This window comes from Virgibacillus sp. M23 (assembly GCF_034190895.1).
GTDB lineage: Bacteria > Bacillota > Bacilli > Bacillales > Amphibacillaceae > Virgibacillus > Virgibacillus salarius.
Window position 1 is genome coordinate 57,672 of sequence record NZ_JAWDHA010000007.1, and the last position, 57,671, is coordinate 115,342.

The following is a 57,671-nucleotide window of genomic DNA, read 5'->3' on the forward strand; positions in this document are numbered from 1 at the left end:
TGAATGATGATGGAATCACATAAACCAGTTACATAATATATTTGTACCTTTCTTTTCAAAAGTACAATTTCACGAAACCCAAGATCAAACGATACACCGATACCAAGTCGTTTTTTTAAATAGTTTTCTGTATCCTTTATTTTTGGAGAGATTGGTATTTTCTTATCTTTATTATTCATCATGTATCGCCTCGATTCTTATTGTTTTACAAAATAAACCCATTGAAATATCGATCCAGCTATTTTACCAAACACAATTGCCATTAATAGCCACATTGTGTGCTTTTCAATACCTATTCGTTTATATAGTATGGGGAATACATTTAAAACCTCGGTTAATGCTGCAGCAAGCATTCCGTTAAATATTCCTTGTAATATACCCCAGATCATAATAAATACAAAGGAGTAATTCCAGGTAATATTAGTGAATGACAAAAACGTACCAAAAAGTGACCCAAGCAAAATACATGCCGCATAAATATTAAGAAATGGTTCTGTTTTACTCAGTTGAATAAGCCGAGGAACAATACCTAAGACAGTAATAAATGCTACATAACCACCCCCAACAGCAAGACCACCAGCAAAGCCAATAATTAATTCGATGAGGCTATTTAGGAGGGGGGGCATCGTTTAATTTATTCTCATAATGAATCACATAATTATCGAGATCCTGCTGATAGTTATAAATTTCTACTTCTAAGGGGCTGGGCTCTTCATTAAACCGTTTATTAAACCAATGGTTAAAGAACAATAACATGCCAATACCTAATCCAAACGAATAGGGAATTTGAAGCCATAATGGAAATTCTTTTTCTTGACCTGTTAGTAAGTAATGAATTTTTTGGTGAACTTCCTGCATACTCACATCATAATGGAAATTCATAATCGTCATCGCTGTCCCAACGAATAAAAGAATCCAAACACCAATTGCAATCATTACGGATGGTGACTTCTTTTTCTCTTGGATACGTATTATGGTTTGCGGTGGTCCGATTAGTTGGAATTCCAGGTTGGTGAAATCATGATTTAAATGCTCTATAATTAAAAAGCTGTCAAGGATTACAATGTTTTTATCTTTTTTTGTTATTCGATAAATAGGTAAATTTTCCAGCTTTTCTTTCTCTGACGCATTAGTCGAAAGATATGCAATATCTTTAAGCTTTAATTCTTGATAACCTATTATCTCCATATTTTTTTTCATTCGTAAATATACCTGTTCTGCCATAAAATCATCCCTTATTGCGTTAATCTATAGCTAGTATTTGTCATTATTGCAATAATTATCACGAAGAATTACTAATACAGGTTTGGACATCGCTAAATCGAATATATGTAAAAACGAATAATAATTCTAAGCTAATTATACTTACGGGAAAGGTTTCAGGAAGAACATAATCAGCTATGATTAACTGACCAATATACATTCCTCTTTTAATAAAATAAACGATAAAAACCGAACTAATATCCGGATATTAACTTCATATAATCGGATTATCGTTCGGTTTTTACAAATATTAATTTCTTTTGAACTTGTAGAGATAAACAGCATTATTTTTTCTGTATTTTCGTACTTACGAATGTTTTTCCATTTTATGAATCAATATTTACTTTCATCTCATGTAAAATCTTTTTCTCCAGCCTAGATACTTGAACTTGCGATATCCCAAGTCGATCTGCTACTTCTGATTGTGTCTGATCTTTATAATATCTCAAGTAAACAATTAATCTTTCTCTTTCACTCAACCCCCTAATAGCTTCTTGCAGGGTTAGTTTTTCGAACCATTTTGAATCCTGATCTGATATTTGATCTAGTAGAGTAATTGGATCTCCATCATTTTCAAATACTGTTTCATGAATAGACTGTGGTGATTTTCCAGCTTCTTGAGCGTGAACAACATCTTCAGAAGAAATTTCTAACGCATCTGCAATCTCGTTCACGGTTGGTGATCTGCCTAGTTGTTTTGTTAATTCATCTTTCTTTTTACGGATTCTATTACCTGTCTCTTTAAGAGAACGACTAACTTTGACAGTACCGTCATCTCGAATAAACCGTTGGATTTCACCGATTATCATTGGTACTGCATAAGTTGAAAAGCGTACATCATACGAAAGATCAAACTTATCTATTGATTTTATTAAACCAATACTTCCAATTTGAAATAAATCATCGGGGTCATATCCTCTATTTATAAATCGTTGTACAACGGACCATACGAGACGGATATTTTTTTCTACTAATATATCTCGTGCTGCTTTATCTCCCTTTTGACTTTTGTCGATTAGTCCTTTTACTTCTTCATCCGTCAAGGTCTCGTTTCTGTTATCACCTTTTACGTTAACATTCATAGGCAGAACCTTTCACTATGAACACACCGTTTTGCTTTTCGTAAGCTGCTTAGTCATGTGTACGGTTGTTCCTTTATCAGGTATGGATATGACCTCAACAGTATCCATAAAATTCTCAATAATCGTAAAGCCCATCCCCGATCTTTCTAATTCTGGCTTGGAAGTATAAAGCGGCTGGCGCGCCTCGTCCACATCGCTAATTCCAATTCCCTCGTCCTTTATCGTTAATTCCACTTCACCATCTATTAATGCACAGGTAATATATACTTGATGATGTGCTTCATTATTATAACCATGAATGATGCAGTTTGTGACAGCTTCAGAAACTACAGTTTTTATTTCTGTTAGCTCGTCCATCGTTGGGTCAACCTGACTGACAAAAGCAGCGACGGTAACTCTAGCAAATGATTCATTTTCGCTAATACTAGCAAATTGCACTGCCATTTCATTTTTCATGATGCCACCCCCAAAGTCTCTAATGCAAATGCTTCATTCTCCTCAAGACGAACAATTTTAAATAATCCTGACATTTCAAATAAACGTTTAACCGGCGGAGAAATAGAACATACGACCATTTCTCCACCAAGTTGTAATACTTCCTTATATCTGCCTAACACAACACCTAACCCTGAGCTATCCATAAAAGTCATTGCTTCAAGATTTAATAACACATGCTTTACATCATTTTTGTACATAATCTCTTTCCACTCATTTCGTAATAACTCTGCTTCATGATGATCTAATTCACCAGAGAGTCTGACGATCAAGACATCTTCTTTAATAGCAAATGTTGAACTAAGACCCATAGTCTTTCCTCCTTTTTATACAAAAACTGTATTTATTTCATTTCTTGATTTGATGGGTCGATTCCTGCTACATGACAAAAGAAGAACTTATTCGGTTAAAATAGTATGTTTTATTCATTTTTCGCCATTCTTTGCAAGGTTCTCTTTAACAAAGTAAAGTACGATGCTTCATCTATTGTTTCTTTGATCGTTAAATCTGTTCGAGAGATAATTTCATCTCCATTTTTAACTATTAACTCGCCTACTTTATCCCCTCTAAAAATCGGCAGAGATAATGCATGGTGAACGTTAACTTCGGTTGCTATATCGTCCATTGATTCACCTTTTTTATGAAGTGTACTAATAGATTCGGATGCCACAACATCTGTTATTGTTTTATCAGCCTTCAACAGCTTAAGATCGGTTATTTTATCGCCCTTCTCAAATAATTTATTGGTTTGATAATGATTAAATGCAAAATCCAACATTCCTGAAACAGCAGCGTTCCGTTCTTTTGTTGTTTTTGCCCCCATAACAACGGCAATGACTCGCATTTCCTCTTTTTCAGCTGTAGCCGTCAGACAATACTTCGCTTCATTTGTATAACCAGTTTTTAGGCCATCAACACCTGGATAGAATTTCACTAGTTTATTTGTATTAACAAGCCAAAATTCATTATCCTGCCCCTTACGTAAATAATCTTCATAAATGGATGTATAGTCTGTAATGGATTCATACTTTAATAATTCCTTTGCCATTATTGACATATCATAAGATGTACTATAATGATCCTCGGCAGGTAAACCAGTTGCATTTTGAAATTTCGTGTCCTTTAAATCTAATTCCTTGACCTTATCATTCATCTTTTTGACAAATGCTTTTTCGCTACCAGCAATTCTTTCAGCTAGTGCTACACTAGCATCATTTCCAGATGCTACAGCTACGCCCTTAAGTAAATCCTGCACACTCATTTCTTCTCCTGATTCTAAGAAAATTTGAGAACCTCCCATAGACGCAGCGCGATCACTAACGCGTACCGTTTCATCCAGTTTTAATTTTCCCTCATCCAGAGCCTCCATAATTAAAAGCAATGTCATTATTTTCGTCATACTTGCAGGTGGTAATTTCTCATGTGCATTTTTATCGAATAAAACCTCACCTGTGTCTCTCTCCATTAGAATTGCCGATTTAGTATTCTCTGCAAGCTTTTCCGTGTCAGAACCCGCTTCCTCTGCAAAAACAGGTGAGCTTAGATGAATTAACAACGTGATAACCATACTAACAACCAAAAGACCTCTTTTCATCCTTATACCCTCCAATAAAGTGAATCCTTTTTCAGAAGGAAGTTATCTTATTTTCACTTCTGAAATCATGCGAACAAAGGTAGCAAACGCTAAGTCTTGAACATGAAAAGATCGATGTTCAGAAACCTTTATGCCAAACGTCTATTTACAGATATTCTGTAAACAAACAATTCGTTTTTTACAGGCCGTCCTTTCTCGGTAAGTGTATTGTTAATTCGAGCGTTAGGATCCTGTCTACCTAAAATAAACTATATACATTCAGCATAACCAATTGCAGTTCCCAATATACGTTTATTCATGAGTAAAGATCGTTAAAAATGATCACTGTAACAAGAACAAAAGCGGAAGCGCCCGTCTAGAAGCGTAGCGACTGGAGCGAGTCAATGGAGATAAAAGAATAACGGTGTGCTTGCGAGCCGATGATGACTTAGATTAGGGCGATTCGTGAAGTCGCCTCGTTTCTGAAGGCTGGTGCTGAACGCAGCTCGTCCATATTGATCCACATGCGCTAATTTTATAATTTCCTATACTCAAATAAAATCTCTCTGTTCGTCACATTTACAAACAGAGAGATTACATGTTTAGATCTATTAATTTAGCGGCAAATTATTTTATTTAGTAACTGTGTCATATATTAACGTAGGTGCATCTATTATCTCTTCAGAAATGGTTATGCTTGCATATAGTTTTTCTTTCACTTCATCTACATTTTCAGAATTGGAATGAATGGTTAATAAAGACTCACCAGCTTCAACCTTGTCTCCAATTTTTTTATGCAATACTAGTCCAACAGCAAGGTCAATTTCTGATTCTTTTGTAGCTCTTCCAGCACCTAACATCATTGCTGCAGTACCAATATCATCAGCAATGATTTCGGCAACTGTTCCTCCCTTTTTGGCCGGCAGGTCTACTTTAAAGGAAGCTTGAGGCAGCAAATGTGGCTGATCTACAACTGTTGCATCTCCACCTTGTGAAGATAGAAATGTTTTGAATTGATTTAATGCCTTGCCATTATGCAGATTTTCTTGAAGTTTTGCTCTGGCTTCTTCTAGGGTTTCGGCTTTCTCAGCTAAAACAACCATTTGACTTCCTAATGTTAAACAAAGCTCCGTAAGATCTTTTGGCCCTTTGCCTTGTAATGTGTCAATAGCCTCATTAATTTCTAGTGCATTACCAATTGCATTTCCTAACGGCTGGCTCATGTCAGAAATTACTGCCATCGTATTTCTTCCAACTTTATTTCCAATGGTTACCATTGCTTTTGCTAATGCCTTGGCATCATTTAGTTCTTTCATAAAGGCACCTGCGCCAGTTTTTACATCTAGAACGATGGCATCAGCGCCTGAAGCAATTTTCTTACTCATGATGGAGCTAGCAATTAGTGGTATTGAATTGACTGTTGCAGTAACGTCTCTTAATCCATATAATTTTTTGTCAGCAGGAGTTAAGTTCCCAGATTGGCCCACTACAGCTACCTTGTTTTTATTGACAAGCTCAATAAATTCATCGTTAGTTATTTCTACATGAAATCCAGGAACGGCTTCTAGTTTATCAATTGTTCCACCAGTGTGACCTAAGCCCCTTCCACTCATTTTAGCAACTGGGACGCCTAAAGAGGCCACCAATGGTGCTAAAATTAATGTAGTCGTATCACCAACACCACCAGTTGAATGCTTATCTACTTTAATCCCATCAATTTCAGATAAATCGATTTGATCGCCAGATTCTACCATCGCTTTGGTAATTTGCGCACGTTCATCATCCGTCATATCTTGAAAATAAATAGCCATTAACAATGCACTAGCCTGATAATCTGGAATGTTACCATTGGTATAGCCATCTATAAAATAGTTAATTTCTTCTGTTGTTAAGGCTTGACCATTGCGTTTTTTCTCAATAATGTCATACATTCTCATTTTTTATCACCTTTTAATCATTTTGGGGTAATGTTTCTATTACTTTTTTCACAAATGTTAAGAAGGATTCTCTTACTTGCTCTGTTGTTTCTATTACTTCATGATGCGTTAAAGGCTGATCTAAGATTCCCGCAGCCATGTTAGAAATACAAGAGATTCCTAACACACGAATACCTGCATGTCCAGCTACAGTCACTTCAGGAACCGTAGACATACCGACTGCATCCCCACCTAACGTACGAAGCATACGTACTTCTGCTGGTGTTTCATAAGCTGGGCCAGTATTTCCTACATATACACCTTTTTGTACATGTAATTGAATGTCTTTTGCGCATGCCTCCGCGTGTGCAATTAGCGATTTATCATAGACATTGGACATATCTGGAAAACGGACTCCTAAATGTTCATCATTCTTACCAATGAGCGGACTATCTCCCATATTATTGATATGATCGGAAATTAACATCAAATCACCAGGCTTGAAATCTTCATTTATACCGCCAGCTGCGTTTGTAACAATAATAGATTCAATACCTAGTTCTTTCATTACCCGAACTGGAAAAGTTACTTGTTGCATTGTGTAACCCTCATAATAGTGAAAACGTCCTTGCATGGCAATAACTTGCTTTCCTTTTAATGTTCCCGCAACTAGCTGTCCCTTATGACCAGCAACAGTGGATTCTGGAAAATCAGGAATATCCTTATATGGAATAGTAATTGGGCTTTCTATTTCCTCTGCCAGTACTCCTAGTCCAGAGCCAAGAATCAAACCAATCTCTGGTTTCTTATCTAGCTTCTGCTGCAAAAATTCACTTGCTTCTCGAACTGCGCTATAATTCATTTTATAAATCCCCCTTAGGTTTAATATCCTTTAGAAAGCTTATTCCATACGTAGGCATGTTCACCTCAAAATTATCAGCAATTGTAGCTCCTATATCTGCAAATGTCTGACGTAATGGTAATTCTTTTCCTTCGACAATACCTTTATGATGTACCAACAAAGGAACAAATTCCCGAGTATGGTCCGTACCGTGATGTATAGGGTCATTTCCATGATCAGCTGTAATAATTAATAAATCATCATCCTTCATTTCTGCAAGAACTTCAGGCAGTCTAGCATCGTAGGCCTCCAACGCTTCTCCATAACCTTGAGGATCTCTACGATGACCATATTTTGCATCAAAGTCAACTAAATTTAAGAAGCTAATTCCAGTAAAATCCTTCTTCATTGATGCAACTAACTGTGTCATCCCATCATCGTTATCCTCCGTTCGAATCGCTTCAGTGACTCCCTCACCATCATAAATATCTGAAATCTTCCCTAGAGCAATAACATCATAATTATTTTCTTCTAATTCATTCATGACAGTTTTCCCAAAAGGTTTGAGTGCATAATCATGTCGATTAGAGGTCCTCTCAAACGCCCCTGGTTTCCCAATAAATGGGCGAGCAATCACCCGACCGACCATATACTTCTCATCTAACGTTAGTTCTCTCGCAATTTCGCATATACGATATTGCTCTTCAATGGGAATAACATCCTCATGGGCAGCTATTTGCAATACAGAGTCAGCAGAGGTATATACAATTAAGGAGCCTGTTTCCATATGCTCAGCGCCTAATTCTTTAATGATTTCTGTACCTGAAGCTGGTTTATTACCAATAACTTTCCGCCCAGCCTTTTCCTCTAGCTCTTCAATTAATTCTTCAGGGAATCCTTCAGGGAACGTTCTGAAAGGCTGTTCGATATGCAAGCCCATAATTTCCCAATGACCAGTCATCGTATCTTTTCCGTTGGAGGCTTCCTGCATCTTTGTATAATGTGCTTTCGGTGAATCCGCTTTATCAATTCCTGCAATTGGTCGAATATTGCTTAAACCCAACCTTCCCATATTTGGCATATGTAGACCTTTCATATGCGACGCAATATGGCCAAGTGTATCAGCGCCTTTATCATTAAATTTATCAGCATCAGATGCTTCTCCAATTCCCACTGAGTCCAATACAATTAAAAATACACGCTTGAAATTTTTCATGGTATATCCCTCCTAAATATTATATTCCCACGATAGCCATGAAGTATGTCTATAATTCGTTGTAGGATGTCAGACGACTTAAAAAAATAAAAAGCTATGCTCTTGGATGATAGTTCATATATATATCTTTTAATCTAGCTTTCGTAACATGTGTATAAATTTGGGTTGTAGATATATCAACATGTCCAAGCATTTCTTGAACTAAACGCAAATCTGCACCATTCTCAAGTAAATGAGTTGCAAATGAATGCCTTAATGTATGCGGTGTAATTTTCTTATGAATTCCTGCTTCAAGCGCTGCTTTTTTTAATATTTTCCAAAATCCTTGGCGTGTCAACGGTTTACCGTGCTGATTGACAAATAAAATATTACTATCTCCTTGGCGTTTAATTAACTTACCGCGGGCTTGCTGCAAATAGTTTTCCACTGCCTGGATAGCAACATTACCTAGAGGAACGATCCGTTCCTTCGCTCCTTTTCCAAAGCACTGTACAAACCCCATGGTTAAATGAAGATCAGATATTTTTAAATGGATCATTTCACTTACTCGAAGACCTGTAGCATATAGTAGTTCTAACATTGCTTTATTACGTATATGTAATGCAGTATCTGAAGGTAAACTTAATAATGCTTCTATTTCTTGGATCGATAATACATCTGGAAGCTTTCGTTCCTTCTTAGGTGTTTCAATATGTAAGCTAGCATCATGTGTTACGACTTGCTCCCGAATTAAAAATTGATGAAATGCACGAATAGATGAAATATGACGCGCAATTGTCGCAGAGGATTTCCCATCGTCTTTTAACACATAAAGAAAATTGGTAATATCATTTCTTGTAACTTGTTCCCAGTTAGCTTTGTTTACAGAGGTTTTAATAAAATCTATATATGCTGTTAAGTCACGTCGATAAGAAGTTAATGTATTATCTGATAATCCTCTTTCAATTAATAAATAGTGATAAAAATCCTCTGCAATATCTGAAATCATCTTTTACTCTCCTAGCCGGAAAAATAAGTTCAATCGATCAAAAAAAGTTGGTTCTTCATTAAATACTTTTACTGCTGGTCCCTCTGGTGGATCATATCGATGATATTGTTCATATTCTGCATGCATTATTCGTAAACCAAAATAAAATAAAAATGTACACGCAATAAAGATGACGAACACCTTTACCATATCCCACAGTATTCTTTTCATTTATTGTGCTCCTCTAATCATAATATATCCTATTAAAAGATATGCCAGAAAAGAAGAACAATATACATAATACTATCATTCAAATGGGAAAAAATCTGTAATTACAATGTACCGCTTTTAACTTGGTTTGTAAATTATTTTCTTTTAAATAAAAAAAGGCTGCTAGTAAGTATTGGAAACGCTAACTAGCAAAACTTGCATGGTAACTAGCTAACTAGAAGCGTTCATAGTAACAGCCTGACATTGTTTACAGATGCCATGAAAAGTTAAACGATGGTCTTTTACTTGAAATCCCCATTCATTTTGAACAATTTTCTCCACATCTTCGAGTAAATCATCTTCGATTTCTTCTACTGAACCACATTCCGTACATACCAAATGATGATGAAAATGTTTAGCTCCTTCTTTACGAAGATCATAGCGTGATACACCATCACCAAAATTTATTTTATCCACAATCTTTAGTTCTGATAATAATTCTAATGTACGATATACTGTAGCTAAACCAATTTCTGGAGCTTTTTCCTTAACAAGCAGGTATACATCTTCTGCACTTAAATGATCGTCTTCCCTTTCCAGCAAGACTCTAACAGTCGCTTCTCGTTGAGGAGTAAGCTTATAGCTTTGCGAATGCAGTTGTTTTTTTATCCGATCAATTCGATGTTCCATGACAGGTTCCCTCCCTCATATCCCACCTTTATTATATGCACCGATTAAAAGTGTGTCAAAATAAAATATTATTATTTTATATTTATAATAATTATAGTTTAAGTTTGATTATTAGTAAAATGATCGGATTAACATTTGCATTGCTTCATTGGAAACAAAAGATTCTAGTAAAGCAGCTATACAAGAGAAGGCGACTAGAAATGAAAATAATGTTACATATTTACCAAATGGCTGGAATACAGGTTGTGCCATTTTTCTTGTAAATAATTTACTCAATAAGGTCAATGAGAAAATCATGGATAAACTTCCGGCGGTAATATAAATAGGAATAATTAACATATTTTGTGGTGCAATCGACAGTGCCGCCAATAATAATCCATCAAAACCAAGCTGATTGACAATAAACCCTACAGAAAATCCCACTACAAGCCCTTTAATAAAAATTAACACCCAAACCAATGGCAAGCCAATTACTGAAAGTCCTAATATAAATAATAGTAGCAAATATTTAGTATGGTACAAGAAGCTACTTTTAAAAATATCCATGCGTTCCATTTCTTGATTATCAGCAATTTGTCCAAAAAATCGTTCTAAATAAAAGAATAGATCCTGTTTTTGAATAAAATTCATACTATTAACGAGGATAGCTCCAAATATAATCCCTGTTAGAAATAAAATAACCATAAAAAGATAAATCGTGGCATGTTCTTTTACATGAGTCGTTAGAAGTGTTTTATTTTTGTACATTGGAATCCTCCATTCAATATACTGCTATACTAAAAACTATGAAGAATTCCAATTAAAAATACCAAGTTTTCTATTATCCTACTAGATGAATTTAGGTTAATTTAATCGTACCGTATCTACCTCCACCGCCTTCGATAATCTTTAGCTTGCCTTGACGCATCTGAATAATTGCATGAGCTAAATCGCTTGGAATCACCGAGGTTAATTCCTCGAAAGTTGCGTGATGAATCACTTGCATTTCCGTATCAAACGCAGTTAACAGTTTTTCATACGTTCTCTTTCCCAATTTAGGAAGATACTCTAATGGAGCTTGGTACGTATATGGTGGCCTATCATTAGTAGGAGCACTTATGTCTTTTAATTCTAAGATTCTATCCGACACACCTTTAATAAGTTTGTTCGAAAAACAATGAGGACAGTTTTGAACATTTAACGAAACGACCGAAAAGCATTGATTACACACCGTTTTATGATATTTACCTAGTCGCGGATTCATACCGTAGTTATGGGCAATTTTTCTGTTCTGCTGTTGGTGCAGTGCCAAATACAATTCGTTAAATGAAGGCTCCATCATACATATTATTTGATATTCTCTTGCTATTTTTGCTAAGGAGTGTGCATCAGAGTTAGAAAGAAACGTATAATCATGTAGTTCTTGAATTTGATCTGCCATATGAGTATCCGAACTTAGACCTAATTCTATTCCATCAATCAAATCACGATCAAATACCTCTGATAATGTTTGCTCCACACCTTTCCCATACAAGCTTTTAAATGGCGTAAACACATGAGCTGGAATAAATATTCCTTTTAGCTGCTTTACTTTATATTGCAGCTCTTTTCCTGTACCGTAATACCTCTGAGAACTTAGACCAATGTTCTTCATTCGCTGACGTAGCCATGCAGAAAATTGTTGCATGTATTGCAAGGTTGGAAAATAACAAAGTACATGAATCGGGCCCTGACAAGCTTCATCATAGACTTCGATTTCTGAACCGAGAATTAAAGTAACTTTTTCAAACCGAATGCCTCCATCAACCAATTCATATGCTTTGCCTTCTTCAATTAATTCCATAATCTCCTGTTGTACAGCGGGCGCCTGACAATCTATAACACCTATTAAATCCATACCTTTATTACGACTGGATTCCTCTAACACACTCGTTAGCGTTAAATTTTTTGAAGCGGTAATTTTGACGGGATGATCGTACTTATCTCGGCCAATATGAATGTGTAAATCAGAAAAATACGGCTTAAGCAATTATTTCATCCCCAGTGCATGTAAATATAAGATTGCGTAATTTGTTTTGGCATCATGAATCTCTTCCTGTTCCACTAGTTGCTTTGCTTCTTCAAGTGTTAACTTTCTAATACTAATAAATTCATCTTCATCGCCCGCTATTGGTTGATCAACTAACTCTAACGTATCTGTGATATAAATATACATTCGTTCATTCGCAAACCCTGGCGAAGTATAAAAGGAAGTAACAAAAGAAAGATCTTTCGTTGTGTAGCCTGTCTCTTCTTCTAATTCCCTAATCGCTGTTTCTTCGGGATCTTCTCCAACTTCTAACTTTCCTGCTGGTATCTCAATTAACGATTTTTCTAGTGGCTTACGATATTGTTCAACAAATACAATTTTATTATCCTTCGTTATTGGTATTATTGCCACAGCACCAGGATGATCTATGATTTCACGTTTTGCCGTCTTACCGTCAGGCAATACAACATCATCCACTTTTAAATGTACAACTTTCCCATCATAAATAACTTCCGAACTAATTGTCTTTTCTTCAAATTTCTTCATTACTATCACCCTTCAACCAAATTTCTGTTTCTATTCTAGCATATTTATACTGCGGTCATTTCAATTAATTGTTTTACCAATTACTTCAATTTACAATAAACATATACCATAAACATTGGAATGGAGGCTAGCTAAAATGAAAAAAAATCAGATTGGAAGTTCAGACATATATATTTCTCAACTTACGCTGGGGTGTATGTCACTTGGAAAAGACACTGCTAAAGCAAAAAGCATGATTGATATGGCATTAGAGCATGGAATCAATCATTTAGATACAGCTGATTTATATGATTTTGGAGATAATGAAGAAATTGTTGGATCGGCTATTAAACACAGACGAGAAGATGTAGTGCTTACAACAAAAGTCGGAAATCATTTTAATAGAGAGACGAGAAAATGGTATTGGGACCCTTCGAAAGAACACATCCAACAAGGTGTTAAAGCCAGTCTAAAACGCTTGAATACGGACTATATCGATTTTTATATGCTACATGGTGGGACAATTGACGATCCAATTGATGAAACAATAGAAGCTTTTGAAATACTTAAAAAAGAAGGTTTAATCCGAGCATACGGTATATCTTCTATTCGCCCAAACGTTATTCGAGAATATGTAAAACGCTCTGCAATGGATGGTATAATGATGCAATACAATTTATTGGATCGCCGACCAGAAGAAGAAATACTTGACCTTTTAGATGAAAATAACATTAGCGTTCTAGCTCGTGGTCCATTAGCAAAAGGAATATTAAGTAATCAAGCAGCGAAGCAAATCGCCGCTAAAGGAGAAACAGGATATTTAGATTATTCCTATAAAGAATTACAATCTATAAATGACGAGCTAACCAAACTTAGCTCTAATAAAAATGAGCTATCTTTCCGCTATATACTAAAGCATCCGGCTGTTGCTAGTGTAGTTTTCGGAGCTAGCTCAATTGATCAATTAAAAGAAAATATCAACGGCGACTTTAACAAAGAATTACAGGATGATACGTATCATAACCTAAAAAAAATCACTAAACCAGTTACTTATCAAGCACATAGATAAGAGGTTTCCTTGGTTCGTGTTAGCAAATAGAGTTAAAAACACTCGTACTAGTTACGTAGACGTGTCCACCCACCTGTCATCTGTTAGGATTCATGGACCCATTGGATGTCTTCCTTTCGATAGGGAGCCTCACCATTTCAAATAAAGTGAAACTTCAATCTGTAGGGTCTTACTGCTTGTTGTATGTGGATCAATAGAAACAAAAGCGCAAGCACCTGAATAGAAACGTAGCGACTGGAGCGAGTCAACGGAGATAAAGGAATTCACGGTGTGCTGGCGAGCCGATGATGACTTAGATTAGGGCGGTCGCCTTCCTGGGCGCTGGAGCTGGAATCGGCTCAACACGCCCATAATTATCCGTATGGGCAAACTCTATAATTTCTTAGAGTATGATAAAAGAAGCTGAGACAAAAGAATGAAGAAATAATTGAAAACGAACGATAATTAGGTTTAACTTAATTATCGTTCGTTTATTGATCAGAACAATTCATTTAGCACCTGAAATAAGCGAGACTCTGGCGGGAACTGCACGAGTCTGAAGATTCACGTGGTAACGTGTTTTTCTTTACCAAGTTAGCTGAGGCCTTGCCCGCGGAAAACGATTATAGTTTCACGGTGCGGCGATGATAACATGATTATTCGTATTTTGAGTAAAGAAGTTGTGTTTTGTCCCAACCTCTTTCTTTATCTAAAATTCCTTTGTATCGACCTTTGAAAAGGTGAATAAAGCTTTCCTTTATTTAATAATGTCCTCTGGGGAAATAAACAGATTAAGAATTCCTTCAGGACTCGATAGACGAAACATTCCTTTGTTATAATCTAACCTCATCTTTTTCGCAAAAAATATGGCTTGTTGGTTTTCAACATATACCGTAAAATCTTTGTTTTTTATTTGTTGATAGTTGGTTTTCTGTTGATCTGTAAAGCGTAACGTCGGAATTCCGTTCACACCACAGCCACAGCCTTCTATATCATACCAAAATAACAAATAAGGATCGTGTTGCTTCTCTAACTCTGCTAATTTGTCTTTTGCTTTTTGCGATATATTAAGCTCAATTTCATTGTTCTTCATCTTTACGTCAACCCTCAATTATTTTTTGGCAAACTGCTTTTTTAATACTCGTTCCATAGGTCCAGGAAGCACCTGATATAATCTGCTTCCTGCATCCATCCACCATGGTAAATTGATTTCTCGTTTCTTTACAAACAAATAACGAATGATTTTTTGTGCCACCTGATCTGGATCAAGCATATATTTTTGAACGTTCTTTTGATAGGTTCCATCTGGATCTGCAGAAAGAAAAAAATTAGTTTGAACAGGTCCTAAATTTACGGCAGTTACTTCTATTTTACTATCCGTTAATTCTTGTCGAAGCCCATTAGTAAAACCCAATACTGCATGCTTGGTTGCACTATAGATCGCTGCCTTTGGCGTAGCAAGCTTTCCAGCTTGTGAAGCGATATTAATGATGTGTGCTTCTCCTTCAAGTGTAGCAAAATAAGGAAGTATCTGCTTCGTTATTTGGATTAGCGCATGAACATTTAATTGAAACATTCGCTCAATATCTTCTTCATTCATGTGCATGACATCTTCAAAAATTCCTATTCCCGCATTATTTATTAGACCTTGGATTTTTTGATGTTCAGTTAAGATATTGGCTATCACTTGTGTACGGTCTTTACGATGCCCTAAGTCCACCTTATAAACATAGCATTCTACAGAAAATTGTTTCTCTATCTGCTCCTTGATCTTTTCTAATTTATTTATAGAACGAGCCAATATAATTGGTATACCACCATTTTTCGCAATGTGCCATGTTAGCCTCTCTCCAATGCCACTTGAAGCTCCAGTAATGATAATCTTTTTACCTGATATCTTAGTTTGCATAATAAATAAGCTTTCCATCCTCCGTTTTTTTAGTAATACGTCCCTCGTTCTCTAAATAATCTAATTGGCCAATTGTTTCAGACATCGTGAGATCGATTTGATTTTTGAATTGCCTTGGAAATATTTGTGTGCATAATTGAAACGGTGTTTGCGGCTGAGTTATTAATAAATCAAAGACCTTATCTGCTCTTTCCTGCTGTTTTTTTAGTCTGTTTTCGATTAAGCTCTTAGGTTTTTGTACCACCTGACCATGTCCTGGTAACACACAGTCCACTCGCAAATCAATACATTTTTGTAAATTACGGCGATATTGAAGCATAGGCTTTGGTCTAAATTCGATCGACTCGCCCGGTGATGGTGGTTCCATAAGTGGATTAGAAGAAATATGCTCTAATATATGATCTCCCCCAACTAGTAGCCGATCGGTTTTACGTAAAAAAGAAAGATGACTTTGCGCATGACCTTTCGTATCAATCACTTGCCAACCTGGATGACCAGGAAGTTCATCTCCTTCATCTATAAAACGGGTTAGTTCACCTTTTCCTACATAATTTAATGGCGCACTCAATTTATTTAAATACGGAAGAAATGTTTCTGGTATGCCAGAAAGCGAAAAATACTTCTCAAAAAATTGCTTATAATGCTGAAGATATAATTCATCACGTTGGATCCATGGATCCACATTAGCATGTGCAATTATACGCTCTGCTCTGGGAAACTGATCAATTAATCCTATATGATCAGGATGATGGTGCGTTAAAATCACTTGTTCAATGTCTTTTGGAAAATAACCCATTCGCTTTAGTTGTTCTTTGAGTGTCTCCCAAGCTTCCTTTGTCTTTACACCTGCATCTATGATAGAAAGCAAATCGCCTTTTAACAGATAGATATGAACATCACCTACTGCAAAAGGGGTGGGTACCGTTATTTGACTAATCGTTTTATCCATTACTTTCATACTTACATTCCTCCAAAATGAATGATCATTCATTTTTAATCTATTTTACCTTGTCACACCCACATTGTCGATTAATTACTATCATTTTGGATAAACTCTTTCGGTACCTCGACGGATTGATCATACGCATCTCAATTTATTCAGTTACAAAACAAACGATGTATTGCTCTTTCTACTATTTTCGGCAAATACTCAAAACTATACGTGATCTCTAGTCGCTCTGTCCATTGATGAGGATCTTTTCCTAACGGACCTATATTTAAAACAGGCATCGTTAATTGTTCCATGACATCTTCCGGAATTTCAAAACCATTATTTTGTAATGGCATATTAGACGTATAGTTTTTTAAACTTCCTAGCGTTGAAGGAGGTCCAACGAAGCTTAAATCTGACAGACCAGTAAAAAACTCCGATACAGTTAAGTTAATTTGATATTTCTCTTTCGTATACGTCGTAATTTCCTTCATCACTTGCTGAATGTATGGATCTGTTCCTGAAGAAACTGCTGGGTAAAACGGTGGACAATAGAATAAAATGATCATTGGAGCTAAATCTTTACACATAGATGCTAAATCCTGGACAAGTAATGTAGAAAAATCCCTATCTCCCTCTGTGCGTTGACTAACCAATAAATTCTGCCTACGATTAATCTCTGCTTGTCCATAACGTTTGACAGCTTCCTGATATAATTCTTCATACATCATTACATTAACTTTAATTGGCGGCATGGTAAAATCGGTGGCAATTTCAGAGAAATGATCCGCTTTTTCCTGGATATAGTGCTCTATATTTTGGGCAGCGTCCATCGCACCTTGAAGCAATTTTAAATTTATATCATGTAAGGATTGTTTCATATATAAGACATTATACATGGCAATTGCTGATTGAGGGGTCTTTACGGAATAATTCTCTTTTAAATCTCGTTGCATCAGACTAACTGGTGGAGGCGTTACTTCATCACCAATTCTTTCTATAAAAGCTTCATCAAGCTCTAGCTGTTGTGACAAGAAACTAATCATTAAATTAGGATTAACGCCTGAAAAAGGTTCTCCCACATGCGACTCTTTACCGTAACAATAAAATCCTGGTAATATTTTTCCAATTGAACCAGTATATACATAATAAGCTTCATCGCCAGGATATTTGCTAAACATTGGCTCACCGTTTAAACATGCCAGATATGTTAGCTTCTGCTTTTCCTTCCATTCATGGAGTATAGGTAAAGCTGTTAACATTCCTTTTGAATTGACTTCTTCATCCGGAACAGTAAGTAATAGTATATTACCATCAAACTCACCGTCAATTGCTTTCTCGAGCATAGAAAGGTGTACTGTTAAACCTGCCTTCATATCCATTGTGCCTCTTCCAAACAACCAGTTTCCAGTCTCCATATCTTGCTGAACCGCTTTAGATAATCGTTCCTTTTGTTTATACAATTCTTTTGTCAATGCTTTTGGATGAAATGCAAGGTTTTGTAGTGATCCAAAATCTTCAACATCCACAACATCAAAGTGACTTAACAAGATTATCGTTTTGTCAGTTTCATTTTTACTCTTAACAAAGGCCGTCAGTAACCTTCTGCCATCATCCAAACCATGAAGCTTTAAATACGAAGGATTTGTTTGAAAATATTGGTTTTGTTCTAACAAATGATACATATACTCTGCTAAAGCAATCTCTGCTGAAGATCCAGTTACACTTTGATAATTGACGAGTGAGCATAACAGATTCGTAAGTTCTTCCTTTGTTTGCCATGTTTTCAAGCGTATCCCTCCAGTATTTAGTATAATTTACAAACTTTATAAGACATTGACTTTTACATGAAAATCAAACACAATGATTAAAAGTAAAGCACGATCGAATGAGAGCATTGCTCAACAGGACTTTGTGTGATGTCAAATGCAACTAAAGAGGTGGATAAGATTGAAAACCAACATATTTGCACATCGTGGTGCTAGCAAATATGCACCTGAGAATACAATGCCTGCTTTTCAGAAAGCGTATCATATGAATGCAGATGGGATTGAAACTGATGTACAGTTAACAAAAGATAATATCCCTGTACTTATACATGATGAAAATGTAAAACGTACAACCAATTCGGTAGGTCTTGTAAGTAAATTATCCTATCAAGAATTAAAAGAATTGGATGCAGGTAGCTGGTTTTCACCTGAATTTAAGGGAATTAAGATACCTACACTTGATGAGTTTCTCAATTGGATTAAAGATAAGCCTTTATATTTAAATATTGAACTAAAAAATAATAAAATAGATTATACAGATATAGAATCTATTGTTTATCAAGCAATCTCTAACTATCAGTTATTAAATCGTACCACAATTTCGACTTTTAATCCAAATAGCGTTAAGAGGTTGAAAGAATATTCTAATTCTCTTGAGGTCGCTTTTCTAACGTCCAAACGATATAAAAGTCCTATCCGTGTAGCTAAAGAGCTTGGAGCTAATGCACTCCATCTGAAATATCGACTCTTACACCGTGAATTAGTCGAAAATATTCATAAAGAAAATATGAAATTAAGAATCTATACCGTAAATAAACCAGTAAGAATTATGCGATCGTTCAACCATCAGGTTGATGGAATTTTCACAGATGTACCTGATCTGGCATTTCATTATCGAGAATCAGTAACCGATTAATTAATATAGGAGGCCAAAAATGAGCAAGTCATCACAATTATTTTCACCAATTGAACTAAAAGATGTATCATTAAAGAATCGAATTGTTATGTCTCCAATGTGTATGTATTCGTGTATACAGGAAGATGGAATGCTTACGTCATTTCATAAAACACATTATATTTCTCGTGCCGTTGGTCAAATTGGGTTAATTATGCTCGAAGCATCAGCAGTCCAAATGGAAGGTAGGATCTCCGCACAAGATTTAGGCATATGGAGTGATGACCATGTTTTAGGATTAAAACAACTGAATGAAGAACTACATAGTTACGGAGCTAAGACGGCTATACAGCTTGCCCATGCAGGAAGAAAAGCTGAACTATCTTCTGCTATTTATGCACCGTCTGCTATCGCATTTAATGATACTTTCCAAGAGCCGCTAGAAATGTCACAAAATGATATTGACGATACAATTAATGCATTCAAAGACGGTGCGAGACGTGCCGCTGAAGCTTCGTTCGATGTTATAGAAATACATGGAGCACATGGATATTTAATTAATCAATTTTTATCACCATTGACTAATCACCGTACGGATGCATATGGAGGAAGTAAAGAGAATCGATACCGCTTTTTAAAAGAGATTATTGCTTCGATCAAAACTGTTTGGAATGGGCCAATTTTTGTACGAATTTCCACAGATGAGTACGATAACAACGGAAATAGCCTAGAAGATATACTCTACTTTTGTTCTCAGTTAAAAGAGGACGGTGTCGACTTAATTGATTGCAGCTCTGGTGGAGTCGTCCCTGCAACGATCAATACTTACCCGGGTTACCAACTTAGACGCTGTGAAACAATTAAACAAGATGTCTCTATTGCTACTGGAGCAGTTGGTTTAATTACCTCAGGAAAACAAGCTGAAGAGATTATTCAAAACAAACGAGCAGACTTAGTCTTTATCGGTAGGTCATTACTGAAAAATCCTTATTGGGCTAAAGAAGCAGCTGCTGAATTAAACTATGACTTAAAGGCACCTAAGCAATATATCAGAGGCTGGAAATAATACTGGAGGTTATACGATGGAGTTGATTTTTCTTGGAACAGGAGCAGGTGTACCCTCCAAACAAAGAAACGTGTCATCCGTAGCACTTTCCATGCTACAAGAATTAAATAGTGTTTGGTTATTTGACTGTGGAGAAGCAACCCAACATCAAATTCTCCATACATCAATTAAGCCAAGAAAAATTAATAAAATTTTTATCACTCATTTGCATGGTGACCATATCTTTGGTCTACCTGGCTTCTTAAGTAGTCGATCTTTTCAAGGTGGTGAAGATCCGTTAACTATTTATGGTCCTAAGGGAATTCAGCAATTTGTTGAAACGAGTTTAGGTGTAAGTGATACTCATCTTAATTATTCATTATTGTTTGTGGAAATTGAGAATAATATGGTAGTGAAAGATAGTCACTTTTCAGTCCATATACAAGCGTTAGATCACGCAATTCCTAGTTTTGGATTTCGTATTATGGAGCAGGATAAACCTGGAGAATTACTAGTAAATAAATTAAAAGACATAGGGATTAAACCTGGACCTATTTACAAACAAATAAAAGAAAATGAAGTTGTGGTAACGGAAGCTGGTAGGAAAATTTATCGAAAAGATGTTATTGGACAGGATAAAAAAGGGAGAGTAGTAGCTATATTAGGTGATACAAGGTATTCAACAAATTACATATCTTTGGTTAAAGATGCTGACGTTCTAGTTCATGAAGCCACATTTAGCCATGATAAGTCTATTCTTGCTAAGCGATATTTCCACTCAACAACGACGCAAGCTGCAGAACTTGCCAAAAAAGGCAACTGCAAGCGCCTAATACTTACTCATATCTCATCAAGATACCAAAAGGAAGAAAATGAGCAACTTTTACAGGAGGCCCAAATGATCTTCCCACATACAGAAATTGCATATGACTTCTCTAGTTTTTTGATTAATTAAAGGAGGGCTTTCTATGTCACAAATTGAATCGATTATTGCTGACCAACGAGCATTTTTCTTAAATGGCAATACGATGAATTTTAATAGCCGCAAAGAACAACTTCAGAAACTTAAAAGTATGCTAAAGGAAAATGAACCTGCTATATATAAAGCATTAAAAACAGATCTAAATAAATCCAAACATGAAACACTAACAACTGAATTAGGATTTTTAATAACCGAATTAGATCATACACTGAAGCATTTAAGAGATTGGATGGAACCTATTAAGGTTTCTGCTCCAATCACCCATAAAGGAACAAAAAACTTTATTATGAAGGAGCCTTACGGAGTTTGTCTGATCATGGCACCTTGGAATTATCCTTTACAGTTAGCGCTCGCACCAGTAATTGGTGCACTAGCTGCAGGTAATTGTGCTGTAATTAAACCTTCTGAAGATGCACCAGCTACTTCAGCATTATTGCGTGAAATGATTAGGGAATACTTTGATCCATCTTATTTAACAGTCATTGAAGGCGCAAAAGAAATTGCTCAGGAGCTTTTACAACAGCGTTTTGATTATATCTTCTTTACTGGTAGTACCCAGACTGGGAAAATTATTATGAGAGAAGCAAGTAATCACTTAACTCCTGTAACACTTGAATTGGGAGGTAAAAGCCCCGTTATCGTTGATAAAGATGCTAATATTAATCTAGCAGCAAAGCGTATTGTCTGGGGTAAATTTACGAATGCTGGCCAAACTTGTGTTGCTCCAGATTACTTATATGTACACGAAAAGGTTAAATTTAAATTATTAAAAGCCATGAAGAAATATATGAAGAGCTTCTATGGTAAAAGCCCTTTATCAAATAAAGACTATATCCGAATCATCAACGAAAAGCATTTCGATCGGTTACATACTTATTTATCTACAGGAACTATTCTACATGGCGGTGAATCGAATCGAAACCTATTAAAAATTGAACCTACGATTCTTGACAAAATCACGTGGGACGATCCAATTATGCAGGAAGAAATATTTGGACCAATCCTTCCGGTACTTACGTTTAAGGATATAGAAGATGCAGTTGGAGTAGTTAAAATGCAAGAAAAACCTCTAGCTTTATATTACTTTGGAGAAAATGAAAATACGCAACAACAAATTATGCAGTACTTATCATTCGGTGGTGGTAGTATAAATGATACACTTTACCATCTAGCTAATCCACATCTTCCGTTTGGTGGTGTTGGTGCAAGTGGCATGGGAGCATATCATGGAAAATATAGCTTTAATACGTTTTCTCATAAGAAGAGCATCTTAAAACAAACAACAAAATTTGATATTCCATTCCGTTATCCCGGTGGAAAACTGTCACAAACAATTATAAATAAAATTATGAAATAATGACAATGTAAAAATCTCGAGTAATATACATTAAAGAAAAAGCCGAACTTAAATTCGAAACACACTGGTGCGGGCCCTGGTAGTTAGAGTAAAAATCTAACATCTAGGGATAATCACCACTGGAGAAATCGAATTAGTTCGGCTTTTAATTGGATCATCTTGTATATTATTCATTATTCAACTATACTATTTAAATCAGCAATCTGTGTAGAAATATTGAAATATAGCTGATTTCCACTACATTGTTAATTTCATCATTTCATATAAAATGGTGCTTTCTATAGCCTACTATCTTGTTAAGACAAGTATTTAGCTCAATATGTACCTGCCTCATTTTAACGCTTAAAATCATCCAAGAAATCTTTTTGAAAGCTCGTACTTGGACTTTGATTATCCGTATTGGTAGTATTCCATGAGATAAACGGATTTTTTCCGTATTTCTCAGATAGCTCATTAATCGTTTTATATAACTTTTCTTTTCCCGCCACTTTTTCATATGAAAATAGATCGAGTTGCTGTGCAATATTTTGCTTCTCTTCTACATCCTGTACAGTAATTCCCAATAGTCTAATTGGTTCTAGATTCCAATGCTTTTGCAATAATTCATTTGCGATTATTAAGATATCTTCTTTTGACTCAATATAGTTTCTTAATTTTTTGCTTCGTGTAATAGTCTTCCGATCATGATAGCGAATCATTACTTGTATGCTACGTCCAACTGCTTGTTTTCGCTTTAATCGACGTGCTACATTTTCGGCGAGGTAATGCATCAATGCTCTAATTTCTGTTTCATCTGTAGTATCCTGCGGTAGTGTTTTTGAGTTACCAATACTTTTAAATTCATAGACAGCATCAGGATCTACAGGACGTTGATCCACACCATTTGCTCGATTTTTTAGTCGTTCACCATTAATTCCAAGTATTTGTTTTAATTCGTAGACATTCCCACGCGCAAGATCACCTATTGTCTCTATCCCTATTCCTTTTAATTTAGTGGCTGTTTTCCCTCCTACTCCATACATTTCTTCAATTGGTAACGGCCACAGCATTGAGGGCATCTCACGCTTTCTTAATACTGTAATTCCCATTGGCTTCTTCATGTCGGATGCCATTTTTGCAAGAAATTTATTTGGTGCTATCCCAATACTGCATGGCAAATCGAGCTCTCTAGCTATTCTTTTCTGTAAATTGGCTGCTATATCTAAAGGTGTACCCATTCCTTTACTTTCCGTTACATCCATATAGCCTTCATCGATAGATACGGGTTGTACAAATGGAGTTATTTCTGAAAGCATTTTGAAAATCTCTCTAGAGGCTGTTCGATAGCGTTCAAAATTAGGGCGTAGGACAATTAATTCAGGACATAGTTTTTTAGCCTCCCATAGATTCATTGTCGTTTTTACCCCTTTAGCCCTTGCTTCATAACTGCTTGTTACAACAATTCCTCGTCTCTCTTCAGGATTACCAGCAATGGCTACAGGCCTGCCCTTAAGTTTCGGGTTATACGCCATCTCAACTGAAGCATAGAAGCAATTCATATCAATATGGAAGATAACTCTTCGCTTCGTAGCTTGATTCGTCATACATATACTGCTCCTTAATACGGACAATTTAATATCACTTTTAATCCATTATAACATACCAAAGAAAAAACCCTTTAAGCGTTGCACTTAAAGGGTTTACTTTGTTAATTTTTTGCTGCTTCCTGGATAATTGCTGTAACTAACTCTGTTACTTTAACCAAATCTTCTACTTTGATCCGTTCATTTGTTGTGTGGATTTCTTCATAACCAACAGCAAGATTGACAGTCGGGATTCCGTGACCTGCTATAACATTTGCATCACTACCCCCACCACTTTTTAGCAATTTACTTTCTCGACCAATGGCCTTGGCAGCATTACGTGCAACTTCAACTACTAAATCGCCTTCCTGTTGTTTATATCCAGGATACATGACCTTAACCGATACTTCAGCGGTACCACCAAATTCTTTAGCAGTATTTTCAAAAGCATCCTTCATTTTTTTAACTTGTACTTCCATTTTTTTCGGATCCAATGACCGGGCCTCAGCTAAGATCTCGACATGATCTACAACGATATTCGTTTGCTTACCGCCTTCAAATCGACCAATATTAGCTGTTGTTTCATCATCAATTCTTCCGAGTGGCATTTTAGCTATTGCCTTCGCAGCTAAGGTTATAGCTGACACTCCTTTTTCAGGAGCTACGCCAGCATGAGCTGTTTTTCCTTTAATTACGGCAAATACCTTTGCTTGGGTAGGTGCGGCTACAACGATATCACCTACATCTCCATTACTGTCTATTGCATAACCGTATTTTGCATGGAGCATGGATGGATCCAGTGCCTTCGCTCCTACTAAACCAGATTCTTCACCTACAGTTATTACAAATTGAACATCACCATGCTCTAAATTATTTTCATTAACTGTACGGATAGTCTCTAGAATTGCGGCCAAACCCGCTTTATCGTCCGCACCTAAAATGGTGGTTCCATCCGAAATAATGTAACCATCTTTAATACTAGGGTTAATGGCTTTACCAGGAACTACAGTATCCATATGTGAGGTAAAGTAGATTGGGTCTACACTATCTTTGGTGCCTTTCCAATTACAAATTAAGTTACCAGCACCATGCCCTGTTGTTGATTTACTGGCATCCTCTATAACCTCTAATCCTAAATTAGAGAACTTCTCCTTTAACACTTTTGCTATTTCTGTTTCTTGTCCTGTCTCAGAATCAATTTTAACTAGTTCAAAAAATTCTTCTAAAAGACGTTCTTCATTAATTAGCAAAACAAATCCTCCTATACATCAATTATAATGGGATATTACCGTGTTTCTTACTAGGACGATCCTCTGTTTTATTTTGGAGCATTTCCAAAGCTTCAATTAGCTTTAATCTGGTGTCACGAGGATCAATAATATCATCCACCATTCCTAAACTAGCAGCCTCATAAGGATTTGCAAAACGTTGCAGATATGTACGTATTTTTTCTGCTTGTAACTGATCCGGATCATGACTCGTATCAACTTCGTTAGCAAACATAATAGGGACAGCTCCCTCGGCCCCCATAACAGCGATTTCTGCATTCGGCCATGCATAGACAATGTCTGCTCCAAGTGATTTACTATTTAATGCCACAAAGGCACCACCATATGCTTTTCGCAGAATCACTGTTACTTTTGGAACCGTTGCTTCTGCATATGCGTAAAGTAGCTTAGCGCCATGACGTATAATTCCATCATGTTCCTGTTTAATACCTGGGATAAATCCAGTAACGTCTTCTATGGTTACCAAGGCTATATCAAATGCATCACAAAAACGAATAAACCGAGCCGCTTTATCACTTGAATTGATATCTAATCCACCAGCTAAATACTTTGGTTGATTACAAATCATCCCAACCGTTTGCCCATTAATTTTTGCAAATCCAACAACAATATTTTTAGCAAAATGTTGATGCACCTCAAAGAAACTACCTGAATCAACTATATTGTTTATTACTTTTTTTACATCATAAGGTGATCTGCTATCAAAAGGAACTATCTCTATTAAATCACTTCCATTGGATAATTCACAGTAATTTGCAATATCTTCTGCTTTTTCTTGATCAAAAGCAGGCAAATAATGAATTAATTGACGAACGGTTTCCAATGCTTCTTCTTCCGTATTTGTTTGAAAGTGAGCATTTCCACTCTGTTTATTGTGGATGGAAGCTCCCCCCAGTTCCTCTCCTGCTATTTGCTCTCCAGTAGCTTTCTCTATTACTTTCGGACCCGTAATAAACATTTGTGATGTTTGTTTAACCATTATAATGAAATCAGTAAGCGCTGGTGAATAAACTGCTCCACCTGCACTTGGTCCCATAATTACCGATATTTGAGGTATTAAACCAGAATACTTAACATTTCTGTAAAAAACTTGACCATATCCATCTAAAGAAGATACACCTTCCTGTATACGAGCACCACCAGAATCAATTAATCCTACAATCGGAATTCTATTTTTTGCAGCTAAGTCCATAACAGCAGTAATCTTCTTCGCGTGCATTTCTCCTAGTGCTCCACCATAAACGGTAAAATCTTGAGCAAATAGGTAAATAGATCTACCATTAACTTTTCCGTAGCCAGTTACGACACCCTCACCATTACTATCAACGGCTATGCTGTTACACGAAGAACAAACTCTCTGTTTCATGAAAGGATTTATTTCTACAAAAGATTGCTTATCTAGTAACACTTTAATTCTTTCCCTTGCTGTTAATTTCCCTTTTTCATGTTGTTTACGAATCCGCTCTTCTCCACCACCAAGCTTTATTTGCTTTCTCTTTTCATATAATTCCGTGATTTTATCATACATATCCACGATGTTCACTTCTCCTGACATAATTCAAATAATACACCATTTGCTACACTTGGATGAAGAAATGCTATTTGTTGCCCATCAGCTCCTATTTGTATTTCTTCATCTATTGCCTGAATACCTTTCTGCTTCAAAAGGTCTACCCGTTGCTGGATATCGTCGACTGCTAGTGCAATATGGTGCAAGCCTTCTCCTCGTTTGTTAATAAATTCAGCTACTGTAGAAGTTGTGGTGATTGGTTCGATTAATTCTAAATAAGCTTCTCCCACTTTTAAAAAGGCCACTCTAATGGATTGCGAATCGATTGTTTCCATTTGTGTCAACTTAAGACCTAAACACATCATGTAAAAAGGCAAAGATTCCTCTATATTCTTAACTGCTATTCCAATATGCGTAATGTGATTGACAGCTTTCGTATCAGACGAATTCATTTTCAGCCCCCTATTTGTATGTTTATATAAAGTGAAACTTCCATCCAGCTTTTACTAAAACAAATACGTACAAAGGCTTAAATCGCCACGTCCTGTGGCAACGCCTTTGTGACCTACTTCCATGTAGGCCCGAACCAATCGGACATTTACTGGCAGTCGTTTCCTCACTTATCATTAGTGATTTCATTTTATTGCTTGATGTGAGGGTTTTACGACAAGTTACATGTGAAATACATTCGTATGTTGATTCATCAATAAGCAATCACCTATACTAGCTTATTGATCATTTTCACGAGAAAGAACATTGGAGCTGAAAAACGCTTAAATAGTGAGATAAATGTTTATTACCACTTGTCCAAAAGTAGTTTTCAAGGTAAAATAAACGTAGTATTTTAGGAGTGAAGGAGGATTTGTATGTCCCAAAAATCAAAGCGTGCTCGAAGAACGAAAATTATTGTATATATTATGATAATTGCAATGCTCCTATCCACTTTGACAGCAGGTCTAGCATTGTTTATATAAGAATATTAACTATGGGATATCATTAAGAAGGACACTAGCTCATAATTTCCTGAACTTATACCGCTTACTAATGTTTGTCCATAACGAATTACGTCATAAAATGAACAAAAGCGCAAGCGCCCGAATAGAAACGTAGCGACTGGAGCGAGTCAGCGGAGTTAAAGGAATCACGGTGATTTTGCGAACCGCTGATGACTTAGATTAGGACGATTCGTGAAGTCGGCTAGATTCTGGGCGCTGGAGCTAGTCGCGGCTCAACGCGCTCATATTTATCTACACGGTTTTCCTAGACTATTAAAAAAGACTGTACCACACATGGGTCCAGTCTTTATGCTTCTTTGCTTGTTCTTCTCTTAGGTCTAACATCACTTTCTTTAAACCTTTTTTTCAATAATAGATAGTCTTCAATATCATGTAATAATCGAAAAAGGTTTGCTCTCGTTTCAAATTCTTCTCTCGAACATGGAAGGTCCTCTCTATCGAAATCCTTTCGCAATTGCTCTAATTCCTCTAGGTAGATAATTGCTGTATTCCCAGGATGTACAGCTTTCGATAGCCCTTCAAAGAAGGAGGCAATTTTTTCCGTTATCGAGTCTTTTTTGGGCAATTTAGTTACAAGTGGAAGCATTCGCTGTAATAATTCAAATTGTCTTGATCGCATACGAAAATAATCACGATATGGGTGCTTATTGCGTAATATATGATTTTCTTTATCACGCTCTACTAAGTCCGCTGCTTCGACCAGTAGCTGTTCAATTCTTGTTATTTCATTTCCATCCCATACAATATTCCTATTGCGTACATATAATGCGATTTCATATAGCACGGACTGAAAATTTTCTTCCAATTCTCGTTGCTTTTCTTTTAACTTTTTATCTAGGCTTGGCATATATAAGTTTAGTAATAATCCAGTTCCAATACCAATGATTATTAATAGAAATTGATCAACTAAGAAATCATAATCTAAATAATGTGCACCGTATAAATTTAAAATAATAACTGAGCTTGTTGCAATACCCTGTGTAATATTTAAATACACCGTTATTGGGATAAAGATTGCTAGTAATAAGCCAACCACTGCTGGATGATAGCCTATATAATGAAAAAATAGAATGGACAGAATAGATGCAATAATACATGCTAAAAAGCGATTCCATGCACTTAAAAAAGATTGTTTTCGTGATGGTTGGATACATAAAATGGTAAGAATACCAGCTGATACAAAATTTGTTACTCCTAATAATTGAGCTATCCAAATAGCAATAGGTGTTCCTATAGCTGTTTTAATAGTTCGATAGCCTATCTTCACGTTCCATTCTCCTTTACCGTTCCACTCAGGTTACCGGAAAAAAAGGCTGACCTACGATAACATAGAGACAGCCCTCATTTCATATCTAATCAAACAATTTTTAGACTTCTTCACAATGCTTATCAAATATCGTTTGAAGCTTACTTATGACATCCATAGCACTATGTCCTTCAATATCATGTCGTTCTAACATGGTTACTATTTTACCATCTTTCAAAAAGGCAAATGAAGGTGAAGAAGGTGGATAACCTTCAAAATATTGTCTTGCTTTTTCTGTTGCTTCTTTATCTTGGCCAGCAAATACTGTCACTAATTGATCTGGGCGTTTATCATAATGTATGGAATTAGCAGCAGCTGGTCTTGCGATTCCACCAGCACATCCACATACTGAATTAACCATTACTAACGTTGTACCCTCTTTAGTAAGTGCTTGATCCACTTCTTCAGGTGTTGTTAGTTCTTGATAACCAGCCTCTCTAATATCCTTACGCGCAGCATCTACAACATCATTCATAAATATGTTAAAATCCATTAAAAATCAAACCCCTCACTTGAAGTAACTTTTATACTATAGATAGGATACCAGCATCAGTTTGATATTTCAATTAAATACGTTCTCCGAACAAGGAATTATATTGTTCTAATACACATTAATTGTATTTTCATTCATATTCTCTAAAATTTCTTTCACACGTGCGAGGAAGTTGCCGCAAACAAGACCATCCAATATACGATGATCTAAAGATAAGGATAAATTAACCATGTCACGAGCTGCAAACATATCATTAACGATCATTGGTCGCTTCACAATAGATTCAACCTGCAAAATTGCTGCCTGTGGATGATTGATAACGCCCATGGAGTGGATAGAACCAAAGGAACCAGTATTATTAACGGTAAATGTACCGCCCTTCATATCATCGCCAGTTAATTTGTTAGTTCTTGCCTTTATTGCTAGTTCATGAATTTGCTTAGCAATTCCTTTTATACTTTTATCGTCTGCATGATGAATCACAGGCACGAATAATTCTTCGTCTTTCGCTACCGCGATCGATAAATTAATATCCTTACGCTGAATAATCTTATCTTCTGCCCATGTACTATTTAGTTGTGGGAATTCTTTTAAGCTTTGAGCTACAGCTTTCACAAAAAATGCAAAAAATGTTAATCCGTAGCCTTCTTTTTGCTTGAACGAATCCTTTATTTTATTTCTGTATGTAACAAGATCTGTTACATCTACTTCAACAGTCATCCAAGCATGAGGAATTTCTTGTTTAGATCGAACCATATTTTGGGCGATCGCTTTACGCACTCCTGTAACTGGGATTTCGATATCACCTGTTTGCATAGTCGGCTGTGGTTTCGACGGAGATTCTTTTGCTTGTTTATTTTCAACAGTTGGTGTTACAGCTTTATTGTCATGTTCTGTAGGAGCTGGTATCTTACCAGAAGAAATTAGCTTTTCGATATCCTTTCTAGTAATTCTACCTGCTTTACCTGTGCCTTCTACCTGTTCAAGATCTATATTATTTTCTTGCGCCATTCGTAATACAGCTGGAGAATAACGTTTTTTCATAGACTGATCTTTTGCATCATTAGAGCTGTCCATATCGGTTTGCTGCTTATTCTCCTTGCTCGGTTCTGAACCTTTTGCGGCACCAGCACTACTTGCTTCCGTATCGATATAACACATTAAATCTCCAACTGCAATGGTGTCCCCTTCTTGAGCAACTAATTCCTTAATTGTTCCAGTAAAGGAGGATGGCACTTCTGCATTTACTTTATCTGTCATTACTTCAGCAATAGGATCATACTTATTCACTTTATCTCCAACATTAACGAGCCAAGAACTAATCGTCCCCTCTGTAACACTCTCACCCAATTGTGGCATATTAATTTTTTCTTTCGCCATTTGTGGTCTACCTCCTTTAATTAAAATTCTGCAAGTTCCCGCATTGCTTTTTCCACTTTGTCTGGATTAATCATAAAATATTTTTCCATTGTTGGCGCATATGGCATTGCTGGTACGTCCGGTCCAGCAAGTCGTTGAACTGGCGCATCCAAATCAAACAGGCAATTTTCTGCTATAATTGCTGCTACCTCACCGATAATACTACCTTCTTTATTATCCTCGGTTATAAGTAAAACCTTGCCTGTCTTTTTAGCAGCTTCAATAATGGCTTCTTTATCCAGTGGGTATACTGTCCTTAAATCTAGAATATGAGCATCAATACCCTCTTCCGCTAGCTTTTCAGCCGCTTGAAGCGCAAAATGAACACATAACCCATACGTAATAATGGTAATATCTGAGCCTTCACGTTTCACATCAGCTTTACCAATCGGTAATACATAGTCATCCTCGGGTACTTCTCCTTTTAATAAACGATATGCACGTTTGTGTTCAAAGAACAATACTGGATCGTTATCACGAATAGAAGCCTTTAATAATCCTTTAGCATCATATGGTGTTGATGGCATCACTATTTTTAGCCCAGGCTGATTGGCAAATACCGATTCAACTGATTGGGAATGGTATAATGCTCCATGCACGCCGCCTCCATAGGGAGCACGAATCGTCATTGGTACATTCCAATCATTATTTGAGCGATAGCGAATTTTAGCTGCCTCTGATATTATTTGGTTTACAGCTGGCATGATAAAATCAGCAAATTGCATTTCAGCTACAGGCCTCATCCCGTACATTGCAGCACCAATTCCAACACCTGCAATAGCAGATTCCGCTAATGGTGTATCTAAAACACGTTCCTCTCCAAATTCTTCAAATAGTCCATCAGTAGCACGAAATACGCCACCTTTTTTACCTACATCTTCACCTAAAACAAATACATTTTCATCTCGTTTCATTTCTTCTTTCAAAGCAGTTGTTACTGCCTGGATATATGACATTACTGGCATGACAATTTCCCCCTTTCTACTCTTCGTACACGTATTTTAAAGCATCTTCGGCAGGCGCATAGTCCGCATTCTCAGCATAATCTGTAGCCTCATTAACCTCCGCATTAATTGCATCATTTATTTGTTTTTCTACTTCCTCTGTTAATATGCCCTCATCTTTCAAATACTTAGCAAAGGTAATAACAGAATCTTTCTTTCTTGCTTCATCTACTTCTTCACTTTCACGATATAATCTATCATCATCATCACTTGAATGTGCAGTTAACCGATAGGACACCGCTTCAATTAACGTTGGACCTTCTCCAGCTAAAGCCCTGTCCCGTGCAGCTTTCACAGCCTCATAAACAGCAAGTGGATCATTACCATCTACAGTATATCCAGGCATTCCATAGCCTTGTGCCCGGTCAGCTACATTTTTACTTGCGATTTGTTTTTCAATCGGAACCGAAATAGCATATTTATTATTTTCTACCATTGTAATAACAGGTAAGTCGTGAACTCCTGCGAAATTTAAACCTTCATGGAAATCCCCCTGGTTAGATGAGCCTTCTCCTAGTGTAACAAATGAAACAATCGGTTCTTTTTTCATTTTAGCAGCAAGGGCTACGCCAACTGCATGGGGAAGTTGAGTCGTAACAGGAGACGAGCCTGTCAGAATTCGATTTTTCTTCTGCCCAAAATGACCTGGCATTTGACGACCACCAGAATTGGGATCTTCAGCCTTGGCAAACCCAGATAGCATCAATTCCTTCGTTGTCATCCCAAAGGCCAATACAACGCCCATATCACGATAATAAGGTGCAACATAATCACTTTTCCGATCTAATGCAAAAGAAGCCCCTACTTGTGCTGCCTCTTGTCCCTGACATGATATAACAAATGGGATTTTACCGGCTCGATTTAACAACCACATTCTTTCATCAATTTTCCTTGCTAAGAGCATTGTTTTATACATTTCTAATACCATTTCATCTGTAAGCCCTAAAGCTTTGTGGCGATTTTGTGCCATCACTTAGTCCCTCCTTTTATAAATTAACCATGTATTTGTTTACCATCTACTGCAAGTGCAGCTTCACCAATCACTTCTGCTAAAGTTGGATGTGGATGGATGGTGTGTCCCACTTCCCAAGGTGTAGCGTCCAGCACTTTAGCAAGGCCAGCTTCTGAAATCATATCAGTCACATGAGGACCTACCATATGTACACCTAAAATATCATCCGTTTGCTTATCTGCAATTATCTTTACAAAGCCATCAGCTTCACCATAAACCAGTGCTTTACCAACTGCCTGGAAAGGAAATTTGCCTATTTTAACTTCATATCCATTTTCTTTTGCTTGTTTCTCAGTTAAACCTACACTTGCTGCTTCTGGACTAGAATAGATACATGACGCTACCTGTGAATAATCAATTGGCATTGGGTTCTGATCAGCCATATGCTCCACAGCGACAATTCCCTCATGGGAAGCAACATGCGCTAGCTGCATACCACCAATCACATCACCAATTGCGTAAATATGTGCTTCCTTTGTTTGATAGAATGAATTCGTTTGGACAAATCCGTTCTCTACAATAATATCTGTATTTTCCAAGCCAATGTTATTTGTATTTGCTTTCCTACCTACAGAAACAAGCATTTTCTCTGCATGAAAGCGTTGATGTTTTTCATTGATTTCTGCTTCAATTTGAACTCCATCTTCTTTTAAAAGTGTATCAGCTAGTACTTTTGCACCTTTGACAAAATTAATTCCTTTTTTCTTCAATAATCTTTCTACTTCTTTGGCAACAGCAGTGTCCTCAGAAGGTAGAATATCTTCTAAGTATTCAATGACAGTTACTTCCACATCAAAATCCGCCAGCATCGACGCCCATTCTATGCCAATAACGCCTCCACCAACAATAATAATTGATTTTGGTAGCTCTTCTAACTGTAATGCGTCATCAGAGTTTAATACCGTTTTATGATCAATATCTAAACCAGGCAACGTTTTTGGAGTAGATCCAGTTGCAATCAAAACATTTTTTGGAACTAGCATGGTGTTCTCATCACCATTCGCATATTCAATAGAAATCGTTCCGGGCATCGGAGAAAATATACTTGGTCCTAGTATTCTTCCGTATCCATTATAAACATCAATCTTCCCCTTCTTCATTAACCCTTGGACACCCTGATGAAGCTGATCGACAATAGCTCCTTTTCTTTTTTGAACTCTCGTGAAATCAAGCTTTGTGTCCTTCGTTTCCACACCGAATTCATAAGCGTTTTTAGTTTGTTTATAGACTTCAGCACTTCGCAATAATGATTTTGACGGAATACAACCACGATGGAGACATGTACCACCCAATTCTCCCTTTTCAACAACTGCTACTTGCATCCCTAGCTGAGAGGCTCTTATGGCTGCTACATAGCCGCCAGTACCACCTCCAAGTATTACCAAATCGTAATCCTTAGCCATTTTTCAACACTCCTCTATCAAATTCTAATTAGGGTACGTTTTTGCTATTTCTTCCCCTCTGAGTATCCGAAGAACACCAGCATTTAAAGCTTGTAGCTCATCTTCGCCTGGGTAGACAACCGTATCAGCTATCCAATTGATCCGTCGAATAATCGACTCAGTAAACGATTTTCCATGTGCAAGGCCTCCAGTTAAAACAATTCGATCAACGTCCCCTGATAACACTGCACTCATGGAACCTATTTCCTTAGCTACCTGATAAGCCATTGCTTCATATATTTCCTTTGCCTTTTCATCGCCTGAAGCAATCCGTCGTTCTACCTCGATGGCATCACTTGTATGAAGATAACCCATCATTCCACCTTGCCCTACAATCTTTTTCATTACTTCTTCTCTATAATATTGCCCTGAAAAACAAAGTGCAATTAAATCCCCTGCTGGTACAGTACCTGCGCGTTCCGGTGAAAATGGTCCCTCTCCGTGTAACCCATTATTTACATCAACTACTTTCCCACGTTGATGTGCTCCGACAGTTATGCCACCACCCATATGCGTTACTATGAAATTCAAATCCTCATATTGTTTATTCATATCATTTGCGACTTTTCTAGCAACTGCCTTCTGATTTAAAGCATGGAAAATACTCTTTCTTGGTATTTCAGAAAAACCAGAATACCTAGCAATTTCCGCAAGTTCATCGACTACGACTGGATCAACAATATATGCAGGAATATTAAGGTTTAGAGCAATTTCATTTGCTATGATGCCCCCTAAATTGGAGGCATGTTCACCATTATAGCCAATTCGCAAATCAGTTAGCATTTGCTCGTTCACTTCATATGTTCCACCCTCGATCGGCTGAAGTAATCCGCCGCGAGCACAGACAGCACTTAATTTAGATATATTTATCCCTTCATAATCAAGCTGATTAAGAATGATATGTTTTCGATACATATGCTGTTCGATAATGGATGGAAATTGGTTTAATTCATCGGATTGATGACGAATTGTTTTTTCAAAAATACATGTTTCATTATCAAAAACCCCTATCTTTGTAGAAGTAGAGCCAGGGTTTATCACAAGATTTCTAAACTTAGCTAGCAATACATTTTACCTCCGTTGTCTAAGTTGTACCTTATCTTCTACTAAGAATATGATGTCCATTCAGCAAGAATTGACTTCTAGAATTACGTTCAGACTCAATTCTCTCCTCAGCCATCCGATCAGCCGCTACATAGGTTGGAATGTTATCTCTTTTGGAAATAGCAAATACTTTTTGTAGACTGTCGTAAATGGTTTCCACTTTTTTCATTGCGCGATCATGATTATAACCATGTAATTCATCCGCTACATTTATTACACCACCAGAATTAATGACATAATCAGGAGCATAAACGATTCCTTGTTCATGAATAATATCTCCATGCTTTGAAGACTTTAATTGGTTATTGGCTGAGCCTGCAATGACTTTCGCTTTTAATCTAGAGATTGTATCATCATTAATTGTAGCTCCTAATGCACATGGAGCGTAAATATCACAGTCAACATCATAGATATCGTCCGGATCAACAGCTGTTGCGTCGAAAGCTTCAACAGCTCGATTAATTGCTTCTTTATTTATATCTGTAACAATTAATTGAGCCCCTTCTTCATGTAAAAATTCGCAAAGTGCATAAGCTACATTACCAATTCCTTGGATTGCAATGGTTTTACCTTCTAAAGAATCATCACCATATGCCTCTTTTGCAGCAGCTTTCATTCCTTTGTAAACACCATACGCTGTTACTGGAGATGGATTACCAGATGAACCTGATTCTGGAGAAATACCTGTTACAAAATCTGTTTCCATATGAATTAAATCCATGTCATGAACAGTAGTTCCTACATCTTCCGCCGTAATATATCTTCCATTTAATCCTTGAATATATCTTCCAAATGCCCGAAACATTTCTGGATTCTTATCTTTTTTTGGATCACCAATAATTACTGTTTTTCCACCGCCCAAATTTAATCCAGCTGCAGCATTTTTATATGTCATACCTTTAGCTAAGCGTAATGCATCTTCAATCGCTTCTTCTTCCGATTTATATGTCCACATTCTTGTTCCACCAAGAGCTGGCCCTAAAGTTGTATCATGAATAGCGATAATAGCCTTTAAACCAGAATTTTTATCTTGACAAAATACTAATTGTTCATAATCATATTTTTCCATATAAGTAAATAGTTCCATGTTTATTCCTCCTAAAATGTATGAGCTGATACAAGAGCTAAAGAAAGTGAATATACTTTACTTTCAGCTGAATCTGCTCGTGATGTAAGTATAATCGGTGCTTTTGCACCACTGATAATAGCTGCCACTTTTGCATTAGCATAATAAACAAAAGACTTGTATAGTGCATTTCCCGCTTCTATAGATGGTGCTAATAGTATATCTGCATTACCAGCTACCTCTGATTTGATCCCTTTTTGCTGAGCTGCTTGATACGACACTGCATTATCAAAAGCTAATGGACCGTCAATCAGACATCCTTTTATTTGGCCTCTTTGTTGCATTTGGGTTAATACAGCAGCATCCATCGTCGACTGCATAGCCTCGTTTACCACCTCAACAGGAGTGATAGCAGCAACTTTCGGGACATTAATACCAACAGCGCTAGCAACTTGAACTGCGTTTTGAATAATCTCAACCTTTTGTTGTAAATCTGGCGCAATATTCATAGCTGCATCTGTTAGAAACACTACTTTTTGCTGATTAGGGATTTCAAAAAGCGCGACATGAGATAATACTTTTCCTGCACGAAGGCCATATGCTTTATTTAATACAGCTTTCAAGATATCTTTTGTAGCTATTTTCCCCTTCATAAGGATATCTGATGCCTTATCATTTATAGAGAGAACTGCTTGCTTAGCAGCCTCATGATTATTTTCTACATGACGAATAGTCATGTCGCTATTCCATTGACTAGGTATTAAACCTATATCAGTTGCTAATTCGGTTATTTTCGATTCATCCCCAAATAGCAAGAAAGTACATAAATCTTCTTCGAGTGCTTTTTTCACTGCCAGAAGCACTTCCTTATCAGCCGCATTTACCACCGATACGGTTCGCTTTCTTCCTTTTTTTACTTTAGCTTTTAATTCGTTTAACGATTCCATACATACCTCCTATCTCTGCCCCAAATATAATTAAGCAAAAACCGTGCCAACCTACAAACAATGAAAACGCTTCAATTTGTAGTGCAACCACAATGCAAATTATTGCAACAATGCAAATTATTGCAGGTTATTTCTTTCAATTTTATACTTATCCATTTTATAGTATAAATTTCTTATCGAAATATGGAGATCTTTTGCTGTTTTCGTTTTATTGTAATGATTTTTTTCAAAAACGTGTTGTATATATTGTTTTTCATAATGTTCAACAGCTTTTTGTAACGGTAAATCAGTCGTAAGCTGTTCGCTATGATGGGAAATACTCTCCGTCTTTGTTGCTAATTCTGGAAGGTGCTTTAGCTTAATGATTTCTTCATTCATATCCATGTATATCATTGCTCGTCCAAGCACATTCTCGAGCTCTCGGATATTACCTGGCCAATGGTATCTCTTTAATTCAGCTAATACTTCATCTGAGACAAACCGAACATTTCTCCCATAATCTTGATTAATCTTCAAAATAATATGCTCCGTTAAGACCGGTAAATCAGACAATCTTTCCTCTAAGGAGGGAATGAAAATGGGTAATCGATTTAAGCGATAATAAAGATCCTCACGAAATGTTTTCGCCATGATCGCTTTCTCTAAATTTACATTTGTGGCGGTAATTATTCTAACGTTAATTGATATTGGTTGTGTGCCACCTACTCTTACAATTTCATTTTCTTGAAGTACTCGTAATAATTTTGCTTGCATATTTAAAGAAAGTTCGCCAATCTCATCTAGGAATATACTTCCATAATTCGCTTCCTCAAATAAGCCTTTTTTGCCACCATGCTTAGCTCCTGAAAAAGCCCCTTCTTCATATCCAAATAATTCACTTTCTAAAATGGATTCTGCAATGGCGGCACAATTGACTCTTATAAATTTATGGTGCTTGCGGTCACTCTCATTATGTATAGCATGGGCAAATAACTCTTTACCTGTTCCTGATTCACCACGAAGTAAAACAGTTGCTGGTGTTTTTGCCCCTACTTTAGCTTGCTCTAGGGCTAATTTCATTTCAGAAGAGGTTCCGATAATATCATCAAAGGTATATTTCGCTTCCAAATTCCGAATAATTTGTCTTGCTCGCTTTAACTCAGTTGTCAGTGCGTGTATTTCGGAAACATCATGAAGTACACCAACGCTACCTTTCATTTTTCCATCCACAATAATTGGAGCTACATTCACATATACCTCTTTCTTTTTAGGGCCAACTTTCATCGTAGCACCTCGGACAGCTCTTCGAGTCTGAAGTACTCTCATATGCATGCTTTCTCCCTCAGAAATATCTGTAGTAGCTGGTTTGCCTATAACATCTGATTCTTCTAATCCAGTGATTCTTGTATATGCTGGATTGATCATAATCCCAAAGCCATTTTCATCTACTACACTAATTGCCTCATCAGAAGAATGAATAATCGCCTCCAACATCGTTTTAATTTCTTTTAGGTCTGTGTTTTCTTCAGCCAAATTCATGACTTCCGTAATATCTTTAAATACTGCAAAAGCACCAACTAATAAGTCATCTGCATTAATAATCGGTATTCGCGTTGTAATAACTTGTTTTTTATTTTCCAGCGTTAATTTTTGATTAACCTCTCTACGTCGATTACGTAATACCTTCGGCAACCTTGTATTTGCAATTACACTCTCGATCGACTTACCTTCAAATTCTCGTTTCTCTTTCCCTACAATTTTTTCAGCGCCTTTGTTGACAAACGTAACGATTCCTTCATTATTAATAACAATCATGCCGTCTCTTATATTATTTAAAATGAGTGCTTGATTACGCATCTGAAGCTTCACTTTCTCCAACAATGTTTCCTTCTCATCAAATAATTCGGAAATAATATATGCGACACTTCCAGGAATAACTACCGTTTTTCGATTTCGTAGCTCAATTAATTTGTCTAATACCTGATCGTCACCAGTTGCTTCAATTATTATATCAATATCCTGATGAATCCAACTTGTCCACTCCACGCCTACTGGGATGTTATATTTTCTAGCTAACTTTAAGCCAGGCGCATCTTTGTTTGTATCAATTACTGCTACTATTTTCATTGTCTGTGTAGCATATAAGATATTTAGAAGGATACTCCCACCTTTACCAGCACCAACAATTAGTACCCGCTTCATTTCATCCCACCTTGCATTTTTTTGCATAGTACTATGATACGTCAGTCTGCACGATTTAGCAAACCGATTCTCTCCACTAATTCCTTTTTATATAATCTTCTGCTATACTTAAGAAAGAGCATACATAAGGGGAAATATAATGATTAGAATCATCGCCGCACTCACATTATTCATTCCTGGAGTCATATCTGCAATCGGAATAAAGCTTATGCGAGATGCATTATTTGATTCCTTTTATCCGATTTTCATTTATACAGGTGTGCAATTTTTTGTTGGATTTATTTTATTTCTTGCTGGAATTGCCTTTATCGGCGGATTTATTATACATCGAGACCGTAAAAGGCAACGCTTAAAGCAAGAGCAGAAAAAAATAATAGAGGATGAATAAGTAACATGAGATGGGATATTTTTCCCATCTTTTATTTTTTCATCCTAAATAAACAAATTCTTTCACCTTTCGCAATGTGCAAAAAAAACTGAATTTATGTTATGATTTTAATTAAAAATATCATCGGGAGGAATTAGCGTGAAAGTAGCAAAATTTGGGGGGAGTTCTGTAGCAAATGCAGAACAATTAAGGAAAGTAGGGAATATTATAAAAGCTGATCCTCAAAGAAGATTTATTGTAGTGTCAGCTCCAGGAAAAAGATTCAAATCAGATAGGAAGATAACTGACATGCTGATTGAATTAGGTGAAGTGCATTGTAATAATGGACAAACAGATGAATATGTCTACCCTATCATGCAACGCTTCAATGAAATTGTCGAGGAATTAAATATATCAGGAGAAATTCTTGAAAGTATTTCTCAGTCCATCCAATCTATTTTGCATAGTAAAAATTCAGACCCAGAAAAAATGGATGCATTGAAATCGATAGGTGAAGATAGTTCGGCAAAAATTTTAAGTGCTTACCTTAATCATATTGGTATTTCAGCTAAATATGTAAACCCCCAAGATGCAGGTATCTTAGTAAGTAATGAACCAGGAAATGCAAAAATATTACCTGAAAGTTATGAAAAAATTTACAATCTTAGAGACAGCGAAGAAGTTTTAGTAATACCAGGTTTCTTCGGGTATACGAAAAATGGAAAATTAATAACCTTCTCTCGTGGAGGTTCAGATATAACTGGATCCATTGTAGCTGCAGGAGTCAAAGCGGGTCTTTATGAAAATTTTACTGATGTTGATTCTGTATTTTCCGTCAATCCGGCGTTCGTGAAAGATCCTCAAAAGATCACTACATTAACTTATAAAGAAATGCGTGAGTTAAGCTATGCTGGCTTTTCTGTTTTCCATGATGAAGCATTAATTCCTGCATACAAAGATGAAATACCTGTATGTATAAAAAATACGAATAACCCAGAAGCACCTGGTACATATATTGTTTCTGAAAAGAAACCAAGCGAGAAGTGTGTTGTTGGAATTGCTAGTGATACAGGCTTCTGTAGTATTTATATTAGCAAGTATTTGATGAACAGAGAAATTGGCTTTGGTAGAAAGCTTTTTCATATTCTTGAGGATGAGGGTATCTCTTTTGAACATGCACCTTCAGGTATTGATGATATGTCTATCATTCTTCGTGAAAGTGGGCTGCCAATTGCAAAAGAAAAAAAAATATTACAAAGAATTCAAGCAGACTTACATCCAGATTTAATTTCCATTCATCGAAACTTAGCTATGATTATGATTGTTGGAGAGGGTCTTGTTAGAACCATTGGCCTTGCACAAAAAGCAACAACAGCTATTGCAAGTGCTAATGTAAATATCGAAATGATTAACCAGGGTTCATCTGAGGTATCGATGATGTTCGGTATCAAAGCTGAAGACTTAGATAAAGCTGTAAAGTCACTGTACCATGTCTTTTTTGAATAAAAACACTAACAAAAGAATGGGTCGAAAGCATTTTTAGCGATATAAAACCCGAACTTTATAGATAAAGTTCGGGTTTTTGGTTTGTGGATTTTGTGGTGACAGATAGTTCATTCATCCCTCGTCAACATGCTTCGCTTTCCGCGAGAATGACCCATAGCCTCCTCAGTTAGCAATTTCTTTCGGACTCGTACTGTCTCTCTGGATAGGAAAGCCTTCAGCAACAATACTTCGCACGTAAAAAACACTCTTCTGCCTAAAGGAGTCTACGGTTATTTTGGACTACCCTAAAGTATGCTTACAATTTATTATAATAAATCGTTCAACTGGCTTTATGCTCAAGTCGTAAGTGATCGGCAACCATCGCAATAAACTCAGAATTGGTAGGTTTTGCCTTTGTAATACTTATGGTATAACCAAATAGAGCGGAAATGGAATCAATATTCCCACGACTCCAAGCCACTTCGATAGCATGGCGAATAGCTCGTTCTACTCGGGATGCTGTTGTATTATATTTTTTTGCAATATCAGGGTATAGTACCTTGGTAATTGAACCTAATAATTCAATATCATTATACACCATCGTTATCGCTTCTCGTAAATACATGTAGCCTTTTATGTGAGCAGGGACACCAATTTCATGAATAATATTGGTAATACTTGCTTCTAAATCCTGTTTTTTCTTCTCTTTACGATTCACTTTTGACACACCAGTAGATATTGCATTATGACCTTGTACTTGCCTGATTTGCTCTGATAAATTATCTAGATCAAATGGCTTTAAAATGAAATAAGATGCTCCTAAGTCTACGGCTTTCTTCATTACCTCTTCCTGTCCAAACGCTGTAAGCATAATAACATGAGGTACTTTTCCAGATGAAGAACGTATCGTATTTAATACAGCAAGACCATCTACATGTGGCATAATAATATCTAACACTAATACATCCGGTTCTAATTCCTCTAGCATTGTTAGACAGTCTCTCCCATTATATGCCGTTCCGATCACCTCAATATCTCCCTGTTCTTCGAAATAATCCTCCATTAATTGAATTAATTCCCGATTGTCGTCGACCAAACATACTGAAATTTTTTCCACAAAAGCTCCTCCTTTTATGTAGTACAAAACTTTTCACTATTTTACATATTCTACACAATTGCTAAATATCCTTTTTTTATTTAAAAAACTTTGGTTTTTTTAATATTTTCTTTAATTTACTCATGTTTTCTCCTTTTTACGATATGATTCGATATTTATAGACACTCATGTCGAAAAATATTTACCTAATTATACCACATTTAATAAAGATTGGACAAAAGTTTTCGGATTATTAGAAATAATATTGCTATATGTTAAGACAAAAAAGAAAAAGACTTGTAATGGAATACTCCATACAAGTCAAGCCTTTAACTAGCTTTATTTGTTTGTTTTTCTTTTTTATAAATATCAATACCCGCATCTTGTAACATCCACTCAAGATGAACACCATAACCAGATGTAGGGTCATTTACGAAAACATGGGTAACAGCACCGATAATTTTTCCGTTTTGAATGATTGGACTTCCGCTCATCCCTTGTACTATTCCCCCAGTTTCATTAAGCAATTCTTCATCTGTAATTTGTATAACCATTCCTTTGGTTGCAGGAAATTTTTGCGGCACGCTACTTACAATTTCAATGTCATACTCTTGGACCTGTTCACCCTCAACAACAGTCAAGATTTTTGCAGGGCCTTCTTTTACTTCATGAGATAAAGCAACAGGCATAGGCTCATCCCACTTTCCATTAGACATTTCATCGTTTAATTTGCCAAATATTCCAAAAGGGCTATTCTTTGTAATCGACCCTATTTTATGATCTTCCGCAGAAAATTTTGCTTGTTTTTCTCCCGGAATTCCGTTATTTCCTTTTTCAATCGACGTTACTGATGAACGAACGATAGAACCATTATAGATCTCAATCGGTTTTTTTGTATCCATATCTGAAATCACATGTCCTAATGCACCGTATTTTTTTGATTTAGGTTCATAAAACGTCATTGTTCCAATACCTGCTGCCGAATCTCGAATATAGAGCCCGATTTTATAGTCGTTTTCCATACTATCTAGCGTAGGCTTTAGCTTTGTTGTTATCGTTTCTTTTCCTCTTTTTAACTTGATATCAAGTGAATTGCTTTCTTCACCTGCTTTTTCTACATATGGTTTAACATCCTTCATCTTTTTTATCTCATTTCCATTTATCTCTAAGATAACGTCCCCTACTTTTATATTTGCATTTTCTCCTGGGGAAGTTTCTCCTTGCTTACCATTAACTAAATGGTGTCCAACAACTAAAACACCCTTTGTGTGTAGCTGTACACCTATGGATTGTCCACCAGGAATAACCTTTAAATCGTCTAAAACATTTACATCAACATTCTTTATTGGTAAACCTGCAAATTCATAAAATGCTTGACTTTTCTCGTAATCATTGGCATAAACTTTATTTGAATTTGTAGTTTGTATTGTTTTTGTTGAGCCTTTTAGGTCGACATTTTCTCCTAGCGTCGGCAACGTAATTGGAGCATTATTATTTAGCGTGATAATCTCGCTAGGGATCGATAAATACTTCTGAATCGGGGCAAAAAAAGGAAATGCAAACACAATAATAAGGAGCACAAAACCTATCCAAAATCGAAATTTTCTTGTCTGTTTCCCGTTCAAATTATTTCACTCTCCTCGTTCCAACCCAAAACCACTTGTGTTTTTCTGTACTCCTAATTTGACCTACTAGCATTTGTTTTAAACTGGTGAAACATAAGTGTGCTACCTAACATTACCTTTGTTTAAGAAGCTTTCGTATGTATATGTAGACTTCTTGCGGAGGGTAACAAAAATACATGTATGATATTACTAACGATGGAATAAAGTAAATACCAATGCATATAAAAAAGCCAGATATTCTATTTTCTGGCTTTATCCTTCATATTATGCTTCTTTTTTGATTTATAATTCACAGCCATTTCCAACATTTCACGTGCATGCTCTACGGCTGTATCTGTAAGTTTGGTTCCCGTAATCATTCTTGCTAATTCATTTATTTGATAATCGATTGATAATTCACTAACCATCGTATGCGTTCGATCGTTCTGTGTCTGCTTTTCAATTAATTTATGCGTATCAGCCATTGCAGCTACTTGTGGGAGATGTGTGATACAAAGCACCTGTGATTCCTTAGAAATATGATGAATTTTCTCTGCTATAGCTTGTGCTACTCTGCCACTCACACCTGTATCTACCTCATCAAATATAACACTCGTAACACCTTGATTTCTAGCGAATATCTTTTTAAGTGCTAACATAATTCGTGACAGTTCGCCACCAGAAGCAACTTTACTTAGTTCTTTTAATGGCTCGCCCGGATTCGTAGAAATCATGAATTTAACCTGATCATATCCTTTTTGATGGAGATTTATTGCATGATATTCATCACTACGGATATATTGATCCATGTTTTCATGTTCGAATGATACAGAAAATGCAGCTTTATCTAAATATAGTCCTTTTAATTCATCATGAATTTCTTTCGTTAAAGCATTCGCTGCCTTTAAACGAAGCGCGTGTAATTCTTCCGCTTCTAAATAAGCATCCTTTGCTTTTTCATTTATTTGTTTTTCTAATTTTGATAAATGGGAATCCTTATTTTTTATTTCTTCCATTTCCTCTTCAATTTTAGCCATGTACTCTAATATTTCATCAACGCTTGAGCCATACTTTTTCTTTAAGCGGTTAATTTCGCTAAGTCGAGCTTCTATTTCATTTAACCGCTCTGGATCATACTGCATAGACTCTAGATAATTCCCTAAATCATGGGTTAGCTCTTCTAAGCCAAAGAAATAATTCCCAATTTCCTCTGCTTTTCCAGCAATAAATGTGTCGTACCTACCATTATCCTGTAAAGCTGTTTGTGCAGTTGTAACCCATTCAAGCCCTTTTTGATCACCATATAGAGCGTTATAGGCTATTTGTAACGCAGCGTAAATGCGTTCATAATTGGCTAAAGAGCTTCTTTCCTCTTCTAACCTTTGATCCTCGTTAGGCTCCAAATCCGCAGATGCCAGTTCCGTCATTTGAAATTCAAGCAAGTCAAGCCGCTGTGCTGTTTCTTGCTCGTTTTCGCTTAGTTTGCGATAACGAGTTTTTAAATTACTTAATTCCTCATATAAGCGAATATACTCTTCTTTAGCTCGTCCTATTTGTGCAGCATTATACTGATCCAATAAATCAATATGATTATCTGGGTCCATTAGTGATTGTGTTTCATGCTGGCTATGAATATCAATTAGCGCTTTTCCAAATTCACGTAGTATTGCCAATGTAACTAGCTTGCTATTTACGCGACAAATACTCTTCCCATTCGCAGTTATCGTACGCCGAAGAACAATTTGCTCATCTTGAATTTCAATACCATACTGTCTTCCGATTTCATAAATAGCATGCGACTTATCATCTATTGTAAACAAACCTTCAATATCAGCTTTTTTCGTTCCATACCTGACAAACTCAACGGAACCTCTTCCACCCGCAAGTAATTGCACTGCATCTATAATAATGGATTTCCCAGCACCTGTCTCTCCGGTTAATACAGTGAGACCATCATGGAAGGTAATTGAAATTTTATTAATTATAGCAAAATCCTGTATAGATAACTCTGTTAGCACGCCATCACTCACCTCATCCCAACTCTACAGCATCTCTATAAAACGTTCTTTAATAATTTCCGAGTCTGCTTCTGTTCTGCAAATGATTAAACATGTATCGTCTCCACAAATTGTCCCCATGATCTCTTCCCAATCCAAATTATCAATTAACACACCAACGGCATGGGCATTTCCAGGCAACGTTTTTAACACAATAAAATGGCTAGCATGTTCAATTTTCACAAATGCATCCATAATTAATCGCTTTAACTTATCTAACGGATTAAATCTTTGATCAGCAGGTAAGCTATACTTGTATTTCCCGTTCGTTGCTGGAACCTTTACTAAGTGCAATTCTTTTATGTCACGTGAAACAGTCGCCTGTGTAATATTATAACCTAAGCGTTTTAAGTGATCGACAAGTTCATCCTGTGTCTCTATTTCATTTTCTGTAATTAATGCACGAATCTTTATATGACGTTGTACCTTACTCATAGGGCGCCCCCATTTCCCATTTCAAGCTCATTTACTTTCTCTCTGCTTTTTGTAGTTCAGCATGTGCCTTTTTAACTACATCTTCTATTTCGACATCCGTAACTGTAATTCCTTTTTTTTCTTTTTGCCAGCCAAAGTGTGCCAGAAATTCTATGTTGCCATCACCGCCAGTAATCGGTGAGTGAGTTATATCAAATAGATCATATGATTCACTCATAGCAAAATCAACAATGGTTGACAATACAGACTGATGTACATTTTCATCTCGAACAATACCTTTTTTTCCTACTTGTTCTTTCCCAGCTTCAAATTGAGGTTTAATTAAAGCAACAATATCACTGTTTTCAGTAAGTAATCGTTTTAAGACTGGTAAAATAAGCTTTAAGGATATGAATGAAACATCAATTGTAGCAAAATTTGGTTTACCCTGTGTTAACATTTCAGGGGTGACATATCGAAAGTTTGTACGTTCCATAACTACTACACGATCATCATTTCGTAACTTCCAATCGAGCTGATTATAACCAACATCAATGGCATAACATAGTTGTGCCCCATTTTGCAAAGCACAATCAGTAAATCCTCCGGTTGATGAACCAACATCCACCATAATTTTATTTTCAGTAGAGATATCAAATGTTTGCAATGCTTTTTCTAGCTTCAGTCCTCCCCTACCAACGTACGGTAGTAATTTACCCTTAACGGTTAACGGAGTTTCTTCATCAATCTTCATTCCTGGCTTGTCCAATCGTTCATGTTCATTAAATACAAGGCCAGCCATGATCATACGTTTTGCTCGTTCTCTCGATTCCACTAAGTTTTTTTCTACTAATAATACATCTAATCGTTTTTTTTTACTCATTAGTCGTTTCCTTTATTACTAATTTTTGGGTAGTATTCTTATTTTTAATTTATTTTCTATAACAGATATTACTTTTCCAGCGAAGAAAATAATCGAGGTTGAGGCATTTATCGCAAAAAATTTGCCTAGCGCCTTACCTCCAACAGTAATAGCAGCAACTACACTTGTCAGTAGAACAGAAATCGTTATTTGAACGGTCGATCCTTCTCCATGACCTAATAAATTTGCCATTTGTAATACAACAATGGCTGAAGCTGTTCCACTCACTATACCTGAAATATCTCCTATCACATCATTACAAAAGCTAGCAAACCTATCAGCATTTCGGATAATGATAACCGCTTCTTTAGCGCCTGTTACTTTTTCTGCGGCCATTGCATGAAACGGTGCCTCATCAGCAGCTGTAGAAGCAATACCTAACATATCAAATACAACGCCGACAAATACTATCATAAATACAAGAAGTAAACCAATTATCCAAATAACTCCACTCAATATAGATGACGAGATAATTGAAAAAATAGCCGCTAACACAAAAGTGATAACGGCAATAGTTAGACTAAATTTAATCGATCGTTTTACGTGTGATTTCATTTCATACCTCTATTATATAAGATATTCATTCTTTTTATGTAAGAGAAGGAATGGTCATGTAAAAGGTAAAAACTGTGGCTTAGGTCCAGTAGGTTTTCCCAGTTGACTACCCCGTGTTGCCACGAAAGGCGGTTCCCCTTTAAAATCAACTTAGCTTCGTCGCCAAAAGCTAGACTGGATTACCACTTAGTCCACACTATAATCCCTTTTATATGTCATACGAACAGTCTAGGAGATTTCCTCAACAGTTCTTAACCGCTCCCTAGCCTCTTTTGCAGTGCTGATTTCATAGAGATGAAAATAAGCAAACTAGTGGCCATCTAATTTGTTATTTTAAGACTCTAATCCCCTCAGGCACCACTCAAGGCAGGCTACGCTGCATATTAGGTGTCCCTTACCATATCTGCAGGTTCATACCCCATTCCATAATGATAACTAGGCTTAGCTATCACTACAGAGATGGGCCTCCGCGGTAATCGGGTCAACGCCCACATGCCTTTGTGGATCGCCCGAAAACCTTAACTCCCAGCATAGACCCAAGGCTGGGCGCCTCAAGCCTACACAAGGAACTTCATCGATGTGCCCTTTGGCGGATTTTTAGGCCCGCCTTCAGGTACGGAGAACTGACTAGAATACTGCACCATTCCTTTGTTAGTTTAATTATAGCATATTTAAAAGGAAAGTTCTATTTCTGATTTTAATGGTCTCGTTGACTAAAATACTCCGTTAAATCCATTAACACCGATTCTTGTGCATTAGCTTTTTGTAATGCCGCTTTAGCCTTATCTACATACCACGTTTTCTTTTCGATAGCACCTTCAAGCCCTAGCAATTTTGGATAGGTACTTTTCTGATTTGATTCATCACTACCGACAGGTTTACCAAGCTTTGTTTCATCTCCCATTATATCTAGAATATCATCCTGAACTTGAAAAATTAATCCCAAATAATAAGAGAATTCTTTTAGATGCATGAGTTCTGTCCTTGATGCTCCTCCAAGAAATGCCCCAGCATAGACCGCAAACCGTAATAGTTCACCTGTTTTATGTGCATGAATTTGTTCAAGCTCCTCTAGGGTTACCGGTTGATTCTCTGCTTGCATATCTAAAATTTGCCCAGCTACCATACCTTTAGGCCCACTTGCTTCTGTTAATACCTGGAGTATTTCTACCTTTTGATCAGCAGTCAATTGAGAATCATTAGCTATTAGTTCGAAGCTGTATGTAAGCAATGCATCACCAGCTAAAATTGCTGTTGCCTCATCAAAAGCTTTATGATTTGTCAACATTCCTCGTCGATAGTCATCATCATCCATCGCGGGTAGATCGTCATGAATGAGTGAATAAGTGTGGATCATCTCTAAAGCTGCCGCAGTTGTCAGTGTAATAGCCGTTTTCTTTCCATAAACCTCATAGCTTGCTAATAATAAAATTGGTCTTAATCGTTTTCCGCCAGCTTTAACAGAATAAATCATTGATTGTTTTAACGTTTCAGGAATTTGGATGGTATCCAATTTTTCCAGAAGGGTTTTATCAATCAATTGTCTGTATTCCTGTAAATAATCTTTCATATTACGCAACACTGTCATTCTTCCTCCTGGATATGAAAAGGTTCAAGTTCCCCTTGCTCATTCATAATCTTTGTCATCTTTTCTTCTACGTGGATTAGCTTATCATTACATAGTTTAGATAGCTTCATTCCATCTTGATAGTAATCAATCGCTTTTTCTAAAGGTACGTCCCCTGTTTCCAGCTTTTCTACTATTTTCTCCAGCTGTGCCATTGCTTCCTCAAAGGAAAGTTCATTGTCCGACATTTTTATTATTCCTCCTCTACCCTTACAACATCACAAGTAATATCTCCATCCATCATCTTTACAGTAACTCGATCAGCTTTCTTTACCTGACTTACTGATTTAATAATAGTTCCATCTTCAGAATAAGAAATGGAAAAACCTCTTTTCATAATTTCTAAAGGATTTAGTAAACTTAACTTATCCAGATTATTTGCTAATCTTTCTGATTTTTGTGTGATAGTCTGTTGCATTATTTTTTGCTGTTGCTTCATTAGTTGTTTTAATTGCTGTTTAGATCTCTCCAACTGCTTGACTGGCTGTTGATAAATAAAACGTATATACAAATGCTGGTAGTTCTGATGACCCTCTCCTAAATGATTAGTCATTGATTTATTCAATTGATCCGTTCTTGTATCCAATTCCTGTTCTTTTTGTTTGAGCAATTGCACTGGATATCGAAAAGCATATGACTGTCGAAGTCTACTTAGATGTTGCTTATGTTGCTTTAACTGCTGATTTAAGTCTTTGATGAGCATTCGCTTTAATGTGGAAACCTTATCCTTTAATTCTTGTCTTGACGGAACCGCTAACTCTGCAGCACCTGTAGGAGTGGGAGCTCGCAGATCTGCAACAAAGTCACTAATCGTTACATCTGTTTCATGACCGACTGCCGAAATAATTGGAATTGTAGAGTTAAAAATCGCTTTAGCCACTATCTCCTCGTTAAAACTCCATAGTTCTTCAATGGATCCCCCACCTCTACCAATGATTAGTACATCGAATAGAGATTTTGTGTTAGCTACCTCTATAGCTTGACTAATGGACACTGGAGATTCCGTACCTTGGACAAGAACTGGTAAAACAGTAACTTCAGCGATTGGAAATCGCCGTTTAATGGTAGTAATAATATCTCGAACCGCTGCTCCTGTAGGCGAAGTAATAACACCAATATGAGTAGGTATCTCAGGTATTGGTTTCTTGTGGTGTTCATTAAAATATCCTTGTTTCTGTAGCTTTTCCTTTAGCTGCTCAAACGCTACGTATAAAGCTCCGATCCCATCAGGTTCCATTTGCTGAATATATAACTGATACTGTCCGTAGGCTTCAAACACACTAATTTCGCCTTTAATTAAAACGTTCATTCCATTTTCTGGAGTGAATTTCAACCTTCGATTATTCCCAGCAAACATAACAGCTTGTATTCTCGATTGATCATCCTTGATGGTTAAATACATATGTCCTCTTGAATGATGCTTAAAATTAGAAATTTCCCCGCGCAGCCAAACATCACTTAAATGCGGATCAGTGTCTATTTTTCGCTTTATATACTTTGTAAGCGCAGTAACTGTTAAATACTTATCATTCACAATTTCTCTAATCCTTCAGCTGCTTTTATTGTATTTTTTAAAAGCATTGTAATTGTCATTGGACCTACACCTCTGGGAACAGGAGTGATGAATGCCGCTTTTTCTTTTGCGCTTTCGAAATCTACATCTCCAGTTAATGAGCCATCCTCCAACCGATTTATACCGACATCGATGACCGTCGCACCTTCCTTTATATCGTTTGCATGAATAGCATTTGGCCTTCCAACAGCAACAATCAAGATATCCGCTTGTTTTGTAAACTGCTGTAAATCCTTCGTTCGAGAATGACAATATGTAACAGTAGCATTTTCATTTAATAATAACTGACCGACAGGCTTACCAACAATATTACTTCTTCCAATAATAACAGCATGTTTTCCTTCCATTGGAATATGTTTTGATTGGAGCATTGTCACTATTCCAAATGGGGTGCAAGGTAAAAATGTATTCATACCAGCCATCATTCTTCCAATACTTATAGGATGAAATCCATCTACGTCTTTATTAGGGTGTATTGTCTCAATAATTTGTTGTTCACGGATATGAGTGGGAAGTGGTAGCTGAACAAGGATACCATGTACCGCCGAATCTTGATTGAGCCTTTCAATCAGTGCTAGTAATTCTTCCTCAGTAATAGAAGTTGGCAACTCAATTAAATCCGAGGATATCCCTGTTTCCCTACAAGCTTTTTCTTTTCCGTTAACATATGATTTAGAAGCTGGATTATCACCAACTAATACAACGGTTAAATGTGGATATATTCCTTGCTTTTTTAGCTCTTCTACCTCTACTTTCATTTCATTTCGGAGTTCATCGGCTAACGCTTTTCCATTGATTATTTCTGCAGTCATTCACGACATCCCCTTCGTTTATTGAACAAATTTTGATAGAACACCATTTATAAATTTTCCTGAGTTATCATCTCCATATGTATTTCCTAGCTCAATTGCTTCGTTAATGGAAACATTATCAGGTATGTCCTCTACATAGCTGATTTCAAAGATAGCAATACGTAATATTGTTTTTTCAACAGACGCTATTCGATCTATCGACCAATTTTCTAGCTTCTCTGAAAGCATTTTATCAATTTCTTCCTTATTTCTTGCCACACCTTCTACGAGCATGGTTAAAAAGGCATCTTTCGTCTCATTTTCAAGAAAGTGCTCCATAGCCTCGGCTGGTTTATTGTCATTTACATCTAACTGAAACAATATTTGAAATGCCTTTTCTCTTGCTGTATGTCTGTTCATTGCTTATAGCTCCTTTTAACATATCTCTTACAAATCATAACATGATTATATCACCAATGCTAGAATCAACATTAAGACTGAATACCATGCTAATTATCAAAAAAAAGAGGTCAAAAAAGGATCTAATATTCCTTTTGACCTCTCTTCTTATTCATCTACATCGTCTGTTCCTTCCATTTGTATCCCTACAACATGAACGTTAATTTCATCAATTTCTAAAGCTGTCATATTTTTCAGCGTCTGTCTAATATTCGTTTGTAGCATTTGTGCAACCTGGGGGATAGATACACCAAAGTTTAAAATAACAAATAAGTCGATTAAAATTCCATTATCTGTCAATTCCACCTTTACCCCTTTACTATGCGCTTTCTTACCAAATCTTTCAGCCACTCCAGAGGCAAAATTACCACGCATCGCGTATAAACCATCTACTTCAGTAGCCGCTATACCTGCAATAACTTCAATAACTTCGGGAGCAATTTCTACTTTTCCTAAACGATCATCACTCACATTTAGTAATGGTTGTTCACTCATTTGCTCACTCCTTTTAGTCTATGTTTATTCCGTTTTGTCTTGTACTATTGGATTTTCTTCTAAGAACTTTGTATTAAAGTCCCCGTTGATGAATACTTCATGATCCATAATTAAACGATGAAATGGAATAGTCGTATAAACACCTTCCACAACAAATTCATCTAGCGCCCGTTTCATTCGTTTAACTGCTTCCTCTCTTGTTTTTCCATAGGTAATTAATTTCGCAACCATAGAATCATAATACGGAGGAATTCGATAATCAGAGTATACAGCAGAGTCTACTCTCACTCCTAATCCACCTGGAGGTAAATACATTTCAATAGTTCCTGCTGACGGCATAAAGTTTTTAAATGGATTTTCTGCATTAATTCGACATTCAATTGCCCAGCCTTCTAGTGTTACATCGGATTGCTTTATGGATAGCTCTTCATTATTAGCGACTTTAATCTGCTCTTTTATTAAATCAACTCCAGTGACCATTTCGGTAACCGGATGCTCTACTTGAATACGTGTATTCATTTCCATAAAATAAAAGGCATTACTTGTCCGATCAAAAATGTATTCAATAGTTCCCGCACCTTCATAACCTACAGCACGTGCAGCTTTCACAGAAGCTTCTCCCATCTTCTTCCTTATTTCAGGTGTTAACGCAGGAGAAGGTGATTCTTCAACTAACTTTTGCAATCTTCGTTGGATTGTACAATCTCTCTCTCCTAAATGAATAACATTTCCGTGTCTATCTGCTAGTACTTGTATTTCCACATGGCGAAAGTCTTCAATATATTTCTCAATGTATACACCAGCATTACCGAAAGAAGTTTCTGCCTCTTTCTGTGTAACCTCAATACCTTTTAGTAATTCCTCTTCCGATCTTGCTACTCGAATACCTTTACCACCACCACCAGCAGTGGCTTTAATAATGACGGGATAGCCAATTTCATTGGCAACCACTTTTGCTTCTTCTTCATTTTCAATAATACCATTAGAACCAGGTACAATTGGAACGTTTGCTTCGTCCATTGTTTTTCTAGCTACGTCCTTAATACCCATCTTTTGTATTGCTTCGGGAGTTGGTCCTACAAACGTAATATTGCATGCTCGGCAGATCTCAGCAAAGTCTGCATTTTCAGCTAAGAAACCATATCCAGGGTGGATAGCATCCACTTCTGTTAATATCGCAACACTCATTATATTGGTGAAATTAAGATAGCTGTCTTTACTTTGCTTCGGTCCGATGCAATATGCTTCATCTGCTAATTGAACATGTAGTGCTTCACTATCTGCTTCGGAATAAACCGCTACCGTTTCAATATCTAATTCTTTGCAGGCTCGAATAATCCGGACCGCTATTTCTCCTCTGTTAGCAATTAACAGTTTTTTAATCACTCTTTACATCCCCTTACTTAGTGTTTACACGGAATAATGGCTGACCATACTCAACTAGCTCACCATTTTCAACCAATATTTCAACGATTTCTCCTGAAACTTCTGCTTCGATTTCATTAAATAATTTCATGGCTTCAACAATACAAACAACCGTTGACTCATCTACTTTACTTCCTTTTGATACAAACGCATCTTTTTCAGGAGATGGGGCAGTGTAAAAAGTACCCACCATCGGAGATACAATTTCATGATCATAAGCTACAGCTTGACTTTGTTCTGATGTAACTTCGTTTTCAACTGGTTCATTCTTAATATTTGCCTTTACATCTGATTGTTGTACGTTCTCTACCTTAGTAGTCGGCTGTATTTGATTATCCTGAACGGATACAGGATTTTTTTGACTAGATTTTTTCAAAGAAACCGTCGTACCGTTCGTTTCATACGTAAATTCTTCTATTGATGATTGATCAATTAACTTTATAATTTCTTGTATTTCTTGTACGTTTAACATTACTGCTGGCACCCTTTCGTCTTCAAGCTTATTATTAGGTACTAATAACTCCTCTTAATATTTTACGACAAGTCCAATATAAACTTCAAGGTTTAACCTTAAAAGACAGATGTAAAAATGACCTTCCGATATCTTCTCTATTATAGCAATACTCAATAATTAAAGCGAATACAAGGGTGCTTCGTCCATGACAAAAGCAAAGAATCCGAGCAATGGTTTATTGCCCGGATCTCTTCGCTTACCTACTCTTGATCTTCTTTACTTTCCTTATTCTCATCTGCATTTTCTTCAGTTGCTTGGCTATTCTCAGACGGAACAAATGATACATCTACGTCTTCATAGCCTATTTCATCTCGAACCATTTGCATAATAGAAACTGCTTGTGATTTAGGCAACTTTTCCTCAACCTTCAATTGAACGACAACTTTCTCATCGTCTTCCATCGTTCTTACTAAGACATCCTCATAGTTAGCGGAAGCTAAAATACTATCCTCTAAAATTTTTTCTTTTGAAGACAAATTTTCTAATACATCAATTTCTTCAAGAGCCTGTTCCTTTTCTGTAGGCGTAGATGAGCTGGAAGCTACAATATCTGTTAACCGCTCTTTCTGTGCACTTCGATTATCTTCTAATTCCATTCGTAGTGAAGTGAAAAGTTGATCTTCTCCCAAATTCGATATTTCATCTACTTTGGCATCCCCTTCCGTTTCATTAGAATCTGTTGGAACAGCTTCCTCATCATTGTCTTGTCCATTATTGACATATGCTATATCCTCGCTGTCTGGTGATGTCATATAATACACACTTAATACAATCATCAGACTTAACATCGTAAGTAACCAAACTGTTTGTTTTTTTAACATAAAATAATTCCTCCTTTAATTCTTTGGCATTACGGATACTCTGTGTGTCGGTACATCAAGTACTCTAGAAACTGCCTCTACAATCCATTTTTTAACGCTTGCATGGTCAGCACCCTTAGCTACAACAAAAACACCACGTACTTCTGGTTTTTTTGTTTGTATTAGTAACGGAACTTCTTTTTCACCTTGCCTTACCAGTACAGTTTGTGCCTCTTCGGTCGAGTCTTCTACTTCTCTTGTACCGCCATTTTTATCAGATTCCTTTGTTGTTTGTTGCCCTTTCACGAGGTTTTTCTCATAGACTTTAATATTCGTAGATTCTAAATTAACCATGACCTCTGCTTCCGATACGCCTTTTATTTTGTTTAACAGCTCCTGTAGGTCCTTTGTATAAATCGTTTCCAGTTCTTCCATGTCAGAGGTAGTAGCTGATTTGTTTGAAGCAGTTTCTTTGGCAGGTTGTTCCATTGGTTGTTCTATTTGCTGTTCCAATTGCTGTTCCTCAGCCGTTTCTGGTGAAGAAGAAAATATATTTCCAACGATGAGCAACAAGATACCTGCTAAAGCTAAAATAATAATGTATCCCAATTTTTTTGGTGGGTGCTTTTTTGTGCCGTCTGATTTTTGGAATAATTTTTCTATTTTTTCTTTCAAGGTGCCCCTCCCTCCCATTGCAACGTTACTTTTTTGTTATCGAGCTCCCATACCTCTCTTAACAATGCTTGTATTTGTTCCAACTGCTCATCTTCGTTTGTGTTATCAGGGTTGTCCGTATCAATTACAACATCATCAACTATACTCACTGCTCCCTCCCCATCTTTTGATTCTCTTAGATAAACAATGACTTCATCCAAGTTTTTGAAGGTCATCTCCTGTTGGTTACCAAATTGGAACTTAATATCCGTTATCTCTACTTGATATTCTTCCTGAAGTGGTTGTTCAGCATATTCTTTTAATTGGACAGCCATTTGTTCTAAAATATATGCATCTTGTGCGTCTTCTATTTCATTTTTTTGTGATTCAATTAAATTTTCCATTGATTTTCCTTCCGTAGTTTCCTGTTCAAACTGTGCTACAGAGGCTTCTAACGCCTGATTAATATCAATCTGAAATATATAAAAAATTGGTTTTAATAAAATTAAAATTAAGATTAAACCAACTACTAATTTAATATATTTTTTCATGGAATTAGAGGGAACTAGTAAATCAATAATAGCCGCTAAGAGTAAAAACAAAATTATTTGTGTTACCCATTGGATTAATACCTGCATGTTCGTCCCCCTATCGTAAAAGCAATGTCAAATTACTTGCTACCACAATAATTACAATTGCTAGAAAAAACATAAATGATACAGCTAGCAAACACGCTAAGATAAATACAATGTATTTACTT

Annotated in this window: 60 protein-coding genes (2 of these 60 cut by a window edge); 8 read left to right on the forward strand and 52 right to left on the reverse strand. The window is 36.5% G+C overall.

The window, feature by feature from the left end; genetic code table 11:
- The 16 genes from RVS70_RS04370 to RVS70_RS04445 form a co-directional block, all read right to left on the reverse strand.
- Nucleotides 1-179, reverse strand: the beginning of a protein-coding gene (locus RVS70_RS04370; protein WP_121605079.1) for a spore germination protein. 1,300 nt of this gene lie to the left of the window's left edge; the window shows 179 of its 1,479 coding nt (coding positions 1-179); the start codon lies at nt 177-179; the stop codon falls past the left edge of the window.
- 18 nt (nt 180-197) lie between these two features.
- On the reverse strand, nt 198-626 hold the full coding sequence (locus RVS70_RS04375; protein WP_121605078.1) for a stage V sporulation protein AB: 429 nt from the start codon (nt 624-626) through the stop codon (nt 198-200).
- A complete protein-coding gene (locus RVS70_RS04380; RefSeq protein ID WP_026681064.1) occupies nt 607-1,224 on the reverse strand; it encodes a stage V sporulation protein AA in 618 nt (205 codons plus the stop codon). Before RVS70_RS04380 ends, RVS70_RS04375 begins: the two co-directional genes overlap by 20 nt.
- Before the next feature lie 365 nt (nt 1,225-1,589).
- Nucleotides 1,590-2,345 (reverse strand): RNA polymerase sporulation sigma factor SigF, encoded by a 756-nt coding sequence (gene sigF, locus RVS70_RS04385; RefSeq protein WP_026681065.1) that lies wholly within the window; start codon nt 2,343-2,345, stop codon nt 1,590-1,592.
- A 15-nt stretch (nt 2,346-2,360) separates the two neighbouring features.
- A complete protein-coding gene (gene spoIIAB, locus RVS70_RS04390) occupies nt 2,361-2,801 on the reverse strand; it encodes an anti-sigma F factor (protein WP_026681066.1) in 441 nt (146 codons plus the stop codon).
- Nucleotides 2,798-3,151, reverse strand: coding sequence for an anti-sigma F factor antagonist (gene spoIIAA, locus RVS70_RS04395; RefSeq protein ID WP_026681067.1), 354 nt, complete (start codon nt 3,149-3,151; stop codon nt 2,798-2,800). Before spoIIAA ends, spoIIAB begins: the two co-directional genes overlap by 4 nt.
- Before the next feature lie 110 nt (nt 3,152-3,261).
- The gene (locus RVS70_RS04400) at nt 3,262-4,434 is read right to left on the reverse strand and encodes a D-alanyl-D-alanine carboxypeptidase family protein (RefSeq protein WP_121605077.1); all 1,173 of its coding nucleotides are present in this window, start codon (nt 4,432-4,434) and stop codon (nt 3,262-3,264) included.
- A gap of 611 nt (nt 4,435-5,045) precedes the next feature.
- Complete coding sequence (locus RVS70_RS04405) at nt 5,046-6,350, reverse strand: pyrimidine-nucleoside phosphorylase (RefSeq protein ID WP_026681069.1); 1,305 nt, start codon at nt 6,348-6,350, stop codon at nt 5,046-5,048.
- 13 nt (nt 6,351-6,363) lie between these two features.
- Nucleotides 6,364-7,191 (reverse strand): purine-nucleoside phosphorylase, encoded by an 828-nt coding sequence (locus tag RVS70_RS04410; protein ID WP_026681070.1) that lies wholly within the window; start codon nt 7,189-7,191, stop codon nt 6,364-6,366.
- Nucleotide 7,192: 1 nt separating this feature from the next.
- Nucleotides 7,193-8,386 carry a phosphopentomutase gene (gene deoB / locus RVS70_RS04415; RefSeq protein ID WP_321132556.1) on the reverse strand — a complete coding sequence of 398 codons (1,194 nt, stop codon included), beginning with the start codon at nt 8,384-8,386 and terminating at the stop codon, nt 7,193-7,195.
- Nucleotides 8,387-8,480: 94 nt separating this feature from the next.
- Complete coding sequence (gene xerD / locus RVS70_RS04420) at nt 8,481-9,374, reverse strand: site-specific tyrosine recombinase XerD (RefSeq protein ID WP_026681072.1); 894 nt, start codon at nt 9,372-9,374, stop codon at nt 8,481-8,483.
- Nucleotides 9,375-9,377: 3 nt separating this feature from the next.
- Entirely contained in the window at nt 9,378-9,584 is a 207-nt protein-coding gene (locus RVS70_RS04425) for a YqzK family protein (protein ID WP_026681073.1), read from the reverse strand.
- 210 nt (nt 9,585-9,794) lie between these two features.
- The gene (locus RVS70_RS04430) at nt 9,795-10,253 is read right to left on the reverse strand and encodes a Fur family transcriptional regulator (protein WP_026681074.1); all 459 of its coding nucleotides are present in this window, start codon (nt 10,251-10,253) and stop codon (nt 9,795-9,797) included.
- 111 nt (nt 10,254-10,364) lie between these two features.
- Entirely contained in the window at nt 10,365-11,000 is a 636-nt protein-coding gene (gene spoIIM / locus RVS70_RS04435) for a stage II sporulation protein M (protein ID WP_026681075.1), read from the reverse strand.
- Between the two features lie 91 nt (nt 11,001-11,091).
- Nucleotides 11,092-12,261 (reverse strand): endonuclease Q family protein, encoded by a 1,170-nt coding sequence (locus tag RVS70_RS04440; RefSeq protein WP_121605075.1) that lies wholly within the window; start codon nt 12,259-12,261, stop codon nt 11,092-11,094.
- Nucleotides 12,262-12,807, reverse strand: a complete 546-nt coding sequence (locus RVS70_RS04445) for an NUDIX hydrolase (protein ID WP_026681077.1) — start codon at nt 12,805-12,807, stop codon at nt 12,262-12,264.
- Between the two features lie 136 nt (nt 12,808-12,943).
- Between RVS70_RS04445 and RVS70_RS04450 the strand changes: the two genes are divergently transcribed.
- Complete coding sequence (locus RVS70_RS04450; RefSeq protein ID WP_121605074.1) at nt 12,944-13,855, forward strand: aldo/keto reductase; 912 nt, start codon at nt 12,944-12,946, stop codon at nt 13,853-13,855.
- A 736-nt stretch (nt 13,856-14,591) separates the two neighbouring features.
- Here RVS70_RS04450 and RVS70_RS04455 read toward each other — a convergent pair.
- The 4 genes from RVS70_RS04455 to RVS70_RS04470 form a co-directional block, all read right to left on the reverse strand.
- Nucleotides 14,592-14,927 (reverse strand): iron-sulfur cluster biosynthesis family protein, encoded by a 336-nt coding sequence (locus tag RVS70_RS04455; RefSeq protein ID WP_226983510.1) that lies wholly within the window; start codon nt 14,925-14,927, stop codon nt 14,592-14,594.
- An 18-nt stretch (nt 14,928-14,945) separates the two neighbouring features.
- A complete protein-coding gene (locus tag RVS70_RS04460; RefSeq protein ID WP_121605890.1) occupies nt 14,946-15,743 on the reverse strand; it encodes an SDR family NAD(P)-dependent oxidoreductase in 798 nt (265 codons plus the stop codon).
- Nucleotides 15,733-16,701, reverse strand: a complete 969-nt coding sequence (locus tag RVS70_RS04465; RefSeq protein ID WP_026681081.1) for an MBL fold metallo-hydrolase — start codon at nt 16,699-16,701, stop codon at nt 15,733-15,735. The genes RVS70_RS04460 and RVS70_RS04465 overlap by 11 nt, the downstream gene beginning before the upstream one ends.
- 140 nt (nt 16,702-16,841) lie before the next feature.
- The gene (locus RVS70_RS04470; protein ID WP_166530483.1) at nt 16,842-18,464 is read right to left on the reverse strand and encodes a M20/M25/M40 family metallo-hydrolase; all 1,623 of its coding nucleotides are present in this window, start codon (nt 18,462-18,464) and stop codon (nt 16,842-16,844) included.
- Nucleotides 18,465-18,624: 160 nt separating this feature from the next.
- On the opposite strand from RVS70_RS04470, the gene RVS70_RS04475 reads away from it, so the two are divergent.
- From RVS70_RS04475 to RVS70_RS04490, 4 genes are read left to right on the forward strand one after another with little or no spacing between them, the layout of a single operon-like run.
- Nucleotides 18,625-19,359, forward strand: a complete 735-nt coding sequence (locus RVS70_RS04475) for a glycerophosphodiester phosphodiesterase (RefSeq protein ID WP_026681083.1) — start codon at nt 18,625-18,627, stop codon at nt 19,357-19,359.
- Between the two features lie 19 nt (nt 19,360-19,378).
- Nucleotides 19,379-20,404 carry an NADPH dehydrogenase NamA gene (gene namA, locus RVS70_RS04480; RefSeq protein ID WP_026681084.1) on the forward strand — a complete coding sequence of 342 codons (1,026 nt, stop codon included), beginning with the start codon at nt 19,379-19,381 and terminating at the stop codon, nt 20,402-20,404.
- A gap of 16 nt (nt 20,405-20,420) precedes the next feature.
- The gene (gene rnz, locus RVS70_RS04485; RefSeq protein WP_026681085.1) at nt 20,421-21,338 is read left to right on the forward strand and encodes a ribonuclease Z; all 918 of its coding nucleotides are present in this window, start codon (nt 20,421-20,423) and stop codon (nt 21,336-21,338) included.
- A gap of 13 nt (nt 21,339-21,351) precedes the next feature.
- On the forward strand, nt 21,352-22,722 hold the full coding sequence (locus tag RVS70_RS04490; protein ID WP_026681086.1) for an aldehyde dehydrogenase: 1,371 nt from the start codon (nt 21,352-21,354) through the stop codon (nt 22,720-22,722).
- Between the two features lie 335 nt (nt 22,723-23,057).
- Here RVS70_RS04490 and RVS70_RS04495 read toward each other — a convergent pair whose 3' ends face one another.
- From RVS70_RS04495 to mce, 4 genes are all read right to left on the reverse strand, one after another.
- Nucleotides 23,058-24,305, reverse strand: a complete 1,248-nt coding sequence (locus tag RVS70_RS04495; RefSeq protein WP_121605071.1) for a DNA polymerase IV — start codon at nt 24,303-24,305, stop codon at nt 23,058-23,060.
- Between the two features lie 104 nt (nt 24,306-24,409).
- Nucleotides 24,410-25,534 carry a M20/M25/M40 family metallo-hydrolase gene (locus tag RVS70_RS04500; protein ID WP_026681088.1) on the reverse strand — a complete coding sequence of 375 codons (1,125 nt, stop codon included), beginning with the start codon at nt 25,532-25,534 and terminating at the stop codon, nt 24,410-24,412.
- Between the two features lie 22 nt (nt 25,535-25,556).
- Complete coding sequence (locus RVS70_RS04505; RefSeq protein WP_121605069.1) at nt 25,557-27,107, reverse strand: acyl-CoA carboxylase subunit beta; 1,551 nt, start codon at nt 27,105-27,107, stop codon at nt 25,557-25,559.
- A 5-nt stretch (nt 27,108-27,112) separates the two neighbouring features.
- Nucleotides 27,113-27,535: a methylmalonyl-CoA epimerase gene (mce, locus tag RVS70_RS04510; protein WP_026681090.1), complete on the reverse strand. Its 423-nt coding sequence runs from the start codon at nt 27,533-27,535 to the stop codon at nt 27,113-27,115.
- Nucleotides 27,536-27,949: 414 nt separating this feature from the next.
- On the opposite strand from mce, the gene prli42 reads away from it, so the two are divergent.
- A complete protein-coding gene (gene prli42, locus RVS70_RS04515; protein ID WP_121605068.1) occupies nt 27,950-28,057 on the forward strand; it encodes a stressosome-associated protein Prli42 in 108 nt (35 codons plus the stop codon).
- 328 nt (nt 28,058-28,385) lie between these two features.
- On the opposite strand, the gene RVS70_RS04520 is transcribed toward prli42, so the two are convergent.
- The 10 genes from RVS70_RS04520 to RVS70_RS04565 form a co-directional block, all read right to left on the reverse strand.
- Nucleotides 28,386-29,366: an aromatic acid exporter family protein gene (locus tag RVS70_RS04520; protein ID WP_026681091.1), complete on the reverse strand. Its 981-nt coding sequence runs from the start codon at nt 29,364-29,366 to the stop codon at nt 28,386-28,388.
- Between the two features lie 100 nt (nt 29,367-29,466).
- On the reverse strand, nt 29,467-29,898 hold the full coding sequence (locus RVS70_RS04525; protein WP_026681092.1) for a BrxA/BrxB family bacilliredoxin: 432 nt from the start codon (nt 29,896-29,898) through the stop codon (nt 29,467-29,469).
- Between the two features lie 108 nt (nt 29,899-30,006).
- Entirely contained in the window at nt 30,007-31,278 is a 1,272-nt protein-coding gene (locus RVS70_RS04530) for a dihydrolipoamide acetyltransferase family protein (protein WP_026681093.1), read from the reverse strand.
- A gap of 20 nt (nt 31,279-31,298) precedes the next feature.
- A complete protein-coding gene (locus RVS70_RS04535; RefSeq protein ID WP_026681094.1) occupies nt 31,299-32,282 on the reverse strand; it encodes an alpha-ketoacid dehydrogenase subunit beta in 984 nt (327 codons plus the stop codon).
- A 16-nt stretch (nt 32,283-32,298) separates the two neighbouring features.
- On the reverse strand, nt 32,299-33,291 hold the full coding sequence (locus tag RVS70_RS04540; RefSeq protein ID WP_026681095.1) for a thiamine pyrophosphate-dependent dehydrogenase E1 component subunit alpha: 993 nt from the start codon (nt 33,289-33,291) through the stop codon (nt 32,299-32,301).
- 23 nt (nt 33,292-33,314) lie between these two features.
- On the reverse strand, nt 33,315-34,736 hold the full coding sequence (gene lpdA, locus RVS70_RS04545) for a dihydrolipoyl dehydrogenase (protein ID WP_026681096.1): 1,422 nt from the start codon (nt 34,734-34,736) through the stop codon (nt 33,315-33,317).
- Between the two features lie 24 nt (nt 34,737-34,760).
- Nucleotides 34,761-35,840 carry a butyrate kinase gene (buk, locus tag RVS70_RS04550; RefSeq protein WP_026681097.1) on the reverse strand — a complete coding sequence of 360 codons (1,080 nt, stop codon included), beginning with the start codon at nt 35,838-35,840 and terminating at the stop codon, nt 34,761-34,763.
- A gap of 31 nt (nt 35,841-35,871) precedes the next feature.
- Entirely contained in the window at nt 35,872-36,966 is a 1,095-nt protein-coding gene (bcd, locus tag RVS70_RS04555) for a branched-chain amino acid dehydrogenase (RefSeq protein WP_026681098.1), read from the reverse strand.
- A gap of 11 nt (nt 36,967-36,977) precedes the next feature.
- Nucleotides 36,978-37,892, reverse strand: coding sequence for a phosphate butyryltransferase (gene yqiS, locus RVS70_RS04560; protein WP_026681099.1), 915 nt, complete (start codon nt 37,890-37,892; stop codon nt 36,978-36,980).
- Nucleotides 37,893-38,009: 117 nt separating this feature from the next.
- Nucleotides 38,010-40,073, reverse strand: a complete 2,064-nt coding sequence (locus RVS70_RS04565) for a sigma-54-dependent Fis family transcriptional regulator (RefSeq protein ID WP_026681100.1) — start codon at nt 40,071-40,073, stop codon at nt 38,010-38,012.
- A 139-nt stretch (nt 40,074-40,212) separates the two neighbouring features.
- On the opposite strand from RVS70_RS04565, the gene RVS70_RS04570 reads away from it, so the two are divergent.
- A complete protein-coding gene (locus RVS70_RS04570) occupies nt 40,213-40,461 on the forward strand; it encodes a DUF2627 domain-containing protein (RefSeq protein WP_026681101.1) in 249 nt (82 codons plus the stop codon).
- A gap of 138 nt (nt 40,462-40,599) precedes the next feature.
- Entirely contained in the window at nt 40,600-41,946 is a 1,347-nt protein-coding gene (locus RVS70_RS04575; RefSeq protein ID WP_026681102.1) for an aspartate kinase, read from the forward strand.
- 319 nt (nt 41,947-42,265) lie between these two features.
- On the opposite strand, the gene spo0A is transcribed toward RVS70_RS04575, so the two are convergent.
- The 18 genes from spo0A to spoIIIAE form a co-directional block, all read right to left on the reverse strand.
- Nucleotides 42,266-43,042: a sporulation transcription factor Spo0A gene (gene spo0A, locus RVS70_RS04580; RefSeq protein WP_026681103.1), complete on the reverse strand. Its 777-nt coding sequence runs from the start codon at nt 43,040-43,042 to the stop codon at nt 42,266-42,268.
- Between the two features lie 308 nt (nt 43,043-43,350).
- Nucleotides 43,351-44,646, reverse strand: coding sequence for a SpoIVB peptidase (gene spoIVB / locus RVS70_RS04585; RefSeq protein WP_051388309.1), 1,296 nt, complete (start codon nt 44,644-44,646; stop codon nt 43,351-43,353).
- A gap of 239 nt (nt 44,647-44,885) precedes the next feature.
- Nucleotides 44,886-46,643 (reverse strand): DNA repair protein RecN, encoded by a 1,758-nt coding sequence (gene recN / locus RVS70_RS04590; protein ID WP_121605067.1) that lies wholly within the window; start codon nt 46,641-46,643, stop codon nt 44,886-44,888.
- Between the two features lie 24 nt (nt 46,644-46,667).
- Complete coding sequence (gene ahrC / locus RVS70_RS04595) at nt 46,668-47,117, reverse strand: transcriptional regulator AhrC/ArgR (RefSeq protein ID WP_026681106.1); 450 nt, start codon at nt 47,115-47,117, stop codon at nt 46,668-46,670.
- Between the two features lie 31 nt (nt 47,118-47,148).
- Nucleotides 47,149-47,979 carry a TlyA family RNA methyltransferase gene (locus tag RVS70_RS04600; RefSeq protein ID WP_121605066.1) on the reverse strand — a complete coding sequence of 277 codons (831 nt, stop codon included), beginning with the start codon at nt 47,977-47,979 and terminating at the stop codon, nt 47,149-47,151.
- Nucleotides 47,980-47,997: 18 nt separating this feature from the next.
- Nucleotides 47,998-48,573 carry a hypothetical protein gene (locus RVS70_RS04605; protein ID WP_121605065.1) on the reverse strand — a complete coding sequence of 192 codons (576 nt, stop codon included), beginning with the start codon at nt 48,571-48,573 and terminating at the stop codon, nt 47,998-48,000.
- Between the two features lie 697 nt (nt 48,574-49,270).
- The gene (locus RVS70_RS04610) at nt 49,271-50,155 is read right to left on the reverse strand and encodes a polyprenyl synthetase family protein (protein ID WP_281950161.1); all 885 of its coding nucleotides are present in this window, start codon (nt 50,153-50,155) and stop codon (nt 49,271-49,273) included.
- 2 nt (nt 50,156-50,157) lie between these two features.
- Nucleotides 50,158-50,388 carry an exodeoxyribonuclease VII small subunit gene (locus RVS70_RS04615; RefSeq protein ID WP_026681110.1) on the reverse strand — a complete coding sequence of 77 codons (231 nt, stop codon included), beginning with the start codon at nt 50,386-50,388 and terminating at the stop codon, nt 50,158-50,160.
- Between the two features lie 5 nt (nt 50,389-50,393).
- The gene (xseA, locus tag RVS70_RS04620; RefSeq protein ID WP_321132557.1) at nt 50,394-51,734 is read right to left on the reverse strand and encodes an exodeoxyribonuclease VII large subunit; all 1,341 of its coding nucleotides are present in this window, start codon (nt 51,732-51,734) and stop codon (nt 50,394-50,396) included.
- A complete protein-coding gene (gene folD / locus RVS70_RS04625; RefSeq protein WP_026681112.1) occupies nt 51,731-52,585 on the reverse strand; it encodes a bifunctional methylenetetrahydrofolate dehydrogenase/methenyltetrahydrofolate cyclohydrolase FolD in 855 nt (284 codons plus the stop codon). The genes xseA and folD overlap by 4 nt, the downstream gene beginning before the upstream one ends.
- Nucleotides 52,586-52,603: 18 nt before the next feature.
- The gene (gene nusB, locus RVS70_RS04630) at nt 52,604-52,984 is read right to left on the reverse strand and encodes a transcription antitermination factor NusB (RefSeq protein ID WP_026681113.1); all 381 of its coding nucleotides are present in this window, start codon (nt 52,982-52,984) and stop codon (nt 52,604-52,606) included.
- 147 nt (nt 52,985-53,131) lie between these two features.
- A complete protein-coding gene (locus tag RVS70_RS04635) occupies nt 53,132-53,518 on the reverse strand; it encodes an Asp23/Gls24 family envelope stress response protein (RefSeq protein ID WP_026681114.1) in 387 nt (128 codons plus the stop codon).
- A gap of 24 nt (nt 53,519-53,542) precedes the next feature.
- Nucleotides 53,543-54,904 (reverse strand): acetyl-CoA carboxylase biotin carboxylase subunit, encoded by a 1,362-nt coding sequence (accC, locus tag RVS70_RS04640; protein WP_026681115.1) that lies wholly within the window; start codon nt 54,902-54,904, stop codon nt 53,543-53,545.
- A 13-nt stretch (nt 54,905-54,917) separates the two neighbouring features.
- Complete coding sequence (accB, locus tag RVS70_RS04645; protein ID WP_026681116.1) at nt 54,918-55,415, reverse strand: acetyl-CoA carboxylase biotin carboxyl carrier protein; 498 nt, start codon at nt 55,413-55,415, stop codon at nt 54,918-54,920.
- Between the two features lie 242 nt (nt 55,416-55,657).
- On the reverse strand, nt 55,658-56,278 hold the full coding sequence (locus RVS70_RS04650) for a SpoIIIAH-like family protein (protein ID WP_080668668.1): 621 nt from the start codon (nt 56,276-56,278) through the stop codon (nt 55,658-55,660).
- 15 nt (nt 56,279-56,293) lie between these two features.
- Entirely contained in the window at nt 56,294-56,932 is a 639-nt protein-coding gene (gene spoIIIAG, locus RVS70_RS04655) for a stage III sporulation protein AG (RefSeq protein ID WP_026681117.1), read from the reverse strand.
- Nucleotides 56,929-57,549, reverse strand: coding sequence for a stage III sporulation protein AF (gene spoIIIAF / locus RVS70_RS04660; protein WP_026681118.1), 621 nt, complete (start codon nt 57,547-57,549; stop codon nt 56,929-56,931). The genes spoIIIAG and spoIIIAF overlap by 4 nt, the downstream gene beginning before the upstream one ends.
- A gap of 10 nt (nt 57,550-57,559) precedes the next feature.
- Nucleotides 57,560-57,671, reverse strand: the end of a protein-coding gene (gene spoIIIAE, locus RVS70_RS04665) for a stage III sporulation protein AE (protein WP_205388507.1). 1,064 nt of this gene lie beyond the right edge of the window; 112 of the gene's 1,176 nt are visible here — the last part of the coding sequence; its start codon lies off the right edge, out of view; it ends in the stop codon at nt 57,560-57,562.

What these genes read in the sequence shown, in the direction of transcription:
- RVS70_RS04375 (WP_121605078.1), bottom strand. Translation starts at nt 626, where the DNA reads ATGCCCCCCCTCCTAAATAGCCTCATCGAATTAATTATTGGCTTTGCT.
- RVS70_RS04380 (WP_026681064.1), bottom strand. Translation starts at nt 1,224, where the DNA reads ATGGCAGAACAGGTATATTTACGAATGAAAAAAAATATGGAGATAATA.
- sigF (WP_026681065.1), bottom strand. Translation starts at nt 2,345, where the DNA reads ATGAATGTTAACGTAAAAGGTGATAACAGAAACGAGACCTTGACGGAT.
- spoIIAB (WP_026681066.1), bottom strand. Translation starts at nt 2,801, where the DNA reads ATGAAAAATGAAATGGCAGTGCAATTTGCTAGTATTAGCGAAAATGAA.
- spoIIAA (WP_026681067.1), bottom strand. Translation starts at nt 3,151, where the DNA reads ATGGGTCTTAGTTCAACATTTGCTATTAAAGAAGATGTCTTGATCGTC.
- RVS70_RS04400 (WP_121605077.1), bottom strand. Translation starts at nt 4,434, where the DNA reads ATGAAAAGAGGTCTTTTGGTTGTTAGTATGGTTATCACGTTGTTAATT.
- RVS70_RS04405 (WP_026681069.1), bottom strand. Translation starts at nt 6,350, where the DNA reads ATGAGAATGTATGACATTATTGAGAAAAAACGCAATGGTCAAGCCTTA.
- RVS70_RS04410 (WP_026681070.1), bottom strand. Translation starts at nt 7,191, where the DNA reads ATGAATTATAGCGCAGTTCGAGAAGCAAGTGAATTTTTGCAGCAGAAG.
- deoB (WP_321132556.1), bottom strand. Translation starts at nt 8,386, where the DNA reads ATGAAAAATTTCAAGCGTGTATTTTTAATTGTATTGGACTCAGTGGGA.
- xerD (WP_026681072.1), bottom strand. Translation starts at nt 9,374, where the DNA reads ATGATTTCAGATATTGCAGAGGATTTTTATCACTATTTATTAATTGAA.
- RVS70_RS04425 (WP_026681073.1), bottom strand. Translation starts at nt 9,584, where the DNA reads ATGAAAAGAATACTGTGGGATATGGTAAAGGTGTTCGTCATCTTTATT.
- RVS70_RS04430 (WP_026681074.1), bottom strand. Translation starts at nt 10,253, where the DNA reads ATGGAACATCGAATTGATCGGATAAAAAAACAACTGCATTCGCAAAGC.
- spoIIM (WP_026681075.1), bottom strand. Translation starts at nt 11,000, where the DNA reads ATGTACAAAAATAAAACACTTCTAACGACTCATGTAAAAGAACATGCC.
- RVS70_RS04445 (WP_026681077.1), bottom strand. Translation starts at nt 12,807, where the DNA reads ATGAAGAAATTTGAAGAAAAGACAATTAGTTCGGAAGTTATTTATGAT.
- RVS70_RS04450 (WP_121605074.1), top strand. Translation starts at nt 12,944, where the DNA reads ATGAAAAAAAATCAGATTGGAAGTTCAGACATATATATTTCTCAACTT.
- RVS70_RS04455 (WP_226983510.1), bottom strand. Translation starts at nt 14,927, where the DNA reads ATGAAGAACAATGAAATTGAGCTTAATATATCGCAAAAAGCAAAAGAC.
- RVS70_RS04460 (WP_121605890.1), bottom strand. Translation starts at nt 15,743, where the DNA reads ATGCAAACTAAGATATCAGGTAAAAAGATTATCATTACTGGAGCTTCA.
- RVS70_RS04465 (WP_026681081.1), bottom strand. Translation starts at nt 16,701, where the DNA reads ATGAAAGTAATGGATAAAACGATTAGTCAAATAACGGTACCCACCCCT.
- namA (WP_026681084.1), top strand. Translation starts at nt 19,379, where the DNA reads ATGAGCAAGTCATCACAATTATTTTCACCAATTGAACTAAAAGATGTA.
- rnz (WP_026681085.1), top strand. Translation starts at nt 20,421, where the DNA reads ATGGAGTTGATTTTTCTTGGAACAGGAGCAGGTGTACCCTCCAAACAA.
- RVS70_RS04490 (WP_026681086.1), top strand. Translation starts at nt 21,352, where the DNA reads ATGTCACAAATTGAATCGATTATTGCTGACCAACGAGCATTTTTCTTA.
- RVS70_RS04495 (WP_121605071.1), bottom strand. Translation starts at nt 24,305, where the DNA reads ATGACGAATCAAGCTACGAAGCGAAGAGTTATCTTCCATATTGATATG.
- mce (WP_026681090.1), bottom strand. Translation starts at nt 27,535, where the DNA reads ATGAATTCGTCTGATACGAAAGCTGTCAATCACATTACGCATATTGGA.
- prli42 (WP_121605068.1), top strand. Translation starts at nt 27,950, where the DNA reads ATGTCCCAAAAATCAAAGCGTGCTCGAAGAACGAAAATTATTGTATAT.
- RVS70_RS04525 (WP_026681092.1), bottom strand. Translation starts at nt 29,898, where the DNA reads ATGGATTTTAACATATTTATGAATGATGTTGTAGATGCTGCGCGTAAG.
- RVS70_RS04530 (WP_026681093.1), bottom strand. Translation starts at nt 31,278, where the DNA reads ATGGCGAAAGAAAAAATTAATATGCCACAATTGGGTGAGAGTGTTACA.
- RVS70_RS04535 (WP_026681094.1), bottom strand. Translation starts at nt 32,282, where the DNA reads ATGCCAGTAATGTCATATATCCAGGCAGTAACAACTGCTTTGAAAGAA.
- RVS70_RS04540 (WP_026681095.1), bottom strand. Translation starts at nt 33,291, where the DNA reads ATGGCACAAAATCGCCACAAAGCTTTAGGGCTTACAGATGAAATGGTA.
- lpdA (WP_026681096.1), bottom strand. Translation starts at nt 34,736, where the DNA reads ATGGCTAAGGATTACGATTTGGTAATACTTGGAGGTGGTACTGGCGGC.
- bcd (WP_026681098.1), bottom strand. Translation starts at nt 36,966, where the DNA reads ATGGAACTATTTACTTATATGGAAAAATATGATTATGAACAATTAGTA.
- yqiS (WP_026681099.1), bottom strand. Translation starts at nt 37,892, where the DNA reads ATGGAATCGTTAAACGAATTAAAAGCTAAAGTAAAAAAAGGAAGAAAG.
- RVS70_RS04565 (WP_026681100.1), bottom strand. Translation starts at nt 40,073, where the DNA reads ATGAAGCGGGTACTAATTGTTGGTGCTGGTAAAGGTGGGAGTATCCTT.
- RVS70_RS04570 (WP_026681101.1), top strand. Translation starts at nt 40,213, where the DNA reads ATGATTAGAATCATCGCCGCACTCACATTATTCATTCCTGGAGTCATA.
- ahrC (WP_026681106.1), bottom strand. Translation starts at nt 47,117, where the DNA reads ATGAGTAAGGTACAACGTCATATAAAGATTCGTGCATTAATTACAGAA.
- RVS70_RS04600 (WP_121605066.1), bottom strand. Translation starts at nt 47,979, where the DNA reads ATGAGTAAAAAAAAACGATTAGATGTATTATTAGTAGAAAAAAACTTA.
- RVS70_RS04605 (WP_121605065.1), bottom strand. Translation starts at nt 48,573, where the DNA reads ATGAAATCACACGTAAAACGATCGATTAAATTTAGTCTAACTATTGCC.
- RVS70_RS04615 (WP_026681110.1), bottom strand. Translation starts at nt 50,388, where the DNA reads ATGTCGGACAATGAACTTTCCTTTGAGGAAGCAATGGCACAGCTGGAG.
- folD (WP_026681112.1), bottom strand. Translation starts at nt 52,585, where the DNA reads ATGACTGCAGAAATAATCAATGGAAAAGCGTTAGCCGATGAACTCCGA.
- nusB (WP_026681113.1), bottom strand. Translation starts at nt 52,984, where the DNA reads ATGAACAGACATACAGCAAGAGAAAAGGCATTTCAAATATTGTTTCAG.
- RVS70_RS04635 (WP_026681114.1), bottom strand. Translation starts at nt 53,518, where the DNA reads ATGAGTGAACAACCATTACTAAATGTGAGTGATGATCGTTTAGGAAAA.
- accB (WP_026681116.1), bottom strand. Translation starts at nt 55,415, where the DNA reads ATGTTAAACGTACAAGAAATACAAGAAATTATAAAGTTAATTGATCAA.
- RVS70_RS04650 (WP_080668668.1), bottom strand. Translation starts at nt 56,278, where the DNA reads ATGTTAAAAAAACAAACAGTTTGGTTACTTACGATGTTAAGTCTGATG.
- spoIIIAF (WP_026681118.1), bottom strand. Translation starts at nt 57,549, where the DNA reads ATGCAGGTATTAATCCAATGGGTAACACAAATAATTTTGTTTTTACTC.